Origin of the sequence: Parasedimentitalea psychrophila, assembly GCF_030285785.1 — a bacterium.
In the GTDB taxonomy this organism is placed as follows: domain Bacteria; phylum Pseudomonadota; class Alphaproteobacteria; order Rhodobacterales; family Rhodobacteraceae; genus Parasedimentitalea; species Parasedimentitalea psychrophila.
In genome coordinates this window covers 4,721,920-4,777,380 of record NZ_CP127247.1, presented here as the reverse complement: position 1 = coordinate 4,777,380, position 55,461 = coordinate 4,721,920, and the positions used below count along the sequence as shown (strand labels likewise).

Here is a 55,461-nt window from a genome sequence, read left to right as displayed (position 1 = left end):
TGTTGGAGGCATAGATGCAATCTTGCGGGATGATGGCTTCGACCTTCTTGGTCATCTCGGCCTTGACCTGCGGGTCCTCGAACACCGCCTCGATGATCAGATCACAGCCCTTCAGCTGTTGTAGGTCAGGGGTGGCGGTGATCTGCGCCAGCAGCGCCTCTTTCTTCTCAGGCGTGGCTTTGCCGCGCTTGATGCCCTTGTCCATATAGCTCGCGGCATAGGATTTGCCCTTGTCGGCGGCATCCTGATCGCGGTCAATCAACACCACTTCCATACCGGCCTGCGCTGACACCAGCGCGATACCGGCGCCCATCATGCCGGCCCCCAGAACGCCGATCTTCTTGACCGACTGATCCTCGATACCCTCGGGGCGCACAGCGCCTTTTTCCAGCGCCTGTTTGTTGATGAACAGGCTGCGGATCATGGCCGAGGATGACGGGTTCATCAGCACATGAGTGAACCAGCGCGCCTCGATCTTCAGGGCGTTGTCAAAATCGACCAGCGCGCCTTCATAAATCGCACTCAGCAGCGCCTTGGCCGCTGGGAATGCGCCTTGGGTCTTGCCGTTGATCAAGGCGCTGGCACCGACAAAGGTCATGAAGCCTGCGGGATGATAGGGCGCACCACCGGGCATTTTATAACCCTTGGCATCCCAGGGTTTGACGATATCGGCAGGCTTGGCGTTCAGCACCCACTGACGTGCGGCTTCTAACGGGTCGGCGTTAACAGCGTCGATCAACTGGGCAGACTTGGCTTTCTTCGGGTCCAGCATCTTGCCTTCCAGCAACACCGGAGCCGCCGCCATGGCGCCAACCATGCGCGAATAGCGGATGGTGCCGCCGCCACCAGGGAATATCCCCAGCATGATTTCCGGCAACCCGATCTTGGATTTGGGATTGTCGGTCATCACCCGGTGGTGACAGGCCAGCGCGATTTCAGTGCCGATGCCAGCACAAGTGCCATTGATGGCACAGGCAATCGGCTTGCCGCCCTTGTTGGTCTTGGCATCCATGCCCGCACGTTCCAGTTTGCGCAGGATGCGGTGGCCGTTCATGGTGAAGTCGAACAGGCCCTGGGCCGGTTCATCGCCGGATTCGTCGCGGATGCTGGCCAGAACATTCAGATCCATACCGCCAGCAAAGTCTTTCTTGCCGCTGGTGATCACCACGCCCTTGACGGCGTCATCCGCCAATGCGCGATCAATATAGTCCTCGACCAGCACAAAGGCCTCGCGGGTCAGCACGTTCATCGACTTGCCGGGGGCATCCCAGGTGATGATGGCAAGGCCGTCTGCGTCGACGTCATAGGTGAAATCGGTCATTTATTGTCTCCGATCTGGTCAGCCGTCAGCGGGCTGCCGTCTTTGCGGCTAAAGGCGGAGCCGTCTGGACCACTCCTAACCATCATGTCGATATCGCTGTAGAAAGCGGTCTCAGATTGCGTGTGTGTGCCCACCACCAAAAAGGCGGCGGGGGAGTCTGTTTTGTTCACCAGATGGTGGCCGTTGGCGTCACCAGCCGGAAAGCTGGCGCAATCTCCGGGCAGCATCTCATGCTCACCGTCATCGTCGATCAGGGTGCAGGTACCTTCGGTCATCATCAGAAATTCGTCCTGCTGCATGTGGTAGTGCCGCAGGGATGACAGGGCGCCGGGTTCAAGGCGGACAATGTTGACACCATACTGCGTCAGCCCGCTGGCATCGCCCAACCGCTGGTTGGAACGGCCATCAAACGGCTGCGCCAGCTTGCCCGGATAAGAACATCTTGAGACGAAAGGGATTTGTGAAAGGTTCAGCTTGGGCATCAGACGCGCTCGATGATGGTGGCGGCACCCATGCCGGAGGCAATGCACAGCGTCGCCAGACCCATTTCCTTGTCCTGACGCTCCAGCTCGTCCAGCAGAGCGCCGATGATGATCGCCCCGGTAGCGCCCAGCGGGTGACCCATAGCGATCGAGCCGCCGTTGACGTTGACCACATTGGGGTCGACATCAAACGCCTGCTGGAACCGCAGCACCACCGCAGCAAAGGCCTCGTTGACCTCAAACAGGTCGATGTCGCCGATCACCATGCCATTGTCGGCCAGAATTTTCTGCGTCACCGGAACCGGCCCGGTCAGCATGATGGTGGGATCGGTGCCGATCTTGCCGGTGGCCTTGATCCGGGCCCGCGGAGTCAGCCCGTATTGCTCACCGAACTCTTTGTTGCCGATCAGCACTGCGGCGGCGCCATCGACGATACCGGAGGAGTTACCGGCGTGGTGAATATGGTTGATCCGCTCAAGATGCGGGTATTTCATCTTCGCGATCTTGTCGAAACCGGGCATCTGCTCGCCCATCATCTGGAACGCCGGGTTCAGCGCGCCCAAGGACTGCATGTCTGTCTGCGGCCGCATGTATTCATCCCGGTCCAGCATCGCCAAACCGTTCTGGTCGCGCACGGTGATCACCGATTTGTCAAACCGGCCCTCGTCCCAGGCGGCCTTGGCGCGGCGCTGCGATTCCACCGCCAGCGCGTCGGCCTGTTCACGGGTAAAGCCATATTCGGTGGCGATGATGTCCGCCGAAATGCCCTGCGGCACAAAATACTGGTCCATGGCAAGGGTTGGATCAACCGCGATAGCGGCGCCATCGCTGCCCATCGGCACCCGGCCCATCATTTCGACACCGCCGGCGATATAGGCTTTACCCGCACCGCCTTTGATCTGGTTTGCCGCCAGGTTGACGGCTTCCATGCCCGAGGCACAGAACCGGTTGATGGCAAGACCAGGGATACGTTCATCCAGATCGGATGCCAGCACCGCCGAGCGGGCCAGACAGCCGCCCTGTTCCTTGACCTGGGTCACATTGCCCCAGATCACGTCCTCGACGGCGTGACCGTCCAGATTGTTGCGCTCTTTGACCGCATTCAGGGTCAGGGCGGACAGCCGCAGCGAGGTCACCTCGTGCAGGCTGCCGTCTTTGCGGCCCTTGCCACGCGGGGTGCGCAGCGCGTCATAGATATAGGCGTCAGTCATGATGCTCTCCTTAAACTCGGTCCGACGGGTTGCCGGGCATCAGATCATAGGGGGATTTCCAGCCGGGCAGGGTGCTGATGCGGGTCAGCCAGGCGTCGATATGGGGCCATTCAGTTCGGTCAAAGCCAAAGGGTTCGGGGTAAAACAGATAGCCGCAGCAGGTCAGGTCGGCGTTGGTGAGGTTGTCGCCCACCATCCATTCACGCCCGTCCAGATGTTGGTTCAGGGTGGTAAAGGCAGCTTTTAGGCGGCCTTTCATAAAGCCAATCACCTCGGCAGGGCGCTTGTCCTCAGGAATGAAGTTCATCAGGAACCGGGTCATGCCTATCTGGCTGGAGAATTTGTGGTTGTCCCACAGAACCCAGCGCAGAACGTCGTATTTATCCTCGGGCGCGCCGCCAAACCTGCCGGTTTTATCGGTGATGTACTGCTGAATGACGCCGGACTGCGACAGGCAAACATCGCCGTCGATCAATACCGGAGCCTCCGCCATGACATTCAAATCGCGATATTCGCTGCTGCGATGCGCGCCACTGAAAAAATCAACAAACACCGGCTGCCAGTCCAGACCCGATAGCTCTAAAGCCAGAGCCGCCTTATAGGAATGCCCGCTTTCGCCAAAACAATGCAGTTTTATGGTCATAGGGTGCTCCCTTTGGATGATGAGGCAGCGGGGGTTTCACACCCCCGCACCCCCGTGGAGTATTTCTTCAAAGAAGAAGAGGGGAATTTACCATTTGTTAACCACGTTCGCGGCAATCTTGGGTTGCGGAACAGGCTGGAGAGCCGATGGCCGTCAAAGGAGAAGCCCCGCCACCTGGTCTGGTTTTCCGGAACCCGGCGGCGGGGTGGATACTGCAGTTCTTCTTTGTGCAAGTACTCCCGCCGGAGGCATCCGACATCGCCGATTCGAACAGGTTCTGGTTGGTTCACAATGACCTCGAAATCAGTTCTTTCATGATTTCATTGGTGCCGCCGTAGATCCGCTGTACCCTTGCATCTGTCCACATTTCAGCGATGGCATATTCTTGCATATAGCCATAGCCGCCGTGCATTTGCAGGCATTCATCCAGCACTTCACCCTGGGTATCTGTGATCCAGTATTTCGCCATCGCGGCCTTCTCGACCGTCAGCTCGCCGCGCAGGTGGTCGCCCATGCATTCGTCAAAGAACGCCCGCGCCACTTTGGTCTTGGTCAGGCATTCCACCAGCTTGAACCGGGTGTTCTGGAACTGGGTTAGCGGCCCGCCAAAGGCTTCGCGTTCTTTGCAATAGGCGATGGTTCGCTCAACCGCGCCTTCCATGGCACCGATGGCGCCGGCCGAGATGATCAGACGTTCCTGCGGCAATTGTTGCATCATCTGGTAAAACCCCTGACCCTCGGCATTGCCCAGGATATTTTCCGGTGGGATTTCAACGTTGTCAAAGAACAATTCCGATGTGTCCGCTGCGTGCAGTCCGATTTTGTCGAGGTTGCGGCCGCGCTGGAATCCCGTGGCTCCGTCAGTTTCGACCACCACAAGGGACACTCCCTTGGCGCCCAGCGAAGGATCGGTTTTGGCGGCGACAATGATCAGGTTTGCATGCTGGCCATTGGTGATAAAGGTCTTCTGGCCGCTCAGACGATAGCCATTACCGTCGCGGATTGCCTTGGTCTTGATCCGCTGCACGTCGGATCCGGTTGAAGGTTCGGTCATCGCCAAGGCGCCAACCATCTCGCCCGAGATCATCCGGGGCAGCCAGCGCTGTTTTTGCTCTTCGCTGCCATAGGCGAGGATGTAATGGGCGACAATGCCCGAATGAATGCCCGCGCCCCAGCTGGCCAGATTGGCGCGGCTGCCTTCGATCAGGATCGCGGCTTCATGGCCGAAGTCACCACCGGCGCCACCGTATTCTTCGGGGATCGAGGGGCACAGCAGGCCCAATTCGCCGGCCTGATCCCAGGTGTTTCGGTCCATCATGCCCTGTTTGCGCCAAGTCTCATACTTGGGCATCCATTCGTTGGTGATGAACTGGGCCGTCATATCGGCCAGCATCTGGTGCTCGTCAGTCATCCAGGCGGAATGTGTGTGGGTCGTGAAAGTCATGTCTCTCCCTTTGGCGCGCTTGTATCAGCGTTTGCCTATCTTTTTCGGGCGTCCAGTTCAGTGTTGAACAGACGCAGCCGGTGGGTCAGGTTTTCGGTGTCGGTGACACTGTCGAAGTTCTCAAACAGGAACGACAGCGCCTCGCCTTCGTCCAGCCCGGCCTCGGATGCAAAGTGTTTGAGGCGGCGATAGCCATCCTCGGTCATTGCAACTGGAAAGCGTCGGGTCAGGCGAAACCGTTTGGGCATGTCAGCTCCTTGGAACTAGGTGGAAGGGGCGGGGCTATCCCCGCCATCCCGTTAGAATTGGTCAGCCTGCAGCGCCATCACCGTGTCTGCGCCGCTGGTGATACGGGCAAGATGCAGGGTGGTGGCCGGTAGGCGACGTGCCATGTAATACCGGCCTGTTGCCAGCTTTGTCTCATAGAACGCCGCGTCAGAAGCCCCGGCATCAAGCGCGCCCAAAGCAGCTTTTCCCATCTGCGCCCACAGCAGGCCCAGGCAGACATGACCAAACATGTGCATAAAATCATAGGACCCCGACAGCGCGTTGTTGGGGTTTTTCATGCCGTTTTGCATGAAATACATGGCACCGGCCTGCAGATCCTTGCTCGCCGCTTTCAGCGGAGCGATGAAGTCAGCGCTGAAGTCATCCGAGATATCGCCGTTTTCTGCGCAAAAGGTCTTCACCAGCGCAAAGAACGCCATCACATGCTTGCCACCGTCCGCGGCCAGTTTGCGGCCCACCAGATCCAGCGCCTGCACGCCGTTGGCGCCTTCATAGATCTGGGCAATGCGGGCGTCGCGGGTGAACTGGCTCATGCCGTGCTCTTCGATATAGCCGTGACCGCCGTAAACCTGCTGGGCGCGCACGGTCATGTCATAGCCTTCGTCGGTCAAAAAGCCCTTGATCACCGGGGTCAGCAGCGACACCAGCCCGTCGGCGTCCTTGTCGCCGCTGCGATGGGCGGCGTCGATCATCGAGGCCCCCCACAGCAGGAAGGCGCGGCCGCCCTCGGTAAAGCTTTTCTGGTCCATCAGCGAGCGGCGGATGTCGGGGTGCACGATCAGTGGGTCGGCGGGCCCGTCTGGGTTTTTGATACCAGTGACATCGCGGCCCTGCAGGCGGTCCTTGGCGTAAACAACCGCGTTCTGATAGGCGGCTTCGGCCTGGGCGACCCCCTGCATGCCGACCCCCAGACGGGCCTCGTTCATCATGGTGAACATGGCGCGCAGGCCCTTATGCGCATTGCCCAGCAGATAACCGGTTGCCGCGTCGTAGTTCATCACACAGGTTGAGTTGCCGTGGATGCCCATTTTCTTTTCGATATTGCCCACTGACACACCGTTGCGGGCGCCCAGGCTGCCGTCTTCGTTGACCATGAACTTGGGCACGATGAACAGCGACACGCCCTTGATGCCGTCAGGCCCACCGGGGATCTTGGCCAGTACCAGATGGATGATATTGTCGGCCATGTCGTGCTCACCCGCCGAGATAAAGATTTTTTCGCCGGAGATCTTGTAGCTGCCGTCGTCCTGTGGCTCGGCCTTGGTGCGCATCAGGCCTAGGTCGGTGCCACAATGCGATTCCGTCAGGTTCATGGTGCCGGTCCACTCGCAGGCGATCATTTTCGGCAGATAGGTGTCTTTCTGGGCGTCAGTGCCATGCGCCAGAATGGCCGAGGCCGCACCGTGGGTCAGCCCCTGATACATTACAAAGGCCATATTGGCACCCGAGAACATTTCGCCGACGGCGGTGCCGATGACGTAAGGCATGTTCTGGCCGCCATATTGTTCCGGCATATCCAGTCCGGTCCAGGCGCCGTCTTTCATCTGATCCAGCGCGGCTTTGAAGCCGGTGGGGGTGCGGACCACCCCGTTTTCCAGCCTGCAGCCCTCGGTGTCGCCGACCACGTTCAGCGGTTGCAGCACTTCGCCGGCAATCTTGCCAGCCTCTTGCAGGACCGCATTGGTGAAATCGCTGTCCAGCTCGCCGTAGCCGGGTACGCTGGAGCCTGTGACGTTCAACACGTCGTGCAACAGGAATTGCATGTCTTTGATGGGGGCGTTGTAAACCGGCATAGGGGCCTCTTTTGTCTGTCGATACAGCGACGTTTTGGCGACCCCGGTGTTGGGGGCCGTTTGCGGCGGGGACAGGCGGCCTATTCGGCGGCTTGCTGCCCATTTTTGGCCGAGGCGATAACTTTCTCGCCCCATTTCAATTGTTCTTTCAACTCATCAATGGCCTCGATCAGCTCGTCTCGCTGACGTTCCATGTCGGCCAGTCTTTCGCGGGCAATTTCATAGGTGCGTGACAGCTGGGTGTGCTGCTGGTCGCCCATATGGTAGAGATCCAGCAACTGACGGATTTCCTCCAGGCTAAAGCCAAACCGCTTGCCGCGCAGGATCAGTTTCAACCTTGCCCGATCGCGCTTGGTAAATAACCGTTTCTGACCCTCGCGGATCGGAAATAGGAGCTCTTTGGCTTCGTAGAAACGCAGGGTGCGCGGAGTCACCTGATAGGCGTCGCACATCTCGCGGATATTCAAAGTCACATCGGTCATATTGGTCACTCTCGCTGCTGGTGTCGCCATTGGCTGAGTTGTTCGAGTTTGCTTACAGCACAGGCTTTACGTTGACGTAAGTTATACCCTACGTCAGCTGCTTTGTGACGTAGGGTCCGGCGGATGTGACGTGGCGTCGTTTCGGTGATTTGGTCAAAAAAGAGCCAAATTGCTTAACAGAATAAGGATTTTCGCCGATTTCGAACCGGTCTGACCAGGCGGCGGGCTCTTTTCCGGGCTGGAAATTGATCCCGAAAAATACAAAAGCCCCGCTTGGGGCGGGGCTAGGTCAGGCGCGCTTGCCGAGGTGGTCGGCGTTTTTACGACAGACTGCGGGCTGTTGTTTCGCGCAACGAGCTGAGCTCAGTCATCGCGTCTTCCAGTTGTTCACGCTGCTTTGTGAGTTCGATCATCTGCCGGTCGGCCATTTCCAGAAACGCCTGCGCCTGGGCCTGATCGCCTTCGTTTTCATAAATCATCAGCCATTGGCGTATTTCTTCCAGCTGAAATCCAAATTTGCGGCCCCGCATGATCAGCTTCATCCGCGCCCGTTCGCGGGTGGTGTAAAACCGCGAGCGGCCTTCGCGGTCGGGGTGCAGCAGTTCTATGTATTCATAATATCGAAGGGTACGTGGCGTCACATCAAACGCCGCGCACATTTCTTTGAATGACAATCTTGTTTCGGTCATCCACCATCCCCCTTTTTTGGGCAACCTAGGCACTTGTTTTGGGTAGTGCAACAGGTGCGGTTGCTCTATGACCAGACCATTGCGCATTAAGCTGTGCGTATAACGAAAAGGAGAGCGGCATGGGCGATAAAACGCAATTGGCACGCCAGTTTATTGAGGTGATTCCACATGCTCAGGAGCTGGGTTTGGTGTTGCAAAGCATCGGCAATGGAATGGCCGAAATTTCCATGCCCTATGATGTCAAACTGATTGGCGATCCCGACACCGGGGTCATTCACGGCGGCGCGGTGTCGGCGCTGATGGACACCTGTTGCGGCGCCGCCGTGATGTGCCACCCGGATGCGCCGGGCGGTACTGCCACCATTGATTTGCGGATCGAATACATGCGCCCTGCCACGCCGGGACAGACGATCCTGACCAAGGCCACCTGCCATCATATCAGCCGCAATGTTGCCTTTGTGCGGGCGGTTGCGATGGATGACGACCGCGATCGCCCGGTTGCAACGGCAACAGCTGCCTTTTCCGTGGAGGCCAAGTTTTGAGCCGCCCGCGTCCCGAACCCGTACAAGTAGTCAAACAGCGTCGCGATGCGGCGCTGGCGGCCTTGGTGGCCTCGGTGCCTTACATTCAGTTTCTGAACATCAGCTTTGACCGTCGCGGCGATGAGCTGACAGGCCAGATGAACTTTGACCAGAAACTGATCGGCAATCCCTTCCTGCCCGCATTGCATGGTGGCGCCACGGCGGCGTTTCTGGAAATGACCGCAATGATGGCGCTGAACTGGATGCATGTCTGGCCCAAGATCGAGGCGGGAGAGCTGGACCCGGCTGATATGACCGCAGGCAAGCTGCCCCGGCAGCCAAAGACCATCGACTTTACCGTTGATTACCTGCGCTCGGGCCTGCCGCGCGACGCCTATGCCCGCGCCACCGTGGCCCGCTCCGGGCGCCGGTTCGCCAGTGTCCGGGTTGAGGCCTGGCAAGATCACAAGACCAGGCCCTTTGCCCAGGCGGTGGGTCACTTCCTGATGCCGCAGGGGGAAGACAAGCGTGACGCCAAACAGGGCTGACGCCTCTCCGCTAACCCATCGCCGGGTGCTGAAAATCGCGCTGCCGATTGTGCTGTCCAATGCCACGGTGCCCATTCTGGGTGCCGTGGACACCGGTGTGGTTGGCCAGTTGGGCGCCGCCGCACCGATTGGGGCGGTGGGCATCGGCGCGATCATTCTGTCGGCGCTGTACTGGATGTTTGGTTTCCTGCGCATGGGCACAGTGGGGCTGACCAGTCAGGCCTTGGGGGCGGGGGAGCGCGGCGAAGTGGCGGCGCTGTTGACCCGCGCATTGTTGATCGGCTTTGGCGCCGGTCTGGCGCTGATCCTGTTGCAGGCACCGCTGTTCTATCTATCCTTCCAACTGGCCCCGGCAACACCCGAGGTCGAGAGCCTGGCGCAGGACTATCTGCGTATCCGGGTCTGGTCGGCACCGGCAGCAATTGGTCTGTATGGCATCACCGGGTGGTTGATCGCCCAAGAGCGCACCCGTGCCGTTTTGGTGCTGCAACTGTGGATGAATGGCGTCAATATCCTGCTGGATCTGTGGTTCGTCCTGCAATTGGGCTGGGGGGTGAACGGGGTTGCCTATGCCACGTTCCTGGCCGAGTGGTCGGGGCTGGCCTTGGGCATGTGGTTCTGCCGAGGCGTCCTGCAAATGCCGGACTGGCACAACTGGGCGCAGGTTCTTGACCGGGTTCGGCTGCGGCACATGGCCATGGTCAATGGCGATATTCTGGTCCGCTCACTGCTGCTGCAGGCGATGTTTGTCGCCTTTCTGTTCTTTGGGTCCGGGTTTGGCGATGTGGTGCTGGCCGCCAATCAGGTGTTGTTGCAGTTCCTGATGATAACTGCCTACGGCATGGACGGCTTTGCCTTTGCCGCCGAAACTCTGGTGGGGCAGGCGGTTGGCGCTGGCCAACGCCACCGCCTGCGCCGCAGTGCCGGGCTGACCAGCTTCTGGGGGTTGGTGGTGGTTATCGTATTGGCGATTGTCTTTGCCCTGTCGGGTGGGATGATCATCGACCTTATGGCCACCTCTGCGGAGGTCCGCGAGGTGGCCCGTGTCTATCTGCCCTATATGGTGCTGGCGCCGCCGCTGGGCTGGGCCGCCTGGATGCTGGACGGGATTTTTATCGGCGCCACCGCCACCCGCGATATGCGCAATATGATGCTGGTCAGCTTTGGCATCTACGCCGCATCTGTCGCAGTGCTGCTGCCGATGTTGGGAAACCACGGGTTGTGGCTGGCGCTGCTGATATCCTTTGTGGCGCGCGGGATCAGTTTGGGGGTGCGATACCCCGCGCTCGAATCCCGCGCCGCCTAACTCTGAGTTTGGCTATAGAAGGGTCTCAATTGCTTCGGTCGGGCGACCAATCACGGCGCGATCACCGGCAATCGCAATTGGTCGCTCAATCAGCGCCGTATGCGTGGCCATAGCCGCCTGCAACTCCGCCTCGGGCGTATCTCTGCTCAGCCGCAACTCTGTGAACAGCGGGTCTTTGGCGCGCATCATATCCACTGCCCCGCCCCCCAACAGCGCCTGAACCCGTTTGATCTCGCCCAGGCTGGGGGGATCAGACAGGTAAAGCCGCTGCCGGACCTCGACGCCCTTGTCTTGCAACAGGGCCAGCCCGGCGCGGGATTTGGAGCAGCGCGGATTGTGCCAATAGGTGATCACAGCCAATCGCCTCGTTTACTGCCGACAGCCTGCGCCACGGTGTCAAAGCCATCCCGCGCCAGCAGATCATCCAATCCACGGGCAATCTCACCCGCCAGGGACAGGCCATGATAGACCAGTGCCGTATAAAGCTGCACCGCGCTGGCCCCGGCACAGATCTTGGCATAGGCCTGTTCAGCCGTGCTGATGCCGCCAACGCCGATCAGTGGGATCTGACCGTCCAGCAGCTGCGACAGCTGCGCCAACACGCGGGTTGATTTCTCAAACAGTGGCGCGCCAGACAGCCCGCCGGCCTCGGCCTTTTGGGCGCTTTGCAAGCCGTCACGCGACAGGGTGGTATTGGTGGTGATCACCGCATCAATGCCGGTCTCACGCGCCACTTCGGCAATATCGCGCAGCTCATCAATCGTCAGATCCGGGGCGATTTTCAGGAACACCGGGATCTTGCGCTTCAGAGCGTTGCGGGTGTCGATCACGCCACTCAGCAAGGCGGTCAAGGCCGTTTTGCCCTGCAGATCGCGCAGCTTTTCGGTGTTGGGAGAGGACACATTGACGGTGGCGAAATCCAGATGCGCGCCGCAATGCTGCAACACGCGGGCAAAATCGCTGGCGCGGTCATCGCTGTCTTTGTTGGCACCAAGGTTCAGTCCAATCACCGCATCCCTGGGACGCTGCGACAGGCGCTGGGCGATCTGCTCCATGCCCTGATTGTTAAAGCCAAAGCGGTTGATCGCCGCCGCGTCCTCGGTCAGCCGGAACAGACGTGGCCTGGGATTGCCCGGTTGCGGGCGCGGGGTAGCGGCGCCAACCTCGATAAAGCCAAACCCTGACTGCGCCAATGGCGCCAGCACTTCGGCGTTTTTGTCAAACCCGGCGGCCAGACCCACCGGGTTGGGCAGCTCAATCCCCGCCAGCGTGGTTTTCAATCGCGATGAGGTCACCGGGCCGGGGGTTGCGACCAGACCCAGTTTCAACGCCTTGATAGACAGCCCATGCGCGGTTTCGGGGTCCAGTTGATGCAGCGCCTTCAGGCCCAGTGTTTCGATCAGGTTCATGCCATGCCTGCCGGAAACTGATGCACGCCATCGACCAGCGGCAGCGGTTTCACCCAGATCAGCTCACTGCGTTTCAGCGCTCGGTACAGATGCGGGAACAGCGCATCGCCGCGCGACACCTCCCACTCCAGGGCCTCGCCCAGCCTGTCGGTCTCAAAGGCCAGCAGCATCAGCCCCTGGACCCCGGCAAAATGCTTGGCGGCGGTTTCTGCGGCCTGTTCAGCCGTGGAGAAATGAATGAACCCATCAGACAGGTCGATTGCGGCGCCCAGAGTTTCCCCCTGAGAGTCGAATGCCGCCCATTCGTCGGCACGGAAGATTTTGTATATCAGCATGATTGCCTGATGCCCTGCGGCTGCCTCCGGGTCAAGCCATTGGCGCGGTTGCGTCAAAAACCCTGCTTTTCCCCCTGACCTGACCTGCCTGTCATGGCACCGTCACGCAGACTGCGTAACTGACCGCTGTGGCTGGCTGCCGTGACAATACCCTTGCGATTTCAGAAGCCGGACGCAACTATGTCCTATTCCCTTATGTCGGCGTAGCCACGCGCGCCTAAAGGGCGAAAAAAAATAAAAACTGGGAGAGTTTAATTATGATGATGCGAATTCTGAGTTCTGTCGCTGCCTTGGGGATGACCGCCGGGATGGCGGCTGCGGATTATAACCTGACCATTCTGCACACCAATGACTTCCATTCCCGGTTTGAGCCGGTCAGCAAGTATGACAGCGGCTGCCGCGACGGCGACAATGCCGAGGGCAAATGTTTTGGTGGCACCGCCCGCCTGGTGACAGCCATCGCTGACGCCCGTGCCCGGTCCAATAACTCTATCCTGGTCAGCGGCGGCGACCAGTTCCAGGGCTCGCTGTTCTATACCTACTACAAGGGCAAAATGGCCGCCGAGTTCATGAACAAGCTGGCCTATGACGGCATGACCGTCGGCAACCACGAGTTCGACGATGGCCCCGAAGTGCTGCGCGGATTCATGGATGCGCTTGATTTCCCGGTACTGATGTCCAACGCTGACGTCAGTGCTGAGCCGATGTTGGACGGTGTGCTGCAAAAATCCACCGTTATTGAACGCGGCGGCGAGAAGATCGGCCTGATTGGTCTGACACCAGAAGACACCCATGATCTGGCCAGCCCCGGCAAGAACATCACCTTTGGCGATCCGGTTGCTGCGGTTCAGGCCGAAGTGGACCGGCTGACCGCTGAAGGCGTCAATAAGATCATCGTGCTCAGCCACTCGGGCTATGTTGTGGACCAAAAGGTTGCGGCGGAAACTACTGGTGTGGATGTGATCGTCGGCGGCCACTCGAACAGCTACCTGTCAAACGTGTCCGACCGCGCCGTTGGCCCCTATCCAACCATGGTCAATGATACCGCCATCGTGCAGGCCTATGCCTATGGCAAGTTCCTGGGCGAGCTGAACGTGACCTTTGATGACGCTGGCAATGTGGTTCAGGCCGCTGGTGAGCCGCTGAGCATGGACGCCTCGGTGGCCGAAGACGAAGCCACCGTTGCCCGTATTGCCGAGCTGGGCACACCGCTGGACGAGATCCGCACCAAGGTGGTGGCCGAGTCGGCTGAGGCGATCAATGGCGACCGGGCTACCTGCCGTATTCAGGAGTGCCAGATGGGCAATCTTGTCGCGGATGCTATGCTGGCACGGGTCAAGGATCAGGGCGTGACCGTGGCCATTGCCAACTCAGGCGGCATTCGTGCCAGCCTAGAGTCGGGTCAGGTCACTATGGGCGAAGTGCTGTCGGTGCTGCCGTTCCAGAACACCCTGTCAACTTTTGAACTGGACGGCGCGACCCTGGTTGCGGCGCTTGAAAACGGTGTGAGCCAGGTAGAAGAGGTCAAGGGCCGCTTTCCACAGGTTGCCGGCATCAAGTTCACTTGGGACGCAAGCGTTGCGGCCGGCGAGGGCCGTGTTCAGGACGTCATGGTTGCCGATGGCGACGGCTACGTTGCGGTTGATCCGGCCAAGACCTACATGGTTGTGACCAACAACTATGTGCGCGGCGGCGGTGACGGCTACAAGATGTTCGCCGGCGACGACAAGAATGCCTATGATTTCGGCCCAGATCTGGCTGATGTTCTGGCGGAATACATGGCGGTAAACTCGCCCTATACGCCATATGTCGATGGGCGTATCGCACAAAAATAATCGCATTTGAATGTGATTCACAGACCCCGCCGGAACAATCTGGCGGGGTCTTTTGTTTGTTTGACCGCAGGCAAAATGATGGCTGACGCGGGCAACAGGTCACGCTAGTCTGGCCCCATGTGCGGACGCTTTGCCATCACCCTTCCAAATGACGCCATGGCGCAGCTGTTTGCGGCGCAACCTGCCAATAATTTGCCAGCAGTGCCAAATTTCAATGTCTGTCCCACCACTGCGGTGCATGTGGTGCAATCCGGCGCCACCGGGCGGCAACTGGTCTCGATGCGCTGGGGGTTTCTGCCGCACTGGTACCAGACCGTCTCGGCTGGTCCGTTGCTGATTAATGCGAGGGCAGAGACCCTGGCGCAAAAGCCTGCCTTTGCCAAAGCCTGCCGTGAGTGCCGGTGCCTGATCCCGGTCAGTGGGTTTTATGAATGGACCAAGGACGATCAGGACCACAGATTGCCGTGGTATATTCAGCGCCGGGACGGCGCACCGCTGGCCTTTGCCGGGATCTGGCAAAGCTGGGGTCAGGATGACCCGATCAACAGCTGTGCCATCGTCACCACCGGTGCCAATCAAACTATATCAACCCTGCACCACCGGATGCCGCTGATTCTGGAGCCAGCGGACTGGGCGCTCTGGCTTGGCGAGGCGGGGCCGGGCGCGGCGACCCTGATGCAGCCGGGCGCCGAGGATTTGCTGGAGTTTCACCGGGTCGATCCAGCGGTCAATTCAAACCGTGCAACGGGGCCCGAACTGATTGAACCTTTTGCACCAAACGATGTGCCCGACGATGTGCCGCGCGGTGCGCTGATCTAGCGGCGCCGCCTAGTCGGCAGCTTTGCCCAGGTCGCGGTGCGGTGCCCGGCTCAGTTCATTGTTCGCCCGGACGATCTTTTGCATCAGCTGCACAAATTCATCCTGTTCCTGAGGGCTCAGCCCGGACAGGATCTCCGGTTGCGCTGCCTCAACCAGAGGGTGGGCAATGGCCAGCAGGGCCTGGCCATCGACAGACAAAAACAACTCACGCGCACGACGGTCGGAACTGGACACTTTGCGGCGCACCAGTTTACGGGCGTCGAGGCGGTCAATTACCTTGCCAAGCGTCGCCCGATCATAGGCAATCAACCCAGCCACCGAGGCCTGGTCGATGCCGGGGTGGTCACGGATCGCGCAGAGTGCGGCATATTGCACCGGCGTCAGGGATAGCCCTGCACTGGTCATCTGCTCCATGAACTGGGCAACGGATATCTGATTCAACCTGCGGATCAGGTGGCCCGGCATGCTGTGAATATCGAGGCGGTGTAATTCCATGGTGACTTTGCAACCTATCCTAGTTTTTGGGTGGAAGGACACCCTTACAGAGAGCGTGCGTTCAATCGCTCAACATAATGTTACTTTTCCCAACCGGGCAGAGGCAAGCATGTTTTACCAGTTTTGATTGTAAACGACGCTTTCCCTCACCCGGTGCTGCGGCTAGAGGTGGCGCATGGCTCTGACTTTTACATCTCTGATTGACCTGTTGGATCACTCTTATGATAGCGTGATTGACGTCCGAAGCCCGGGTGAATTTGCCGAGGACCACTTGCCTGGCGCGATAAACCTGCCGGTTCTGGACAATGAAGAGCGGGCTCAGGTTGGCACCATCTATGTGCAGAAAAGCCGCTTTCTGGCGCGCAAACTGGGCGCTGCCATGGTGTTTCGCAACACCGCGCGCCATGTGGAAACCGCCCTGGCCGAGAAAGACGGTGGCTGGCAGCCGCTGGTCTATTGCTGGCGCGGTGGCCAGCGCTCGGGATCCTTTACCTGGCTGTTGCAGCAGATTGGCTGGCGCGCCGAGGTGATTGAAGGCGGCTATCAGACCTACCGCAGGTTGGTGAAATCCTATCTGTATGACACCCCACTGGCGCATCAACTGGTGGCGTTGGATGGCTATACCGGCACCGCCAAAACCGATCTGCTGAAGCTGGTGCAAACCCGTGGCGTGCAGGTGCTGGATCTGGAAGGTCTGGCCAACCATCGCGGCTCGCTTTTGGGGGGCATGAATGGGCCGCAACCCAGCCAAAAGGCGTTTGAATCTGAGCTGGCGGCGCAATTGGCCCGATTGGATACCGCCCGTCCGGTGCTGGTCGAGGCGGAATCCAGCAAGATCGGGGACCGGATCATTCCGCCCTCACTGTGGACGGCGATGAAGGCGGCGCCGCGTATTCAGGTTGCCGCCCCGGTGGCGGCGCGGAGCCGCTATCTGGTGCGGGCCTATGACGATATCCTGTCGGATGCGGACAAGCTGTGTCGCAAGCTGGAACCGCTGCGGGCGCATCGCTCAAACGCGGTGGTGGATCTTTGGTTTGAGCTGATTGCGGCGGGGGACAAAGCGGCGCTGACCGAAGCCCTGATGGTGCAGCACTATGACCCGTCTTATGCCAAATCGCGCCAGACTGCGGCTGCCCGGGTTCTCGCCGAGGTGCAGGTGGCCGAACTGGACGCCGAAGGACTGGCCGGCGCTGCGGATCAGATTACCAAATTGATGCAACGCCAGGCCGCGCAGTAGAACAGTCAGCCCGCGCCACGCCTGACCTTAGGTGATCGTGATACCGGTGCCATGGGTGACAGACCCGATGATGGCTGCCGGCTCGCCCGCCTGCTGCAGGGCCTGTAACAGCCCAGCGGCATCTTTGGCATCCACGGCCGCTAGCAATCCGCCGGCGGTTTGCGGGTCAAACAACAGATCGCGCACACCACTGCTCGGAACCTCGGCTGCCAGCGCGCGGTTGTCGCCAAACAGCGACGAGCGAACACCCTGCGCCGCCAGCTGTGCGGCTCCGATCATCAGCGGCACCGCCGCCATTTTCAAATCAGCCCCAACCGCCGAGGCCTGGCAAATTCCGGCGAGATGTCCGTATAGGCCAAAGCCGGTCACATCCGTCATCGCATGGGCCTGTTGCAGGATCTCTGCCGCCTTGGCCTGCGGGCGGCACATCTGTGCCAGCGCTGCCGTGACCCATGCGCCCTTGGCAAGCCCCGCCATCTCAGCCGCCATGATCACGCCCGAGCCGATCGGTTTGGTCAGGATCAGCAGGTCACCGGGGTTTGCTCCGGCCAGGGTGATTGGCGCCCGCGAGCACAGGCCGGTGACGGTAAAGCCGATGGTCAGCTCATCGCCAAGCGAGGTATGGCCGCCAACAATTTCGCCGCCCGCATCGCGGATGACGCAGCTGGCGGTCATCATGATTTCATGCAGGGTCCGTTGCTGCAGCTCAGGTGACATCCGCGGCAGGATCAGATTGGCGGTGGCCGCCTGTGGCTGCGCCCCCATCGCCCAGATATCACCCAAGGCATGCACCGCTGCGATGCGGGTCATCACCACCGGGTCGGCGCAAAAGGCGCGCAGATGGTCCGAACTGATCACCTGTTTGACAGTGCCCATCGTCAGCAGCGCCGCATCATCACCGGGTAGCGGCGTGATGTCACTGCGCCGCGCCTCGGGAAGCGGCGCCAGTGCGGCGCGCAGGGCAGTGCGGCCAACCTTGGCTCCGCAGCCGCCACACATGGGTTTGTCCCCCAGCGCCTCAGCCATTCCCAGCGTGTGGTAACTCGGCAGCTGCGGCTGCTCCATTGCCGGCAAGTCGCGGAAACGGGTCATGAATGTCTGGTCGATGTGATCCTTCCAGCGCCACATCAGCGGTCCGGATGGGGTATGGCCAAAGCGTTCAGCCAGCGCCGATTTAGCGCCCAGAGAGATCAGTTTCAGGTAATCTTTTTGCGGCTTGTAGGCGCGCAGATCGCCACCGCTAAGGGCGGCTTGCAGGTTGTCATAAAGCACCGGCGCCTGGCGCACCGCATAGACCCCGGCTTTGGGGCGCGGCGCATGGCAAAGATGGGCACAATCGCCCGCCGCAAACACAGCCGGATCCGATGTTTGCAACTGCGCGCTCACATTGAGGTAGCCTTCACTCTGCGCCAGTCCCGAGCGGCCCAGCCAGTCATAGGGACGGGCGCCGGCCGCGCCTGTGGTGAAATCCGACAGCACCTCACGGCCATCCTTCAGGCGGATGTGATCGGCCTCGATACTGGCGATCTCGGCGTTCTCCAGCAGGGTCACGGATTGCTCGGTCAGCGCGATGCGCAGCTTGGCGCGGGCTTTGCTGCCAAGGGAGGTTAGAACTTCGGCGTTGTCGATCAAGGTGGCCTGCGCCAACCTTCCGCGACTGCGCAGGGCATGGGCCATTGCCAGCACCAGCTCCACCCCGGCAACGCCGCCGCCGATAACTGCAATATGGGCCGGGCCGTCGCCGTGGCGGAAGGCATCCCATTTGGCGGCAAAAATCCCCAATGGCTTGGCGGGGACCGCGTGGCAGGCAAACCCCGCCAGATCGGGCATGTCGCAGGTGATGCCCACGTCGATTGAAGCCACGTCATAAGCGATTGGCGCACGCCCCGGAACCAGCACCTGACGGGCGGCGATGTCGATGCCGGTGGCGGTGCCAAGGATCACCCGCGCGCCGGCAAAACGGGCCAGTTTCACCAGATCAATGTCCAGCTCGTCGCGGCTGTAATGACCGGCGACAAACCCCGGTAACATGCCTGAATAGGCTGCCGTCGAGGTGGGATTGATGAGGGTCAGCCGCGCACCGGGCATCGGCATCATGCCCCATTTGCGCAACACCAGAGCATGGGTATGGCCGCCGCCAATCAGCACCAGATCTCGGGTCAGCGGCAAATGAGGGTCATTCATGGTCAATCGGCCTTGTCTCAGATCTGCTATGGGTCATCCCAGCGCGTATGCCGCTCAGCTTTTGTCGTCGGTGTCATCCAGGTTTTGGGTGGCCCAAGAGCCGTCTTCCCCCGCCGCTGGCAGGCTGTCGCGGCTTTCTTTCTGATGAATATGCACCTTGGCAATGAAATTGGCGGTGATCGGCGCGGTCAGCAGCAGGAACAGGGTGATCATCAACTCATGCACCGAATAATGCGGGCCCTTGGCAAAGGCATAGGCCATCGAGGCCAGCAGCACACCGCCAACCCCCAGCGTGGTGGCCTTGGTCGGGGCATGCAGCCGCGACATGGCATCGTTGAGCTTTAGCAGCCCAAAGGAGCCTACCAGTCCAAAGACACCGGCGATGATCAGAAACGCGGTGATCAGCAGTTCGAAAAACAGGTCCATATCCGCCTCACTCGATGATGTTGCCGCGCAGGATAAAGCGCGCATAGGCCACGGTGGACACAAAGCCGAGCATGGCGATGATCATCGAGGCCTCAAAGTAAATGCCAGTGCCCTGTGCTATACCGTAAAGCACCATCAGGGCGATGGCGTTGATGAACATGGTGTCCAGCGCCAGAATGCGGTCGGCGATCTCATTCGCGAACAGCACTTTCCACAGGTTCATCAGAACCGACAGCGAAAAGCAGCCAAAAGCGAAAATAACGGCGTAGAGGATCATTCGAAAATCTCCATCAGGCGGCGCTCATAGCGCTGTTTGATATCGTCGCGCACCGCGTCTGGGTCGGGGGCATCCAGGCAATGCACCAGCAGCGCATGGCCCTCGGCCGAGACATCCGCTGTCAGGGTGCCGGGGGTCATGGTGATGGTGCCGGCCAGGGCGGTGATCGCCTCGGGGGTGCGCAGCTCCAGCGGGATGGTGACCCAGTTGGGCTGGCGCGCGGCATTGGGTTTGAACACCACGATCTTGGCCACCACGATATTGGCCACCACGATGTCATAGAGCACCAGAAGGATGTATTGGATAACCTTGAGCGGTCTTTTGACCGCCGGGCGGTTGGGCCAAAAGGGCTGGGTCACAAAAGGAATGATGATCCCCAGCCCAAATCCAAACACCAGCGAGTTCAGCGAGTATCCATTGACCAGTAGCAGCCAGGTCACGGTCAGCAACAGGGTCAGAACCGGGTGTGGCAACAGACGGTGCAGCAGTTTCATGGCTCAGCCCTCCCTAGAACCGCGTCAATGTAGAGGTTCGGGTCAAACAATTGTGCGGCGGTGGCATTGGTATAGTCCATCATCGGGCCCGCGAATACAGTCAGCAGCACCAGCCCGGCCAATAGGCCAAAGCAGGCAACAAATGGCAGCATGGGGGCATTCGGTGCGGGTTCCTCTGGCTGCGCTTGGCTGTCGTCCACCGGCCGCTCTGGTTCGGCTTCGCGGATATGGCTGGCGTCGTGGCTTTTCCAGAAGATCTCGGATCCGGCCCGGGCCAAGCCGATGATGGTGATCAACGAGCCTGCCAGAATGACAGCCCAGATCCACCAGACCAGATCATGGCCGCGCGCCGCGTCCATCACCAGCAGCTTGCCGACAAAGCCCGACAGCGGTGGCATTCCGGCCATGGCGATGGCGCCGACAAAGAACAGTGCAGCAATCAGCCCGGTTTGTGCCATCGGGCGTTGGGCGACAATTGCGCCGCCGCGGCGCTCCATCACCAGATCGGCGACCAGAAACAGCAGGCCGGCAGCAAGGGTCGAATGCACGGTGTAATACAGCGCCGCTGCAATGGATTGTGGGGTGAACAGCGCCACCGCGATCAGCAGCGTCCCCATCGAGGCAATGGCGCCAAAGGCCACAAGACGGCCAATCTCACGGGCCCCCAGAACACCAACCGCACCGATGGCCAGCGTCAGCATGGCGGCGGGAAGCAGCCAGTCTCCGACCAGTCCAGCGGTGGCCGCGACCTCGGGGCCAAACACCAGCGTATAGATCCGCAGGATGCCATAGGCGCCCACTTTGGTCATGATGGCAAACAGCGCTGCAACCGGAAGCGGTGCATTGGCATATGAGGCAGGCAGCCAGAAGTGCAGCGGCAGAACCGCGGCCTTGATGGCAAACACCAGCAGCAACATGATCGCGCCGACCCGCAGCAGGGCCGTGTCATCGGGCGACAGCTCAGCCACCCGCACCGCCAGATCGGCCATGTTCAGGGTGCCGGTCACCGAATAGATGGTGCCAAGGGCAAACAGGAACAGGCTGGAGCCCAGCAGGTTATAGACCACATATTGCACCCCGGCCTGCAACCGTTTGGTGCCACCGCCGTGGATCATCAGCCCGTAAGAGGCGATCAGCAGCACCTCAAAAAACACAAACAGGTTAAAGGCGTCGCCAGTCAGAAAGGCGCCCAGAATGCCCATCAGCTGAAACTGCAACAGCGCGTGGAAATGGCGGCCCCGGGCATCCCAGCCTGATCCAATGGCATAAAGCACCACCGCCAGTGCCAGCCCAGAGGTCAGCAGCAGCATCAGCGCCGACAGTCGGTCCAGCACCAACACAATGCCAAAAGGCGCCGGCCAGCTGCCTAGTTCATAGACCTGCACGGTGCCATCAGCCGCCTGTGCCGCCAGCATCAGGGTGATCGCCAGCAGTACCAGGGTGCTGGCAAGCGAGAAGATCCGTTGCAGGCTCAGATGGTGGCGCAGCACCATGATGGTGAAAGGCGCGACAATGGCAGGCAGCACCACGGGCGCAATCAGCAGGTGGTTCATGCGTCATCTCCTGCGCGCTCATCATTTTCAATCATGTCAATCTGGTCATCCTTGGCCGACAGATAGGCCCCCAGCGCAATCATCACCACCACGGCGGTCATGCCAAAGGAAATCACGATGGCGGTCAGCACCAGCGCCTGTGGCAGCGGATCGGTATAGGGCACTTCGGCGTATTTGTTCAGCACCGGAGGCGCGTTGACCATCAAGCGGCCAGTGGCAAACAGGAACAGGTTGACGCCGTAGGTCAGCAGCGACAGCCCCAGAATGACCGGGAAGGTGCGCTTGCGCAGGATCAGATAGATCCCCGCAGCGGTCAGAATGCCAACGGCCGAGGCAAACAGGATTTCCATGCTCAGGCCTCCTCTTCGGTCTTGGGCGCGTCATCGCGGGCCGGGTTGATGTCCATTGCGTGTTCCGACTGCATGCCCGGCTGCCAGGCAAATCGCGCCAGGCTTTCCAGGGTCAGCATCACCGCGCCAACCACTGCCAGGAAAACACCAAGGTCAAACAGCGCCGCAGTGGCCCATTCGAATTCCTCCAGCGGCGGCCAGTGCAGATAGCCAAAGGCGCTGGTCAGGAAAGGTTTGCCCGCCAGCCAGGCCCCCATGCCGGTGGCGGCGGCGATCAGCACGCCAGAGCCGATGATGCCGTGGTAATAGACCCGCTGTCGCTCAGCCGCCCAGCCAAAGCCCGAGGCCATGTATTGCATCAGCATGGCAATTGCCGCGATCAGGCCGGCGATAAATCCACCGCCCGGCAGGTTGTGACCACGGAAGAAAATATAAGCCGCAACCATCAGCGCCAGGGGCATCATCACCCGCGTGGCGATCACCATCATCAGCGGGTGCGGGTCGCCATCCTGCGGCAGGTCCGGTTTTCGGTTCAGCAGATAGGCACGCACCTTGGACCCTAGAATGGCTTCGGTCAGGGCAAAGATCACCAGCGCCGCAATGCCCAGCACGATGATCTCGCCAAAGGTATCATAGCCCCGGAAATCAACCAGAATCACGTTCACCACATTGGTGCCGCCGCCGCCCTTGTATGAATTGGCGAGGTGGAATTCCGAGATCGACGGCGCAATGAAATCGCGGGTCATCAGCGCGTAGATCAGCCCGCCAACACCGGTACCGGCAGTGATTGCAATCAGCCCATCCCGCATCCGGGTGCCGATGGGGGTTTCCACCGGGGTCTCCTTGGGCAGAAAGTTCAGCGCCAGCAGCATCAGGATGATGGTCACAACCTCGACCGAGATCTGCGTCAGCGCCAGATCCGGCGCCGAGAGATAGTTGAACGACAGCGATACAATCAGACCCACAACGCCGATCAGCACCAGCGCCAGCAGTCGGTTGCGGTGGTGCAGCACGATGAAAATCGTAGCCAGCATCAGACAGACCCAACCGATGATCGGCAGGGCTCCGGCGTCCTGAACCGCTCGGGTAGGGGCCGCGGCGACGCCGGACTGATAGGCGTAGAAAGAAATCGCAGTGGTGAACACCACCATGATCGCGGCGTAGCGGGTGATCGAGCCATTGTGCAGCGCGTCGCTCAGGCCCCGGCTGAACCGGGTGGCGGCGCCAATCAGGGCGTCAAAGATCACCTTGGCCTCGGGGCGGGGGGCGGCGTTCCAGACCCGTGCCAAGGCAGAATGCCCCCAAAGCAGCGCCATCCCACCAGATATGGCCGCTAAGGACATCATCAGCGGTGCATTGATGCCGTGCCAGAGTTGGACGTGGAACTCAGGGATTTCCCCATCGCCAATCACCGCCGCCGCCGCAGCCGAGACCACAGGGCCGGACAGGATGTTGGGGCTCAGGCCGATGGCCACCACCAATAGCGCCAGAAAGGCTGGCGCCAGCCAGAGCCCGACACCGGGATCATGCGGCTGTGCCGGGTAGTCGTGCCGCTGGGGGCCCAGAAATACATGCTTGATATAGCGAAACGAATAGGCAGCCGAGAACATGGCGGCAAAGACAGCCAATCCCGGAACCAGATAATGCGAGTCGCGCCACAGGGTGTTCACGGTCTCTTGCAGCATCATCTCTTTGCTTAAGAAACCGTTCAGTGGCGGAATGCCCGCCATCGACAGCGACGCAATGACAACGATGGTAAAGGTGATAGGCATCAGATGCCGCAGCCCGCCCAGCCGTTTGATGTCACGGGTATGGGCACTGTGGTCGATAATCCCGGCACTCATGAACAGCGCCGCCTTAAATGTGGCGTGGTTGATGATGTGAAAGATTGCGGCAATGGCGGCTGCTTTGGTGCCAAAGCCCAGCAGCATGGTGATCAGCCCCAGATGACTGACAGTGGAAAACGCCAGCAGCGCCTTGAGGTCATCCTTGAACAGCGCAATCACCGCGCCCAGCACCATGGTGATCAAGCCGGTGGTGGCCACGATATAGAACCAGGCCTCGGTGCCGGCCAGCACCGGCCACATCCGCGCCATCAGGAACAAGCCGGCCTTTACCATGGTAGCCGAGTGCAGATAGGCCGACACCGGCGTCGGGGCGGCCATCGCGTGTGGTAGCCAGAAATGGAACGGGAACTGCGCCGATTTGGTGAAGGCGCCAATCAGGATCAGGATCAGCGCGGGCAGGTACAGGGGCGAGTCCTGGATCAGCTCTTTGTGTTGCAGGATCACAGTCAGATCATAGGAGCCAACGATATGGCCCAGCATAAGCATGCCGCCGATCATCGCCAGACCACCAGAGCCGGTCACCGCCAGCGCCATACGGGCGCCCTGGCGGCCCTCGGGCAGGTGCTTCCAATAGCCGATCAACAGGAACGAGCTGAGCGAGGTCAGCTCCCAAAATACCAGCAAAAGCAAGATGTTGTCGGACAGAACGATACCAACCATCGCGCCCTGAAACAGCAGCAGATAGGTATAGAACTGACCCATCGGGTCCTCCCGCGACAGATAGAACCGCGCATAGAGGATGATCAGCAGACCGATGCCCAGGATCAGCCCGGCAAACAGCAGCCCCAATCCATCAAGATAGAAGTTGGCGTTCAGCCCCAGACCGGGCAGCCAATCGAGCCGCGCCTGCACCAGCTCGCCGCGCAACACGGCGGGGGCATTCAGCAGTAGGCCGATAAAGGCCAGCAGGGTGGTGAACCCAGCCGAGGCGGCGGCGGCGTTGCGCCCGGCACGGATCAACAGTGCAGGGAAAAGCGCACCAAGAAAGGGCAGGGCCGCAATCAGAAACAGGGACACGTGATGATCTCCGGGCTTGGGCAAGGCAAAGTTATCGTTGCCTAAGCATTTTTTGGCATCAGTGCCAGCCCTCGCGATGGCTGCGGAGGCAGATTGCGCTGCATTTTGTTGAATTCTCGCGCCTAACGTGGTGGCTCTGGGCAGCGTTGACAAGAACTTGATTGCGCCGTCAGAGGCTTTTTCTGACCAGCGCGGCGGAACATGTTAGGCCGCTTGTAGTGGACACATAAATCCGGAGAGCCGAATGCCCCAATTGACCCTATCCAGACGCAAAGTTCTGCTTGGCGGCGGGGCTGTGGCTGCCGTGGCGGCAACGGGTGTCTGGTGGCGCAGCCAGCCGCCGGATCACGATCAGCCGCGACTGACGGTGGGTGAGGCCTATCAACAGGCGCAATCGGGCGAGATTACTCTGATAGATATCCGCACACCAAGAGAGTGGAAGGCGGTCGGAGTGCCGGTGGGTGGCCATCCCATTGACCTGCGGCGCAATGATTTCGCTGAGGCAGTGGCCGTGGCAGCCGGCGGTGACCGCAGCGCCCCCATTGCGCTGATCTGCGCCACCGGAGGGCGTTCTGCCCGGATGACTTTGGCGTTAACTGCGGCCGGATTCAGCAATATCATAGATGTGCCCGAAGGCATGATGGGATCGCGGGCTGGGCCGGGCTGGGTGGCCAGCAACCTGCCGGTCTCACGTTGGCAGCAATGATCGCAGGGGGCGGTTTTGCCCCGGCGTTGGCGGCTGTGATGGTCGCCCTGTGGGGCGGCGCCGCACGGGCCGGCTGTGACGATTTGTCAGCCCCCTGCCAGATTAGCACCGGGGCCTATCACATCAGCCTGCCGCAGGCCGCCCGGCAGCAGCCTCTGCCGGTGGTGCTGTTTCTGCATGGCTATGGCGGATCAGGTGCCGGGACTATGAAAAACACTGGCATGATCAAGGCGCTGAAGGCGCGCGGCTATGCGGTGATTGCGCCTGATGCCACCCGGCGGCGAAATGGCAACCGGTCCTGGGTGTTTTTCCCCGGCTGGCAGGGCCGGGACGAGGCTGCATTCCTGCGCCAGGTGATGGCAGATGCGGCGAACCGGTTTGGGGTCTCGCGGCATGATACCGTCTTGGCCGGGTTTTCGGCCGGCGCCTTCATGGTCAATTACCTGGCCTGTCAACACCCGGATGATTTTGCCGCCTATGCGCCTATCTCAGGTGGCTTCTGGCGACCCCAGCCCGAAAGCTGCGCCGCGCCGGTGCGGTTGTTCCACAGCCACGGGTGGAGTGATCGAACCGTCCCGCTAGAGGGCCGCTATCTGGGAGACAAGCAGTTTCAGCAGGGTGATATCTATGCCGGGTTAGAGTTGTGGCGGCAGACAAACGGCTGCGAGAGCCATGCGCCGGGCAAGGCCTGGCAAGACGACAAGGCCCTGAGCCGCCGTTGGGACTGCGGGGTCGATGCAGATATTGAATTCATGCTGCTTCCGGGGGGGCATAGGGTGCCCAAGGGCTGGGCAGATCTGATGTTGGACTGGTTTGAAGAAAAATAAGACTTTCTGAGGGGGGCTTTTCCAGTGACGGGGCTGCCCTGCGAAAAATCAGGCGACTTTCAAGAGGTGTATCATTTGCCCGCAACAGCTCCCGCCCGTCGTCGGCCTCCTATCGGAGACGCTCCTCCCGTTGGGCCTGGCGCCGCGCTTTGCGCGGCGCCAGGCCCAATCCCGCCAAGGGGATTGGGCAAAGCCAGATCCCCTGCGGGCGCGGGAGAGCTACGCGTCATACGGTGTGATGTCTTAGAAACGGTGCGCTGGGCGTCGAATGCGATTATTCGGCAGCGCTGCCGCTGGGGCTGCCACCGTCCAGGATATGCTTGAGCCGGGCGCGGCAGCTGCGGGCGTTGCGGGTGATTTGCGGCTCACAGAACACCTCTCGGGTGCCCATCCAGGCATTGATCCGGCGCAGCACCGGCAGCCCTGACAGCGCCGACAGCGGCACCGCCAGCACCAGTGACAGGGCAATCGGCAGCAGCCAAAGCGACACCAGTCCGGTCACAATGCCAACCCACAGCGCCAGCCCGCTCAGGGTCTCCAGCGCGTGGCTGATCAGCAGCGTGGTCCAGCTGTAGCGACCGCCATCGCGGGCCTGCGGTGCCCAACCACGCTGCAGGCCCAGCGCGGTGCGGATTACCGCGATCATTTGCTGCACCATCAGGATCGGCGCATAGAGGATCGCCAGCAGGATTTCCGAGGTAAAGGACAGCGCAAACCGGGCGCCGCCGCCATAGTCGGAAAACCGCGCACCGGTCAGCGGCAGTGCGGCAATCGCTAGCAGCTTGGGCGCCAGCAGCATCGCATAGATCAGCAGGATCACCAGCACATGGCGCGGCTCGGACATATCGGGCCAGGACGGCATCAGCGGATTGCTCTCGCTGAAGTAGGTCAGCACCGAGGCCTCTTCGCCACGGCCAATGAGGGCCCAGATCACCAGCAAGGCAAACCAGATTGGTGCCATCAGATAACCGATGGCGCCGTGTAGCAGGTGAAACCGAGAAATCGCCCGGAACCCCTTGGCTCGCAACAGTTTCAGGTGCTGAAGATTGCCCTGACACCAGCGCCGGTCGCGCTGGATATGGTCGATCAGGGTCGGCGGGGTTTCCTCGTATGAGCCGCGGATACGCGGCAGGAAGCGCACCGACCAGCCCGCCCGTGCCAGCAGTCCGGCCTCGACAAAATCATGGCTCATGATCAGTTTGTCATCGCCCCCGAGACGGCGACCCAATGGGCTGCGCAGATGCGGCAGCCCGGCGCAGGTGGCAAAGGCGCGGGTGCGGATGATGGCGTTATGGCCCCAATAGTTGCCTTCGCGTCCGACCCAGCGGGCCAGCCCCTCGGCCAGGGCAGCGCCGTGGACGCCATTGGCAAACTGCTGCATCCGGCCAAACACCGACTGAGCGCCGATCAGCTGCGGATAGCTTTGGATCAGCCCGGCGCCTGGGTCGCGCGACAGCGCATTGGCCAGCCGGGTGATGGCGCGGCCGGTCATCAGGCTATCGGCGTCTAGCACCAGCATCGCCTCAAACCCGGCGCCCCAGCGGCTGACCCAGTCGGCGATATTGCCAACCTTGCGATCGGTATTATGATCGCGGCGGCGGTAATACAGGTTCAACCCCGGTGGCATCATCGCGTGCAGGGCGCGGACCGAGATCAGCTCCTGCGCGGCGATGGCATCATCGCGGGTGTCTGACAGGATGAACATGGAATACTCATGCACGCCGCCGCGTTTGCGCAGCTCTTGCAGCATGGTCTGGGCATTGCCCAGCACATACCATGGCACCTCGTTATAGACCGGTATCAGGAGCGCCACGGTCATCTTGCGCGGCGGTGCAAGGCGGCGCTCAGCGGGGCGCCTCGACAGCGAGTACAGCCCCAGCAGCACGGTTGAGACGGTGAAGCAGATCCAGAAGAAATTGAAGGCAATCAGCGCCAGCAGTACCATTTCCAGCCCCGTGAAGCCGCCATCACCAAACCAGCCCTGCATCACCCAGGTCAGCAGTGCAGTGCCCGCCATAGCCGGCGAAAAGGCCAGAATTCGCCACAGTGACACAGATTGTAGTGGCTGCTGCTTTGGCGCATCAAAGTCCTGAAAACCAGCCGAGAAATCCTGCGCGGGCATCGCCAATGGTCGCTCGGGCGGCAACAGGACCGGGCGGCTCATGCGGTCCACCGGTACAGCCAAACCTCAGAGGCCATCTGACCGTCTTTGCGCAGCTGTGCGCGCAGTTCCACCAGATCCCGCGCGCCGGGATCAAACGAGAACGCCAGCCGCAACCCGCCGGTTTCCGGGTTGCGTTGCAACACGCCACTGCTGGTGTCCACATGCGGCGACGAGATATGGACATCGATGCCACCGGGGCCGTCGCTCAGCAGCGGGTGGGCGGCAAAATCCAGGGTCATGATCCGCCCCGGATTGCCAAACACCCGCGCACCTGCCGCGGTGTTGATGACTCGTGGCAGCTGCAAGTCCGGTTCATGGCCCCAGGTCAGATGATAGGACAGGCTGACCTGGTCGCCCGCTGCGTAGGGCACCTGTGGGCGCCAGTAGGCGACGATATTGTCGTAGATTTCCTGATCCGCCGGTATTTCAACCAGCGTCACCGCGCCCTTGCCCCAGTTGCCGTCGGGCTCGACCCAGAGGCAGGGGCGTTTGTGGTAACTGGCCTCAAGATCGGCAAAGTCCGAGAATTTGCGGGCCCGTTGCATCAGGCCAAAGCCGCGCGGGTTCTCATCCACAAAGGAGGAGATCTGCAAATGCCGGGGATTGGCCAGTGGCCGCCACAGGACCTCGCCGTGACCGTTTTGCACCAGCAAGCCGTCACTGTCATGCACCGCCGGGCGGAAGTCGTCGAACCGGCTGCTGTTGGTCTGATCAAACAGGAACATCGAGGTCAGCGGACCCAGCCCCACATGGCTTAGCTCCTGGCGGGGAAACAGGGTTGCCTGCACCGCCATGGTGCAATTGTCGCCGGGCAGGATGTCAAATCGGTAAGCACCGGCGACAGATGGGCTGTCCAGCAGCGCGTGGAGCACGATATTGCGCTGGCCGGGGGCGGGGGCTTCAAGCCAGAACTCGATGAACTCGGGGAATTCCTCGCCCATTGGGTCGCCGGTTTTCAGCGCCAGCCCACGGGCCGACAGCCCATAGACATTGTCCAGCCCGATGGCGCGGAAATAGCTGGCGCCCTGATAGACACAGAATTCGTTCTTCAGATTGGGCTGGCTCAACTCAGTGCGCAGGCGCAAGCCGGAATAGCCCAGACTGTCGTCGAAGCTTAGGGCAGGCGCCTTGTCGGTCTTGTCAAATAGCGACAGATCAAACGGCACCCGCTCGGCCCCGTTACTATCGGTCACTGTGTTGACCTGAACGGGGCGCGGGAAATACAGGCCGGGCAGGAAGAAATCGACGTTATAGCTGCGATCGGTATCCGACCACAGGGCATCGCGATTGCGAAACCAGCGGGTCTGATAGTCCTGATAGCTCATATCCAGCCAGTCCTGCGGCACCGAGGCGCGCGGGGCATAGTCATGGGCGGCCAGCTCTCGGGCCAGCGAGATGACCGTATCGCGGGAGAAAGGCGGTACGTCCGAGGCTTGGGCGGGGAATGCTAGAATTGATGTGCTGGCCATGGCTGATGCCAGAAAGGAGCGGCGGGAAAAGGAGGTCATCGTTTGGCTCTCCAGGGTTGGGATTTGAACCAGGCGGCGGCAAAGGCCACCAGGATAATCAGGCCGTAACCGGTAAGGTTGGCAAGTGCCGTGGTGGTGACGGCGCGACCGGTCTGGTCCAGCACAAAGCCGATCACCCGGGCCAGCGCCATCGAGACGACAAACACCGCCAATGATTGCTGGCCGACCTTGGTGATCAGTTTGAGCAGTACAGCCCAGACCCGCGCGCTGATAGAGTGACCCGAGGCGATCAGCCGTTTGCCGCCGTCGCCGGCAATCACCCAGCCCAGATAGGCCAGTGACAGGAAATGAACAAACCGCAGCAGGCCAAAGTCGCTTTTGTTGCGCCACTCCTTGGTTAGCGACCAGACCGGGCGGATGGTATCGGCCAGATCATGATTCCAGGCCTGCACCCAGAGAAACACTTTCCAGGCGCCAAACGGTGCTGACAGCACCACAAAGCCAATGGCCAGGGCGATCAGAGGTTTTGACACCGGCGGCTTAGGTAGCCAGCCTTTCATAAAGGCAAAGCCGGTAAAGAACAGCAATTGCCAGCCAAAGGGGTTGAAGAACCACTTGCGCTCTGACCAGGGCTCGGCCGAGAGCGCCAGCCCGTCGGGGGCCAGGCCGATGACATAGGGGTTGGCAGCGAGCCAGATCACAACAGATGTCGCCGCCACCGCCCAGAGACTGATCCTCTCCATCGCCATCATCAGTGGCATCAGCGCCAGCACCACCAGATACATCGGCAGGATGTCGAAATAATTGGGCACATAGCTAAGGGTGAACAGCCCCACCAGTTGCGGCATGGTGTCGTTAAAGAAGTGGCCGAGGTTCAATGAGTTGACATAGCTCTTGTCAAAGCCGCCATAGGTGTCCAGCGCTGCCATTATCATGGCGATAAAGAAAAACAGCCCGATATGGGCCCAGAACACCTGCCAGACCCGGTAACCAACGCGGGCAGACCCCATGCGCCAGCCCAAGCGCCCGTAAGAGCCGCCAAAGGCAATCGCCGAGGCCATGCCCGAACAGAACACAAAGATCTCGGTGGCGTCGGAAAAGCCAAACCGGGCGGGAATCCAGCCGGTCCAGCGATTGCCGGGGATATGGGCGCTCAGGATGATGAACATGGCAATGCCACGGTAAAAGTCGAGCCGGGGATCACGGATGCGCCCCGGTGCTTGCACTGGTGTCTGCACTGGCGCCGCAGCCTGATTGGCGGCTGCGCCGGGCAGGGCCGTAACCTGGGTATCTGGTTGAGGCACAATTGTCGCCATTTCAGTTCATTGCCTTCCTGGGTGAGTCTGCGGGTATTCTGCGGGTATTCTGCGGGTATTCTGCGGTTATTGTGCCGACAAGCTGTGGGGGGCTGCGCTGCCGCGCATTTCGGCAATCACCTCACGGCGGGCCAATGCGTAATTGCCTTCATTGCCACCACAGTATGCCTGGCGATCATCCAGAATTGACTCGACCGCGTCCAACTGTCCGGCCCGCAGGCCAGAATCGATGGTGATGCGTTCAAAGACATCGCGCTGGGCGTTGCTGCCGCCTGCCATCCACATGGAGCCGCGTGCCTGCGACAGATTGGCAAAAGCCCCGGCATAATCGCCCTCACCAAAGGCCTCTAGCCCAAGCGCCGCGGCACAGCCGGGATTTGCCATCCGCTGGCCTGCCTCGTCCGTTCGGGTCTGCGCGTCTGCGTGAATGCGTTTCACCAAGCGGCTGGTGGCCTCTTTGCGGTTGTGGCCGGCCAGCGCCAGCAGGTAATGCAGGTCGGCAAAAATCAGGCTGCCGTCTTCGGTCCGGTTGGCTGCCAGTTCCGCCAGTTCCTCCCAGCGCTCGCCCACATTGGCACCATTCAACTCCAGCCGCATCAGCAGCGAAGTGCCGTTTGAGATATCACGGTAGTCGTCGGTTTTATCACTGCGGATCTCGTGGTCATACAGATCAAACACCTGATCAATCTGCCCCAGGTCCAGGTGCATCAGCGCCTTGTGCCACCAGACGTGATAGCGGAAGTTGTTGCAATGCGACCAGGCGGCCTCGCGTCCCTGCAGCCAGTCCAGCCCGGCCTGGGCGTTGCCGGTCATTTCATGCACATGCGCCACCGCATGCAACCCCCAGGCATCATCGGGCGCTGTCCATAGGGCCTGCCGACCGACAATCTCGGCCTTTTCGAATGATCCGGTTTCTTCCAGGGTAAAGGCGTGACAGCCCAGCAGATAGCCGTGCCCGGCATGGTCGGTACCATAGGCCGGCAGGAGCCGCTCAATCGAGCGACGCATGCCGGCACTGTCGCCTAGCACAAAGCGGATGGAATGGCTCAGCTTCATCGCCAGCGCATCTTGGGGATGGTTGTGTAACACCTGTTCCAACTTGGCTATGGCCGCCGAGGGCTGCCCGGCCAGCCAGATCTCCAGCGCCGCGATGTAATGGCGTTCACGGGGCAGGGCAGTGTCAAAATGCGCTCTGGCAGCGGAGAGCGCCTCGCGGGCGGTGGCAATCAGTTCAGAGCGTCCCATCAGCAGGTAGAACATGCCCTTGCAGGCCTGACCCAGCGCAAAACCCGGTGCTGTCGCCAGTAGCGCCGCAAGATGTGTCGGGGTGGTGGCCGCATGGGCCAGAACGCCCATTTGTACAGCGTTCCAATCGCGCAATGCAGCAGCATCTGTCAGGCTGGTGTCTTGGCCAAAGATATCTTGCATACTGGGGATCCATTCTTGCGCTAAAAGGTTTTACCGTTATCTGGCATGACACTAAGCCATGAGATTGCGTCGCGCGACGCCACCTCTCGCATTGGTGAAGGGACGTGTGTGCAGGGCCGGAAATTGCAATGAAGGGAGCGTAATTCTGGTCGGTTTTGCGCAAATGCGGCATCCCTCCCCCGATTGCAGACGGGGAAGGGGCTTGGCTCTGGCAATTTCTGTAACACTTGGCTGGTCAGTGTCTGGCCAGTGTCCGGCCCGTGTCTGGCCGGGAACGCGACGGTATCTGGCCAGCGCTTGTGCGGTCAGATCTCGAAGGGGGCCTCCGCCGACAGGATCTCGTCGCTGTCGGCGCCGCAGCTGCGCGGCGCCAGGCGGTAGGTCACCGGGGTGCGGGAGAAGTTGAGCGGATTGCCGATCAGAGACACCGGTCCGGCCTCGCTCTGCATCTCGATCTTCATGTTGCGGGCTGCCACCTGATCCGAGGCAAACACCTGTTGCAGATCCTGCACCGGCCCAACCGGCACCTTGCGGGCTTCTAGCCCCTTGATGATGTCCAAAGTGCTGAACCGTTTCATCGCCGGGATCAGGATGTCGTCCAGCGCCTCGCGGTTTTGCAAGCGGCCCGGATTGCTGGAGAACCGGGGGTCTTGGGCCAGACCGGCCAGCCCGAGGAACTCCATGAAGCGGGTAAACTGGCTGTCATTGCCCACCGCCACAATGACATGACCCTCGGTGCTCTGGTACAGGCCATAGGGCATAATGTTGGGGTGACCATTGCCACGTCGTTCGGGCAACTGGCCAGAGGTCAGATAGTTGGCGCCTTCGCTGATCAGCCAGGCGATCTGACTGTCGACCAGCGCCACATCGACCTGCTGGCCTTCACCGGTCTGCTCCTGGTGGCGCAGCGCCGCCAGAATGCCCACGGTGGCATACATGCCGCACATCACGTCGGCGATGCCAACGCCAACCTTCATCGGCGCGCCCTCCGGCTCACCGGTCAGCGACATGATGCCGCCATAGGCCTGTGCCATCAGATCATAGCCGGGTTTAGACGCATGTGGGCCGGTCTGCCCATAGCCCGAGATCGAACAGTAGATCAGCCCGGGCAGCTTTTCCCGCAGGCTGGCATAATCCAGCCCGTATTTCTTCAGCCCGCCGGGTTTGAAGTTCTCGATCAGGATATCCGCCTGTGCTGCCATCCGCAGAATGGTCTGCTGGCCCTCAACCGTGGCGATATCAATCGCCACCGAGCGCTTGTTGCGGTTGGCGGACATGAAATAGGCCGACATGTCGGTGTCATTGCCATCCTGATCGGTGACATAGGGAGGCCCCCACTGGCGGGTATCATCACCGCCGGATTTGGGGTTTTCCACCTTGATCACCGTAGCGCCAAGATCGCCCAGCAGCTGGGTACAGGTTGGTCCCGCCAGAATACGGGACAGGTCAAGAACTTTGACTCCCTTAAGTGCGCCGTGTGGGAGTGGTTTAGATCCGACCATCATAGCCTCCTGGTTCGATTTCAGCTGCAATCACGGTGAAGCTTTGTGCCGTCATGGCATCAGTCAAGGCGACGCGCAACTGTTGCCGGTTGCGAACCGTCACCCCGTTACCGCCAAAGGCGCGCCCGATGGCGGCAAAATCATGGCGACCAAAGTCAACTGCCGCATTGGCCAGTTGGCGCTGGCGTTGTTTCAGTTCGATCAATGCCAGGCTGGCATCGACAAACACCAGAAAGATCGGCGCCAGTTGCATCTCAGCTGCTGTGGCCAGTTCTCCGGCCACCATCAGGAAGCCGGCATCGCCGGAAAAGCTGATCACCGGCCGCTGGGGCTGCGCCAGTTTGCGGCCAATGGCCATCGGTACCGCGCAGCCCATGGTACAGAGCCCAGACGACTGGATCAGCCCACGGGGCTCATGGCAGCCCCACATCTGCGACAGCAAAATGCGATGGGCGCCACTGTCGGCGCTGGCCAGAGTGTCGCTAGGCATTACCGCGCGGGTCTCGGATATCACCGCCGCAGGGCCCCAGTCGTCGGTCAGCGGAAAGGCCTGCGTCAATGCCACTTGGGCAGTCTGGGGCTGCTGGTCTGGCCAAGTTGCGCGCGCCGCCACCCCATCGGACAGCGCCGCAAGGGTGGGGGCGATACTGGTGAGCAGGTTCAAGCCGCCCTGATGCATATAGTGCAGGTTAGGCTCGGGGGCGATGTCGATGACCTGTTGGCGGTTCACATCCCAGACATCGCGCCAGCCGGGGCGCATTTCGATGGGATCATAGCCGATGCAAAGCACCAGATCTGCGACCCGCAACAGCGGCAGGAGATGACTGTCGGCCAGCGGAGAAAGCCCGCCACCGCCGAGACACAGCGGATGGCTTTCGGCAATAATGCCCTTGGCCTTGTAGCTGGTGACAAAGGGGATCTGGTGGGTCTCCAGAAAGCGCTGGATGGCAGCTCCGGCCTGTTGCTGGACCGCATCCAGGCCGATCACCGCGATCGGGCGCTCCGCCGCGGCCAGCCAGTCACGCGCCTGCGCCAGGTCAGCGCCGCTGGGCACGGTGTCACTTGCAGGCGCGCGGCGGATGTTGCGATCTGTTGCGGCGCTGTCAGCCACCGAGATTGGTATATCAATGTGAACCGGGCCGTTGCGCTGTTCGGTGGCGATGGCGATGGCCTTGTCGGCGATCAGGTCGGCGGTTTCAGCGTTCAGGCGAAAGCTGGCCTTGGTGATCGGCGCAAACACCGCCCCGTGGTCGAGCACCTGGTGGGTATAGTTCTGCTGCTCCGCCTCATCGACACAGCCGGTGAGCACCAGCATAGGCACCCGGTCCTGATGCGCATTGGCCACTACGTTGACGCCGTTCAGTGCGCCGGGGCCAATAGTGGCCACAAGGATCGCCGGTGCGCCGTCGCTGTGGTGCACGGCTTCACCCATGAAACCCGCACAGTTTTCGTGTTTGGCCAGGTGAAAGGTTATGCCAGCTGCCTGTAGGGCATCCACTAGGGTCAGCACTTCGCCGCCGGGCATGCCAAAGGCGTGGCGGCAGCCTGCTTCATACAGACGACGGGCCAGAATATCTGCGGCGCGGGTGGGGCGGGTCATGAACTGATCTCCGATTCTCGTTTGCTGCGAGAATGCGGAGCTGGCGGGGTGGTGCAAGGGGTTTCACGCCCATGTGACCCATGTGACCGGGATGGGCAGGCCTAGCGGCTGGCCTGCCGGGCAATCGCGTCAAACACCTGGCTCAGCTCCTCCGCCAGTTTGACCAGTTCGCTGCCGCCCTCACCCATGTAGGGGGCAAAGACGTGGCTGGGGATCTTGTAGGAAAGCGTCGCCTGTCCGTCAGGATTTTCGGTCACATAAAACCGAATGGGGGCCTCGATCATTGCACTGGTCGAGGTGGCAAGGATACGGACGGCAAAGTCGTTGTTGAAAACACCGATCACCCGGTTGCCGGGGATGGTGATGCCGCGCCGGGCGGCGGCGGCAGTTGGCCCGGCCTGAGTGACCACCGCCATGCCCTGCGCCTTGGTGGCTGCTTTTAGGTCGGTGATCAGCTGGTCAAAGCCTTTGTTGGTTTCCATCACCACCCAGCCGTCACGCGGTTGCAGGCTGTCGGCCGAGGCCGATAGGGCAGTGAGGGCAAGCAGGGCTGCAAAGGCGAGAGATCTGAACATCATGGGGCCGCTCCAATAGACATGGCCCTTTTTTTAGGCCGAACAGGAGGCTGTTGAATGTCACAATGCCGTGTGTGCCCCGTGGTCAAATCTATTTGCGCGCTGGGCGGGCGACTGCGACCCTAGATCAGTTTTTTTTGCAAAACATCTCGTGGATCACATGCAGAATGCGGCGCGAGCGGTCGTCTGCCAGCCGGTAATAGATCGTCTTGCCGTCGCGGCGCGTGGTGACCAACTGTTCCTGTCGCAGCCGGGACAATTGTTGCGATACAGCAGCTTGGCGCGCCGACAGTAGATCTTCCAGTTCAGCAACCGATTTCTCGCCAGTCACCAGATGGCACAGAATTCGCAAGCGGCCTTCATGGCTGATCGCCTTCAAAAAATCCGAGGCGCTTTTGGCGTTGTCCACCATGTCATCCATGTCTTTGGCTGCCATGTCTTTGAATGCCATGTCCGGGAACCGCTCGGGGTCAGCCATCTGTTCAATCTCCATACCCGGATCTCTTCCTCTGTCGGCCTGTTGGTGTTCTTGCGCCGCCGAGGGTCGAACGCCAGACCAGAGAATTCCTTCATAATCCTAGTCTCATGATAGCGCATAACAATCAAGATGGCTGGCTGCGGGGCAATCTGTCTGGCGCCAGACCGGGCACAAATGGCAGACAGGTCGCGCCGCTCTCATGCGATGAGAGCGGCGGATACAGGTCAGGGGCGGTTTTTGTGGGGGATTAAACAGGCAGCTTGAATTCGCTGGCTTCGGCATTGCTGAGTTGCTCGCCCTGCTTGCGTTGCAGCAGAATGTCGCGCGCCAGCGCATATTCATCGCCCTGCCAAAAGATCAGGCAGCCGTTGCAGCCCTTGCCGCAGCAGCCTTGGGTGCCAACCCGGTTGGTTTTGAAGCGGCGGGTGTTGGTGTCCCCATCAATCGCCTCAACCAGGGCGTCGCGACGGCGGGTATAAGCGGTTTCACCGGTAGAATCGCGGATCTCCATAGCCTGGGCGGTCTTGTCCAGTTGCAGACGCTTCCACTGCTCATCGGTCAGTGCGCGTTCCTTGCGGATCACGGTGAAAGCCGGGAAGTTTTTGCGCAGATCATTCTGGTCTTCCTGCTCAAACAGCGAGAAGGGCAGGCGGACCACCGATTTGGTGGAGCCATGCACCACGTCTTTACGTTCGCCAGTGGCGGCGATCTCGTAGTCATAGGTGCGCAGCAGAATGGTGTTGCGGGCTATGGGTGATACCATTTCCAGCACGTCGCCGGGTTCCAGCTTGTTCTTGACCTCAACCAGGAAGGCATCCTCGGTCACTTCGTTCACCACACCGGCATATTCCCAGGTGGCAATTGCGGCGGTGTGTTCATAGCCATGTGCCAGGTTGGTCAACCGGCCCTTGTGAAAGGCCAGCGTGTAGCCCCGGTTGCCGACGGTTTCCAGCTCGGCCATGTAGTCCGAAGGATCCCAGTTTTCCGGGTCGGCGTAATAGTCATCAATCGCCATGCGGTAGGCCCGCGCCACCACGGCGGCATAATATTCCGATTTGCCGCGACCTTCGACCTTCAGGCTATCGACGCCGATGCGCAAATAATCGTCCAGTTTAGGCATCAGGCACAGATCTTTGGAGTTCAGGATATAGCTGCCGCGCTCGTCTTCCTGAATGGGTAGGAATTCACCGGGGCGCACGCCTTCCTCGAGCAGGAATTCGAACATGTCGCGATTGCTGTCATCGACGATCAGCTCCTGCACGGTGCCGTCTTTCATGCGCATGTGGAACTTGTAGTTCCAGCGGCAGGAATTGGCGCAGTTGCCCTGATTGGCGCCGCGTTCAGCCATGAAATTGGACAGCAGGCAGCGACCCGAATAGGTCATGCACATGGCACCGTGAACAAAGGCCTCCAGCTTGATATCCGGGCATTTTTCGCGGATTTCTTCCAGCTCGGGGAACGAGACCTCGCGGGCCATCACCGCCAAATCGGCACCTTGGCCCTGCCAGAACTGTACCGACAGCCAGGAACAGATATTGGCCTGGGTCGAGACATGCAGCGGGATTTCCGGCGCCCGCTCGCGGACATATTGAAACACCCCCGGATCAGCGATAATCAGCCCGTCAGGGCTCACCTGCCGTACGGTGTCGATATATTCGTCCAGCTTGGGGATGTCTTTGTTGTGCGAATACAGGTTCAGGGTCAGATAGGCGCGCCGCCCGTGCAGATGGCAGAACTTGACGCCCTCAATGACGTCCTCAAGCGAAAATTCGGACTTGGTGCGCAGCGACATATCCGGGGTGCCCAGATAGACGGCATCAGCCCCATACAGGATCGCTATTTTCAACTTGCGCAGATTGCCCGCAGGCATCAGCAATTCAGAACGTCTTGGGGACATGGGACCAGCCGGAGTAGGGAAGAAGGCCGTGTTTTATGTCAGATGACGAGGCTTGTGAACCCTTATTTTCTTAACTGGAATGTTCTTTGCGCGCGTGCTTGCGTTTGCAGGCGCAGCAGCGATATGAAATCACTTCTTTTTGTCGCGCGCCGATTTCTCTTCTTTGGTCAGTTTGTTGTTCCAGGCATTGTTGCTCAGGCCAAGCTCGCTGGGCAGAGGTTTGGTTTTGCCAATGCTGACTTTGCCGCCCTTGTTCAGGAATTCCTGAATAAGAGCATCATCTGTGGTATCTTTGGGGACATGTTTCATAATGTCAGGCTATCGCGGATGCTGCGACTAGGCAACATTAGTTCAGCGAGCATTTGGTCATTCACCGGCAGGACTTGACCCCGATGACACCCCGTTGAGATCGGGTTGAGGCCGGGTTGAGGCTGCGGCTCCAAAAGACCGATTGCCGCTATACCCAGCCTTTGCGAAAGAAATGGGGGCTGGCGCCGAATTTGCGTTTGAACTGGCGGGAAAAATGCGTGGCGCTGTTGAAGCCGGAGGCAAGGGCGATTTCGGTCACCGACAGTGCGGTCTCGTTCATCAGGGCATAGGCATGGCTGAGGCGCATGTCGGAATAGACATGCATCGGGCTTTGGTCCAGATAGCGTGAGAAGAGCCGTTCCAGCTGGCGGCGTGAAATATTCAACTGGTCACAGAGGGTGGCGATTGAGAACGGTTCCTCGATCGAATCCTGCATCAGCTGCAGCGCGGTCAGCAATCGTTGATTGCGACTGCCGATGGCCACCGCATAGTTGGATTTCTGCGGCGCCATCTGGCCGCCCGAGCGCACATGCAGGCACATATCAGCGACAATGATCGCCAGATTTTTGCCGTGACGAACTTCGATCAGGTTCAGCATCATGTCAGTGGCCGCATTGCCACCACCGCAGGTCAGTAAGGTGTCGGTGATTTCATAGATGTTCGACGAGGGCTGTAGGTCCGGGTAGATCTCGGTGAAACCCGGCTGATTCTCCCAGTGCAGGGTAAAATCCCGACCGCGCAGCAGGCCAGCCTGGGCCAGCGCGAACGCGCCAGTGCAGATGGCCCCCAGCCGGCGGCCGAATCGGTGTTCGCGGCGCAACCAGTTTATGGTTGATTCGCTGGCGGTCTGATGTGGCTCAATACCGGCGCAGACAAACACCACTGCGTCCTGCTGAATTTGCTCCAGTGGCATGTCCGGCGTCACCGTCATCCCGTTGGAGCAGGTCACCGGGGCGCCATCTTCGGACATGATGTACCAGCGGTATAGCTCGGTATTGCTGACCTGATTGGCAATCCGCAACGGCTCGATCGCAGCGGCAACAGGGAGCATCGTTGCCTTGGGCAGCATCAGAAAATAAAAATCCTGTACCCTGCCGTCAAATTGAACCGCCAACTGGGCCGCGGCCCCTTTTTGAACAAAACTATCTGTCTGCATAATGAAATCCTGTGGTGCGGCTGACGTCCATGAGGGCGGGGAAGGCGTTTCTTGCCGTTTGGTAAGCTCGGTTATACACTGAATGCCATCAATTTGCGACATGGACTTGCAAAATGCGACGTAGTTGCTGCCGCATCGGCGGCGATCAGCAAATTTATTCCACCCTCTTGCGGCCCTTATGCCGCGATACTAAGAATCAAGTAACACATCGTCGGGTATGGTCCCGATTACATTCAAAGCAGGCAGGCCCAAATGTTTGATCCAAAAGAAACCTACATGAACACCCTGGTCCCCATGGTGGTTGAGCAGACCGCCCGTGGCGAGCGGGCCTATGATATTTTCTCACGCTTGCTGAAGGAGCGGATTATTTTTCTCAGTGGTCCGGTTCACGACGGCATGAGTTCGCTGATCGTGGCGCAGTTGCTTCACCTTGAGGCTGAGAACCCCTCCAAAGAAATCTCTATGTATATCAACTCCCCCGGTGGTGTGGTCACCTCGGGGCTGTCGATCTACGACACCATGCAGTACATCAAGCCAAAGGTTTCGACGCTTGTGATCGGTCAGGCGGCCTCGATGGGGTCCCTGCTGTTGACTGCGGGCGAAAAAGGCATGCGTTTCTCGCTGCCAAACAGCCGGGTAATGGTGCACCAGCCCTCGGGCGGGTTCCAGGGTCAGGCCACTGACATCATGATTCACGCCGAAGAGACGCTGAAGCTGAAGCGGCGCCTGAACGAGATTTATGTGCATCACACCGGTCAGGAACTGGACAAGGTGGAAGCGGCACTGGAGCGCGATAACTTCATGTCGCCGGAAGAGGCCAAGGAATTTGGTCTGATCGACGAGATCGTCGCCAGCCGCCCTAAAGGCGAATCAGAAGAGAGCTGAGGCTCTTTTTAACAAGTAAACTTGTGCGTCCCGGCAGGGCTGGGGCGTACTTTGCGATTGTAGCGGCTGAGGCACTGGCCTAAGCTGTTTTGGAAGTGGGAGACGGCTCGATGGCCCCCTCCTAGCGCGGACTGAAAGGTAGACCATGGCAACGAACTCAAGCGGCGATAGCAAGAATACGCTTTACTGCAGCTTCTGCGGCAAGAGCCAGCACGAGGTACGCAAGCTGATCGCGGGCCCAACCGTGTTCATTTGCGACGAGTGCGTCGAACTTTGCATGGATATTATCCGTGAAGAGACCAAGGCCTCGGGATTGAAAACCACCGATGGAGTGCCGACTCCCAAGGATATTTGCGATGTGCTGGATGACTATGTCATTGGCCAGGCGAAAGCCAAGAAGGTGCTCTCGGTTGCGGTGCACAATCACTATAAGCGTCTGAACCATGCGGAAAAGGCGGGCTCGGAACTTGAGCTGGCCAAATCCAATATTCTGCTGATCGGCCCAACCGGTTGCGGCAAAACGCTGCTGGCACAGACGTTGGCGCGGATTCTGGATGTGCCGTTCACGATGGCAGATGCCACCACCCTCACCGAAGCCGGTTACGTCGGCGAGGACGTGGAAAACATCATCCTGAAACTGTTGCAGGCATCGGAATATAATGTTGAGCGCGCACAGCGTGGCATCGTCTACATTGACGAGGTCGACAAGATCACCCGCAAGTCTGAAAACCCTTCGATCACCCGCGATGTCTCGGGGGAGGGCGTGCAGCAGGCGCTGTTGAAACTGATGGAAGGCACCGTTGCCAGCGTTCCTCCGCAGGGCGGGCGTAAGCACCCGCAGCAGGAATTCCTGCAGGTCGATACCACCAACATCCTGTTCATCTGTGGTGGCGCCTTTGCTGGTCTCGACAAGATCATTGCCGCACGCGGCAAGGGATCGGCGATGGGATTCGGCGCCGATGTTCGTGACAATGATGAACGCGGTGTGGGCGAGGTTTTTCAGGATCTGGAACCCGAGGATCTGCTGAAATTCGGCCTGATCCCGGAATTTGTCGGCCGTTTGCCGGTGCTGGCAACACTGGAAGACCTGGACGAAGATGCGCTGGTTACAATCCTGTCCAAGCCCAAGAACGCCTTGGTCAAACAGTACCAGCGCCTGTTCGAGATTGAAGACACCGAACTGGACTTTACCGATGATGCGCTGAGTGCGATTGCCAAACGCGCCATTCAACGTAAAACCGGGGCCCGGGGCTTGCGCTCGATTCTGGAGGATATCCTGCTCAACACCATGTTTGATCTGCCCGGAATGGACAGTGTGACCAAGGTGGTGGTGAACGAGGAGGCGGTGAATTCGAAGGTTGAACCGCTGATGATCCACGCGGATGCGGAAAAAGAGCCAGCCTCTGCTGGCTAACCCATGTGGTGCCAGACAAGATCAACGCGGCGCGGGTCATCCCGCGCCGTTTTGCTGTGCAATACAAATTTATGGGCCTCCTGATTTCTTTGGGACGCATGGGAGCTGAGATGACCATCAAAAGAATATCCTCAGGCGGCGAGTTCGAAGCCAAGGTTGGCTATTGTCGGGCGGTGGTGGCCGGCGGGTTTGTTCATGTTGCGGGCACCGTCGGGCAGGGCGATGGGGTGGTTGCGCAGTGCCAGTCGGCTCTGGCGATCATCGGCAAGGCTCTTACCGATGCCGGTAGCAGTTTTGAACAAATTGTCAGGATAAATTATTACCTGCCCGACGCCCAGGAATTTGACGCCTGCTGGCCGGTCCTGGCCAAGACATTTGGGGAGAACCCACCTGCGGCAACCATGATCGAATGTGGGCTTATTGATCCCAAGTACCGGATCGAGATCGAGGTCACGGCGCTGGCGCCTTGAAGCAACACTGCAATACCCCCTGAATCCTGCCTGGCCGTGGGAAAATGCGCACATCCGTGACCTTGCGAGCCATTGGAGATCGTGCAGCATCTGGACCTCGGATGCAAACTGCGTCATATCAAAGGGGAATTTACGGAGGCATCCATGTCAATCCTAAGCACTCTTCTGCGCGCCGTCACCTGGTGGAACGGTCAGACGCTGAACACACAGCTCTTCACTGCCCGCAAGGGGATCAAAGTTGGCGACGATGATCAGGGCAATGTGTATTATCACAATGCCGATGACAGCAAACGCTGGGTGATCTTCAACGGCGAGATCGAGGCCACGCGCATCAATGCGGACTGGCACGGCTGGCTGCACCGGACCTTTGATGAACTGCCGTCAGAACAGCCACTGGTCCACAAGGACTGGGAAAAGCCGCATCAGGAAAACCTGACAGGTACGGCAATGGCTTATGCGCCGCAGGGATCGATTCGCCAGGCCGGCGAACCGGCAGCGCGCAGCGATTATGAGGCATGGGTGCCGGAGTAACATCCGGCCCCGGTAGAGGCGCAACACAATGTCCCACAACACTACCGAAGTTCTGGTCGGCGGCGTCGTTCTGGCCGCAGCAATTGGCTTTGCGGTCTATGCGGGACAGGCGACGGGTCTGTCGCAATCCGGCGCAGATTATAGGCTCAACGCCTCGTTCCGCTCTCTCGAAGGTGTCGGCGTTGGCACCGATGTGCGTCTGGCCGGGGTCAAGATCGGCACTGTGACCGATGTTGAACTGAACCCGCAGACCTATCGCGCGGACACCCGTTTTTCAGTGCAGCAAGGCATTGATATCCCCGACGACAGCGCCATCGTGGTGTCCTCCGAGGGGTTGTTGGGCGGGAATTTCGTGGAAATCATGCCCGGCGGATCGCCGTTCAATTTTGAACCGGGGGACGAGATCGAAGACACCCAGGGTGCAGTCAGCCTGATTACCCTGCTGCTGAAGTTTGTATCCGGCAGTGGTGAGGACTCGTGAAGCCATTTTTTTCCGGCCTGCTGATGCTGGCCTGGGGGCTGGGCGCCCCGATTTGGGCGCAGGACAGCGCTGTCTCCGCCCCTGGGGCGGTCGTGCGGGGGCTGGACAAGGTCAACGGCCATACCGTGGATGCCAATATCCCGAGCGGTGGCAGCGCCGAACTGTTCGGGCTGTTGGTGACACTGTCAGAGTGTCGCTACCCGGCGGACAATCCCACCGGCGATGCCTATGCGTTCCTGACTATTCGTGACCCGGACAGCGGAGCGGTGCAGTTCGAGGGCTGGATGATTGCCTCCAGCCCGGCGCTGAGTGCGCTGGATCACAGCCGTTATGATATCTGGGTTCTTCGCTGCAGCAATTCCTGAGCCGTCGGCACCGCTGGGGCGGTGAAGTCGGCCTTTAGCAGTAGCGCATCGCGCAGGAGCCGCTGATAGGCGGCCCGGCTGATCTCGACCCCGCCCAGCGAGGCGAGATGCGCGGTGAGAAACTGGGTGTCACACAGGGTGAACCCAGCTTGATTCAGGCGATCTATCAGGTAACACAGGGCAATTTTGGAGGCATCGCGGCGGCGTGAAAACATGCTTTCGCCAAAAAACGCGCCGCCCAGGGTGACGCCATAGACACCGCCCGACAGCTCTCCGTCTTGCCAGACCTCGACGGAGTGGGCTTTGCCCATCTGGTGCAACTCAACATAGCGGGCATGGATGTCGGCATTGATCCAGGTCTCGGCGCGGTCGGCGCAGGCGGTCAGAACGGCCGCGAAATCCTGATTTATGGTGATCTGATAGTCACCGCGGCGCAGTCGGCGGGCCAGAGAGCGCGACATACGAAATCCGTGCAAGGGCAAAATTCCACGCCGCTTGGGATCGACCCAGAAAACCTCCGGATCATCCTGATGCTCGGCCATGGGAAAGACCCCGGATGCATAGGCCAACAACAGTAAGTCAGCTGTCAGCCCTGTCATCGCAGGACCCTGATGGTGGTTGTAGGGTGCGTGCTGGCACGCACCGCTACGGTGGTTTTAACTGGCAAGGTTATCGTCAAGCCAACGTTCCAGCCAGTGAATGTTGTAATTGCCAGACTGGATGTCAGGCTCGGCCAGCAAGGCGTCAAACAGCGGCACCGTGGTGTCAACCCCATCGACAATCAGCTCGCCCAGAGCCCGGCTCAGGCGGGAAATTGCCTCGTTGCGATCGCGGCCATGCACGATCAGTTTGCCGATCAGACTGTCGTAAAAGGGTGGGATTGAATAACCGTCATACAGCGCTGAATCCATCCGCACACCCAATCCGCCGGGGGCGTGGTATTGGGTGATTCTGCCGGGGCAGGGGGCAAAGTTAGGCAGTTTCTCGGCGTTGATTCGCACCTCGATGGCATGGCCATTGATCGTCAGATCGTCCTGACCAAACGACATTGGCAGGCCTTCAGCGACGCGAATCTGTTCGCGCACCAGATCAACCCCAAAGATCGCCTCTGTGACCGGGTGTTCCACCTGCAGGCGGGTGTTCATCTCGATGAAAAAGAACTCGCCGTTCTCATAGAGGAACTCAATGGTGCCGGCGCCGATATAGTTGATATTGGCAACCGCGTCGGCGCAGAGCTTGCCGATTTTGGCGCGTTCTTCTGCGCTGATGCTGGGGCCGGGGGCTTCCTCGAATACCTTTTGGTGGCGGCGCTGCAGTGAGCAATCGCGCTCGCCCAGATGTACGGCCTTGCCCTTGCCATCGCCAAACACCTGAATTTCGATGTGACGCGGCGTGGTCAGGTATTTCTCGATGTAGACTTCATCGTTGCCAAAATTGGACTTGCCCTCGGCGCGTGCGGTTCGAAAGGCCATTTCCATGTCCGCAGCGGTTTTGGCCACTTTCATGCCCTTGCCGCCGCCACCAGCTGTGGCCTTGATGATAACCGGATAGCCGATTTCAGCGCCAATTTTCTGCGCCGCTTCCAGGTCTGGAACGCCACCTTCGGAGCCGGGAACACAGGGAACACCCAGCGCCTTCATAGTGTCCTTGGCGGTGATCTTGTCGCCCATGGTGCGGATGTGCTGCGCGGTGGGGCCAATGAATGTCAGGCCGTGGTCTTCGACGATCTGCACAAAATTGGCGTTTTCCGACAGGAAACCATAGCCGGGGTGGATCGCCTGCGCACCGGTGATTTCACAGGCCGAGATGATGGCCGGGATCGACAGGTAGCTGTTAATGCTGGCTGGCGGCCCGATACAGACCGATTCATCGGCCATCCGCACATGCATGGCATCGGCGTCGGCAGTAGAGTGCACCGCAACGCTGGCGATGCCCATTTCGCGTGCCGCGCGGATCACGCGGAGGGCGATTTCGCCGCGGTTGGCAATCAGGATCTTGTCAAACATGTCAGATCCTTACTCTATGATGACCAGAGGTGTTCCGAATTCCACAGCGGCGCCGTCTTCGACCAGAATGCGCTTGACCGTGCCGCCCTTGGGGGCCGGAATGTGGTTCATCGTCTTCATCGCTTCGATGATCAGCAGGGTATCGCCTTCGCTGACCTTGGAGCCGACTGAAATAAAGGCTGGCGCGCCGGGTTCTGCCTGGATGTAGACGGTGCCGACCATCGGAGAGGGCACGGCGCCGGGGTGGCTGGCAGGGTCGTCAGACAGCGCCGCCGCCGCAGGGGCCGCTGCAGGGGCCGCAGCCGCAACAGCGGCCGGAGCCGCGGCAGGCACCGCAACCTGAACCGGGGCCGACATGACGGTGATCTTGCGAGAGACGCGCACATTCAGGCTGTCGTCATCGCCGTAATCCCGTTTGACCTGCAATTCGGTCAGATCGTTGTCGCGCAGCATTTCGGCCAATGCCTTGATAAAGGCTACGTCTGCTTCGTGAGATTTGTTTTTCATTTGATCCTCAGCCGGTTCCCTATGGCCTGCTTGCAGCATAGGCCGAATTTTTACGCGCTTATAGGGCAAGCTTGCCCGCAATGAAAGCACCCTAACCAGATGCTAACATGGGACCTTGCGCTCCGTTTTGCAATTGGTCTCGATCTACAGCGGCATACCAGTCAGTTTGGCCACCAGTTCCGGCAGCTTGCGGGCGGCAAATTTCTTCAGCAGATGCGCCCGATGGGTTTCGATGGTGCGATAAGACAGGTTCAGTTTGGCACCGATTTCCTTGGCGGACAGCCCATGACAGGTCAGGATCGCGACATCCCGTTCGCGCGGAGTAAGAGAGACCACCGGTCGGTCTTCCGAAATATCCGCAAAAGACCAGATTCCGGCGCGAAACGGATGCTCAGGGGTGAGCGAGCGGCCGCGCACACGGCACCAGAACAAATCCCCCGACAGCCGCCGCATGATGCGTTCATCATCATATCGGCCGGCCTGAACATCATCTTGCTGCAAGCGGGTGCCGATACGGTCAAAATCCTCGCGGCTGGGGTAAAGCTCGGCGATCTCGATGCCAATAAAGGCCTCCGGGTCGTCGCCAAAGGTCTCGGCGAATTGCAGATTGCAGCGCCGGATGATGCGCTGTTCCAGTTGGGCGAGCCCGATGGGGGCGTGGTCAAAGGCGATATCACTCATGGCGGCATGTGTGGACTGATTGTCGAGAAAATTAAAGCCGTCTATAAGAATGAGCAGGATTACTGTCTAAATGGACCAGCGCCAAACCCGTCGAATTGCAACGCAGGCAGAGCCACTGTTGGCCGCTGTCCATTTTGATGTTTGCAGATTGAAAGGGCCACCTCCAGACGGAGGCAGCCCTTAAATTGCGGTGTATTGACGAGACCTATGACAAGGAGAACTTTCTAAATCGCCAAATACTCTGCTCGCAATTCCTCGTTTTCCAGTACCTCGGAGGCCAGCCCGTCAAACACGATGCCGCCGGTGTCGAGGATCACGGCGCGGTCAGCCAATTTCAGCGCCCGCACTGCGTTCTGTTCAACGATAATGGTGGTGATGCCCTGTTCCTTGATGTGAATGAGGGTCTTTTCGATCTCATCGACAATCACTGGCGCCAGGCCTTCATAGGGTTCATCCAGCAACAGCACCTTGATGTCGCGGGCCAAGGCGCGGGCAATCGCCAGCATTTGCTGCTCGCCCCCCGACAGGGTGACGCCCTCTTGCTTGCGGCGTTCTCCCAGACGCGGGAACATCTGGTACAATCGGTCAAGAGACCAGCCGATTGGCGGTGCGATCTGCGCCAGTTGCAGGTTTTCCTCGACAGTCAGCCCGGCAATGATGCGGCGATCCTCGGGGACCAGCGCCAGACCGACGGCCGCGGCCTGATAGGCGGCCATGTTGTGCAGCGGCTGGTGATCCAGCCAGATCTCGCCCTTGTTCAACTGAGGATCGTCCATCCGGGCGATGGCGCGCAGGGTTGAGGTTTTGCCCGCGCCGTTGCGGCCCAACAGGGCGAGGATCTCGCCCTCGTGCACATTGAAGGAAATACCCTGCACGATATAGCTTTCGCCGTAATAGGCATGCATGTCCCAGACCGACAGAAAGGCCGGAGCGGTGGTCGCCTGATTGGCGTTCTTGGAGAAATTGGGTTTGACGTTCATAGTTATTTCCTTTCTCACTCAACCAATTCAAAAACCGGTGTCCAGTTTTCGGGGTGAATGACGATGCTCCCTAGGCTTGCTCACCGAGATACGCTTCGCGCACCAGAGGGTTGCCTCGGATGTTTTGCGGATCGTCTTCGACCAGCGGCCTGCCTTGGGCCAGAACGGTGATCCGGTCGGCCAGCGAGAATACCACATGCATGTCGTGTTCAATGATGGCGATGGTGATGTCGCGCTCGTCACTGATTTGTTTCAACAGGTCGATGGTGTTGTTGGTGTCAGCCCGCGCCATACCGGCAGTGGGTTCATCCAGCAACAAAAGCCGGGGCTCTTGCGACAGGCACATGCCAATCTCCAGCCGGCGTTTGTCACCACGGGACAGGGCGGCGGCATGCATATGCCGCTTGTCCGCCATGTTCATCTCTTCCAGCATATGCTCGGCTTTCTCAATGACATCCCTTTGGCCGAGCACCGAGGTGATGGCGTTCATCTCAAACGCCCCGTCGCGCTTGGCAAAGCAGGGAATCAGCATGTTTTCCAATACCGTCAGATCGCCAAAGATCTCCGGCGTCTGGAACACTCGGCTGATGCCCATCTGGTTGATCTCATAGGGGGCGCGTCCCAACACTGATTTGCCATCGAACATCACCGATCCGGTGTCCGGGATCAGCTTGCCCACCAGCACGTTCAGCAGGGTGGATTTACCGGCGCCGTTGGGGCCGATGATGGCATGGACCGAGTTTTCCTTGACGCTGAGGTTCACATCCCCCAGCGCCTGGAGCCCGCCGAACCGCTTGTTGACGCCTTTGACTTCAAGAATTCCCATCTTGTGTCTCCTTATTCCGCAGGTTCGATTGTGCTGGTGGGCTTGTTATTGCCCGCCTTTTTACGACGTACCCAGTTGGCGATGCGTTGGCCGCCTTCGACCAGGCCACCGGGCAAGAACACCACAACCAGCACAAACAGAATGCCCAGCGTCATGTGCCAGCCTTTGCCGACAAAGGGGTAGACCAGTGTGACCAGCAGATCCTCCAGCCCATCGGGCAGCGCGCCGAACCAACCGTGCAATACGTTTTCGTTGATCTTGGAGAAGATGTTCTCGAAGTACTTGATGAAACCTGCGCCCAGAACCGGACCGATCAGGGTGCCGGCGCCGCCAAGAATGGTCATCAGCACCACTTCGCCGCTGGCGGTCCATTGCATCCGCTCGGCGCCTGCCAGCGGATCCATCGAGGCCAGCAGCCCGCCAGCCAGACCGGCATACATGCCGGAGATCACAAAAGCGGCCAGGGTGTAGGGGCGGGTGTTCAACCCGGTGTAGTTCATCCGCTGCTGGTTGGATTTCACGGCGCGCAGCATCAGCCCAAAGGGTGAGCGGAAGATGCGGATCGACAGGTAGAAAGCCGCCAGCAGGATCAATGCGCTGAGGTAGTAGCCAGCGTTGAACTGGAACGCCCAGGGGCCGACCACCATTTCAAAGGTCGAGCGCATTTCGAGACCAAACAGGCTGGTCACCGGGATCGAGCCGTCAGCCGTCTGCGACACACCTAAGATCCGTGGGTCATTCAGGGTCAGTTGCAGACCGGTTTCACCATTGGTGATCGGGGTCAGCACCGAATAGGCCAGATTGAACGACATCTGTGCAAAGGCCAGCGTCAGGATTGAAAAATAGATCCCCGAGCGCCGCAGCGAGATATAGCCGATCAGCAGTGCAAAGAGCCCCGCCATGGCCACCGACAACATAATGGCGGGGATGACGTTCATGCTGAGCAGTTTGAACATCCAAACCGCTGAATAGGAGCCGACACCCAGAAAGGCGGCGTGGCCAAAGCTGAGATAGCCAGTGAGGCCAAACAGGATGTTGAAGCCAATGGCGAAGATGCCAAAGATCACAAACCGCTGCATCAGATCCGGGTATCCGGCGTTGAATTGTGCCAATCCGCTGTCCGTCGGGAACGGGTTCAGGATAAAGGGGGCCAGCATCGTCAATGCGGCGACAAGCAGCAGCATTGAGGTGTCGTTTTTGTTCATTCCGAGCATGTTCTTAGTCCTCCATCACGCCTTTGCGGCCCATCAGGCCTCGGGGACGTACAAGCAGAATGATGATTGCCACCAGATAAATGATGATTTGGTCGATGCCGGGGATGATTGATTTGATCTCGTTCATCGAGGCAAAGCTTTCGAGAATTCCCAGCAGGAAGCCGGCCAGCACAGCACCGGGCAGTGAGCCCATGCCGCCAACCACCACCACCACAAAGCTGAGCACAAGGAAATCCATGCCCATGTGATAGTTGGGTGAATTGATCGGGGTATACATCACCCCGGCAAGACCCGCGACGGCGGCTGCGATGCCAAACATGATGGTGAACCGCTTGTCGATGTTGATGCCCAGCAGGCCCACGGTCTCGCGGTCGGCCATGCCAGCGCGCACCACCATGCCAAAGGTGGTGAACTGCAGGAACGAGAAGATGCCGCCGATAACCAGCAGGGAGAAGAAGAAATAGACAACCCGCCAGACCGGATAGACGATATCCATGCCGATGATGGCACCGACATTGATAATCCCGCTCAGCACCTCGGGGGCAGGGGTCTGGATCGGGTTGGCGCCGTAGAAAAACTTGATCACTTCCTGCAGCACGATGGCGAGGCCAAAGGTCACCAGAATCTGATCCGCATGGGGGCGTTTGTAGAAGTGTTTGATCAGCCCGCGTTCCATCGCATAGCCAACAAAAACCATAATAGGCACGGCAAACAGGATCGCCAGTGGCACCGCCCAGTCAATGATTACTCCACCCGTCTCAGGGCCGAACCAGGCCTCGACATAGGGGGTTTTCACCTTCAGCGCATTGCCGAGAAAATCGGTCTGGGTTTCATCCACCGTTTCAAAGCTGATGTTAAGAAGCCGCTGGACGGTGACGGCGCAGAAGGCACCGATCATAAACAGGGCCCCGTGGGCAAAGTTCACCACGCCTAGCGTGCCAAAAATGAGTGTCAGTCCCAGCGCGATCAGCGCATAGGCAGAGCCCTTGTCGAGCCCGTTCAAGATTTGCAATAGGATTGCGTCCATAGCCCCCACCTTTGGGTTTGTCGTCTGGTCTGTATGAGAGTCCGGCGGCCTCGGGGGGGGTCCCCCGTGTCGATCAGCTAGATCCGGCGGCCGGGTGAGAATGGGCCGGGCGCAAGTGTTGCGCGCCCGGCCCGGTCAGATGGCCTTAGCCTGCGTTACAAGTGCCCAGGGCACCGCCTGCAAACATCGGGTGATCGATCGGGTAGGTGACCTGAGCCGCCGGAGTGACTTCGACAACTTCAAGAAGGTCGAACTCGGAGGTTGGGTTCTCTTTCCCGCGCACAACCAGCACGTCCTTGAAGCACTGGTGATCGCCAGCACGGTACAATGTTTTACCATTGCCCAGACCGTCGAACTCAAAGCCTTCGAGAGCTTCGCCGATACCACATGGGTTAAAGGTGCCCGCGCGTGTTGCAGCATCTGCATAAAGCAGTGTCTGGCAGTAAACGGTGTGCGCCGCCTGGCTTGGTGGGAAGCCGTATTTGGTGCCGAAGGATTTAACAAATGCCTTGGAGGCATCATCCTGCAGCGACCAGTGCCAGTTGGTGGATCCGTGGATGCCCTTAACGTTGGCACCAGCACCTTTGGCCATCAGCCGCGAGTACAGCGGCACAACGATCTCGAACTGCTTGCCGTTGACGATCTTCTCGCGCAGGCCAAACTGAACTGCGTTGGTCAGCGAGTTCACCATGTTGCCGCCGTAGTGGTTCAGAACCAGAACATCGGCGCCTGAGTTCAGCACCGGAGCGATATAGGATGAGAAGTCAGTCGAGGCGAGCGGGGTGCGCACCTTGTTGACTGTGTTCCAGCCCATCGCTTCGGTTGCAGCTGCGATCGATTCTTCCTGGGTCCAGCCCCAAGTGTAGTCAGCCGTCAGGTGATAGGCGTTGCGGTCGGTGCCATAGAGGCCCTTAAGCACTGGCGCCAGCGCCGCTGCCGACATGTAGCCGTTAAAGAAGTGACGGAAACCGTTGGCCTTCTTGTCTTTGCCAGTGGTGTCGTTCGAGTGGGTCAGACCGGCCATGAAGATCACGCCTGCTTCCTGACACAGACCCTGAACCGCGATGGCAACACCCGAGGATGAACCGCCAGTGATCATCACCGCGCCGTCTTTTTCGATCATCGACTTGGCCGATGCGCGGGCGGCGTCAGATTTGGTCTGGGTATCGCCGGTGACGAACTCGACCTTTTTGCCCATGATGCCGTTACCCTGCAGCTCTTTGGAGCTGAAAGTGTTCATCATGCCGCCGTCGCCTTCACCGTTCAGGTGCTCGACTGCCAGCTGATAGGCGCGCAACTCGTCGGCGCCTTCGTCGGCGTAGGGGCCAGTTTGTGGGACGTTAAAGCCCAGAGTGACAGAGCTGCCAGTGGGTTCATTGGTATAGGCCGCGACGGAAGACGCGGTAAAGATCGTCGGAAGTGCAACACCGGCCCCGGCGATAGCACCGGTTTTCAGCATACCACGACGAGTAAACTTCGAATTGGACATAAAATCCTCCCTGAAACGATAAACGCGCCATGGCTCCTCTAGTTCCACGATGCGCAGGCACAATTGTGCAAAGACACTATGCGGAGGGTTTGTAAAATTTCGCAATAATAGCCTTGTTTTTCGGGGTAATTCTGTAAATAAATGCACAGCATCCCCGGTGAGTTGTAAAGTTTCTTATGTTGCAGTGCAGCAAATCCGTAAAATTGGCATAAAAAGAGAGGCCTGTGTCATGGCTCGAGATACCCTGACTGGCAGTCGGATCCGCGAACGGAGGCTGTTTCTTGACCTGCGTCAGGCGGCGCTGGCACGACAGGTGGATATTTCAGCCTCTTATCTCAACCTGATCGAACACAACCGGCGCCGAATTGGTGGCAAGCTGCTGGTTGATATCGCCAAGGCCTTGGCTGTGGAGCCGTCGATGCTGACCGAGGGGGCGGAGGTGGCCTTGATCTCGGCGCTGCGCGAGGCGGCTGCGGATTCGGGAAAGCCGGTTGCTGAACTGGACCATGCGGATGAATTTGCCGGTCGGTTTCCGGGCTGGGCCGAGGTGCTGGCTGGCGAACACCGCCGGGTCGCATCGCTGGAGCGGACGGTGCAGGTGTTATCGGACCGGTTGACCCATGACCCGCATCTGGCGGCCTCTCTGCACGAGGTCCTATCAACCGCCGCGTCCATTCGCTCGACCGCATCCATTCTGGCGGAAACCGGTGAGTTGGAGCAGGAATGGCGGGACCGGTTCCACCGAAACCTGAACGAAGATTCCCGACGGCTGGCTGAAAGCAGTAAATCGCTGGTGAGTTTTCTGGACCAGAGCAACAGCGGGTCAGTGCGTCGGGGGGTGCCGCAGGAAGAGGTGGAGGCCTTTTTTACGGCGCATGATTATCACTTCAGCTCTCTCGAGCAGGGCCAGGCCAGCCCCGAGGATCTGGTCGCCGCCTCGGCTGAATTGCAGAGTGACGCAGCCCGCAGCACCGCCCTGAGCGCCCTGAAGCAATACCGCGCCGACGCCGAGAAGATGCCATTGGCCGCGATTGCCCTGTCCCTGAGCCGTGGATTTGATCCGGCCAGACTGGCGACAGAGTTTCACAGCGATCTGCCGCAGGTGTTGCGCCGCTTGGCCGCCTTGCCGGAGGCGGTTCTTGGGCAGCCCTGCGGGCTGGTGATCTGCGATGCCTCGGGGGCGGTCTTGCTGCGCAAACCGATTGCCGGGTTTTCATTGCCCCGATTTGGCGCGGCCTGCCCGTTGTGGCCGCTGTATGCGGCGCTTGCCCGGCCCTTGGTTCCGCTGCGGCGGCAGGTGATACAGCATGGGCGACATGCGGCGGGTTTTGACTGTTTGGCCATCGCCTGGCCGCAGACCCCGCCTGATTTTGACCGGGACCCAGTGTATCGCGCGGTGATGCTGATCCTGCCGCTGGCAGCGGTGCCGGTCACACCCTTGGCGGTGGGATCCAATTGCCGGGTCTGCGCGGGCCGGGACTGTGTGGCGCGCCGCGAGCCCTCTATTTTGGATGAAGAGTTTTGACAGTTCTGTTGCTGCAGGTCTAACCTGCGGAGAATTTGAAGATATGGCGCTGGTGTCCTGCGGGACCGGGAGGCAGCGTTTGGAGGGGATTTGAACATGGGCAGACATGTGGTTTTGGTTGAGGATGAGCCAAATATCATTGAGGCGATCCGGTTTTTGCTGACCCGGGAAGGCTGGACCGTTGAGGCCCATTCTGATGGCAGCGATGCGGTTGAGGTGATCAAGGCCGCGAATCCCGATCTGGTGATTCTGGACCTGATGCTGCCGGGGAAAAGCGGCATGGAGATCATCAAGGACCTTCGCAACGAGGAAGATCTGCGTAATCTTCCGGTGCTAATGCTGACGGCGCGCGGGCAGGCGCGGGACCGGGAAATGGCCGAAAAGGCCGGGGTTAGCCGGTTTATGACCAAACCCTTTTCCAACACCGAGGTTCTGGCCGCAGTGCGTGATCTGCATGCGCAGGCCAATCAGGGATGAGCCAGACCGACCGTGATGAGGCAAGCGGTCGGCAGCAGACAGCACTGTTTGTTGAGCGCAGGACCTATCGCCATAGACGGCTGATGGATCTTGCCCGCCTGTTGCCCCTGACCGGGGCGTTGCTGTTTTGTGTGCCCTTGATGTGGCCCA

The 55,461-nt window shown here is 59.8% G+C and carries 57 protein-coding genes (2 of these 57 cut by a window edge); 17 read left to right on the top strand and 40 right to left on the bottom strand.

The window, feature by feature from the left end:
- The 9 genes from QPJ95_RS23130 to QPJ95_RS23090 all read right to left on the bottom strand — a co-directional run.
- Positions 1–1,321 carry the 5' portion of a 3-hydroxyacyl-CoA dehydrogenase NAD-binding domain-containing protein gene (locus QPJ95_RS23130; protein ID WP_270919672.1) on the bottom strand. Its footprint begins 878 nt before the window's first position, so 1,321 of the gene's 2,199 nt are visible here — the first part of the coding sequence; it begins with the start codon at positions 1,319–1,321; the stop codon falls past the left edge of the window.
- Positions 1,318–1,803 carry a cupin domain-containing protein gene (locus QPJ95_RS23125; RefSeq protein WP_270919671.1) on the bottom strand — a complete coding sequence of 162 codons (486 nt, stop codon included), beginning with the start codon at positions 1,801–1,803 and terminating at the stop codon, positions 1,318–1,320. Before QPJ95_RS23125 ends, QPJ95_RS23130 begins: the two co-directional genes overlap by 4 nt.
- Positions 1,803–3,014, bottom strand: a complete 1,212-nt coding sequence (locus tag QPJ95_RS23120; RefSeq protein WP_270919670.1) for an acetyl-CoA C-acetyltransferase — start codon at positions 3,012–3,014, stop codon at positions 1,803–1,805. Before QPJ95_RS23120 ends, QPJ95_RS23125 begins: the two co-directional genes overlap by 1 nt.
- Before the next feature lie 10 nt (positions 3,015–3,024).
- Positions 3,025–3,657: a glutathione S-transferase family protein gene (locus tag QPJ95_RS23115; RefSeq protein WP_270919669.1), complete on the bottom strand. Its 633-nt coding sequence runs from the start codon at positions 3,655–3,657 to the stop codon at positions 3,025–3,027.
- 286 nt (positions 3,658–3,943) lie between these two features.
- Positions 3,944–5,101: an acyl-CoA dehydrogenase family protein gene (locus QPJ95_RS23110; protein ID WP_270919668.1), complete on the bottom strand. Its 1,158-nt coding sequence runs from the start codon at positions 5,099–5,101 to the stop codon at positions 3,944–3,946.
- A 35-nt stretch (positions 5,102–5,136) separates the two neighbouring features.
- Positions 5,137–5,349 carry a hypothetical protein gene (locus tag QPJ95_RS23105; RefSeq protein ID WP_270919667.1) on the bottom strand — a complete coding sequence of 71 codons (213 nt, stop codon included), beginning with the start codon at positions 5,347–5,349 and terminating at the stop codon, positions 5,137–5,139.
- Positions 5,350–5,400: 51 nt separating this feature from the next.
- A complete protein-coding gene (locus QPJ95_RS23100; protein WP_270919666.1) occupies positions 5,401–7,182 on the bottom strand; it encodes an acyl-CoA dehydrogenase C-terminal domain-containing protein in 1,782 nt (593 codons plus the stop codon).
- 80 nt (positions 7,183–7,262) lie between these two features.
- Positions 7,263–7,664, bottom strand: coding sequence for a MerR family transcriptional regulator (locus QPJ95_RS23095; RefSeq protein WP_270919665.1), 402 nt, complete (start codon positions 7,662–7,664; stop codon positions 7,263–7,265).
- Positions 7,665–7,984: 320 nt separating this feature from the next.
- Complete coding sequence (locus tag QPJ95_RS23090) at positions 7,985–8,353, bottom strand: MerR family transcriptional regulator (RefSeq protein ID WP_270919664.1); 369 nt, start codon at positions 8,351–8,353, stop codon at positions 7,985–7,987.
- Positions 8,354–8,472: 119 nt separating this feature from the next.
- Between QPJ95_RS23090 and QPJ95_RS23085 the strand changes: the two genes are divergently transcribed.
- The 3 genes from QPJ95_RS23085 to QPJ95_RS23075 are packed head-to-tail and all read left to right on the top strand — an operon-like array spanning position 8,473 to position 10,728.
- The gene (locus tag QPJ95_RS23085; RefSeq protein ID WP_270919663.1) at positions 8,473–8,895 is read left to right on the top strand and encodes a PaaI family thioesterase; all 423 of its coding nucleotides are present in this window, start codon (positions 8,473–8,475) and stop codon (positions 8,893–8,895) included.
- Positions 8,892–9,422: a PaaI family thioesterase gene (locus QPJ95_RS23080; RefSeq protein ID WP_270919662.1), complete on the top strand. Its 531-nt coding sequence runs from the start codon at positions 8,892–8,894 to the stop codon at positions 9,420–9,422. The genes QPJ95_RS23085 and QPJ95_RS23080 overlap by 4 nt, the downstream gene beginning before the upstream one ends.
- Positions 9,403–10,728 carry an MATE family efflux transporter gene (locus QPJ95_RS23075; protein ID WP_270919661.1) on the top strand — a complete coding sequence of 442 codons (1,326 nt, stop codon included), beginning with the start codon at positions 9,403–9,405 and terminating at the stop codon, positions 10,726–10,728. Before QPJ95_RS23080 ends, QPJ95_RS23075 begins: the two co-directional genes overlap by 20 nt.
- A 12-nt stretch (positions 10,729–10,740) precedes the next feature.
- On the opposite strand, the gene arsC is transcribed toward QPJ95_RS23075, so the two are convergent.
- From arsC to QPJ95_RS23060, 3 genes are read right to left on the bottom strand one after another with little or no spacing between them, the layout of a single operon-like run.
- Positions 10,741–11,082, bottom strand: a complete 342-nt coding sequence (gene arsC, locus QPJ95_RS23070; RefSeq protein WP_270919660.1) for an arsenate reductase (glutaredoxin) — start codon at positions 11,080–11,082, stop codon at positions 10,741–10,743.
- Positions 11,079–12,137, bottom strand: coding sequence for a quinone-dependent dihydroorotate dehydrogenase (locus QPJ95_RS23065; RefSeq protein WP_270919659.1), 1,059 nt, complete (start codon positions 12,135–12,137; stop codon positions 11,079–11,081). Before QPJ95_RS23065 ends, arsC begins: the two co-directional genes overlap by 4 nt.
- The gene (locus QPJ95_RS23060; protein ID WP_270919658.1) at positions 12,134–12,472 is read right to left on the bottom strand and encodes a DUF952 domain-containing protein; all 339 of its coding nucleotides are present in this window, start codon (positions 12,470–12,472) and stop codon (positions 12,134–12,136) included. Before QPJ95_RS23060 ends, QPJ95_RS23065 begins: the two co-directional genes overlap by 4 nt.
- 257 nt (positions 12,473–12,729) lie before the next feature.
- Between QPJ95_RS23060 and QPJ95_RS23055 the strand changes: the two genes are divergently transcribed.
- Complete coding sequence (locus QPJ95_RS23055; RefSeq protein WP_270919657.1) at positions 12,730–14,307, top strand: bifunctional metallophosphatase/5'-nucleotidase; 1,578 nt, start codon at positions 12,730–12,732, stop codon at positions 14,305–14,307.
- A 117-nt stretch (positions 14,308–14,424) separates the two neighbouring features.
- Entirely contained in the window at positions 14,425–15,126 is a 702-nt protein-coding gene (locus QPJ95_RS23050) for an SOS response-associated peptidase (protein ID WP_270919656.1), read from the top strand.
- 9 nt (positions 15,127–15,135) lie between these two features.
- Here the strand turns inward: QPJ95_RS23050 and QPJ95_RS23045 are convergent, their stop codons facing one another.
- Positions 15,136–15,621, bottom strand: coding sequence for a MarR family winged helix-turn-helix transcriptional regulator (locus QPJ95_RS23045; protein WP_270919655.1), 486 nt, complete (start codon positions 15,619–15,621; stop codon positions 15,136–15,138).
- Between the two features lie 175 nt (positions 15,622–15,796).
- Between QPJ95_RS23045 and mnmH the strand changes: the two genes are divergently transcribed.
- The gene (mnmH, locus tag QPJ95_RS23040; protein WP_270919654.1) at positions 15,797–16,858 is read left to right on the top strand and encodes a tRNA 2-selenouridine(34) synthase MnmH; all 1,062 of its coding nucleotides are present in this window, start codon (positions 15,797–15,799) and stop codon (positions 16,856–16,858) included.
- 27 nt (positions 16,859–16,885) lie between these two features.
- On the opposite strand, the gene selD is transcribed toward mnmH, so the two are convergent.
- The 7 genes from selD to QPJ95_RS23005 are packed head-to-tail and all read right to left on the bottom strand — an operon-like array spanning position 16,886 to position 25,006.
- Positions 16,886–19,042 carry a selenide, water dikinase SelD gene (gene selD, locus QPJ95_RS23035; protein WP_270919653.1) on the bottom strand — a complete coding sequence of 719 codons (2,157 nt, stop codon included), beginning with the start codon at positions 19,040–19,042 and terminating at the stop codon, positions 16,886–16,888.
- A 54-nt stretch (positions 19,043–19,096) separates the two neighbouring features.
- Positions 19,097–19,468 (bottom strand): Na+/H+ antiporter subunit G, encoded by a 372-nt coding sequence (locus tag QPJ95_RS23030; RefSeq protein WP_270919652.1) that lies wholly within the window; start codon positions 19,466–19,468, stop codon positions 19,097–19,099.
- 7 nt (positions 19,469–19,475) lie between these two features.
- Positions 19,476–19,745, bottom strand: coding sequence for a K+/H+ antiporter subunit F (locus QPJ95_RS23025; protein ID WP_270919651.1), 270 nt, complete (start codon positions 19,743–19,745; stop codon positions 19,476–19,478).
- Positions 19,742–20,239 carry a Na+/H+ antiporter subunit E gene (locus QPJ95_RS23020; RefSeq protein ID WP_270919650.1) on the bottom strand — a complete coding sequence of 166 codons (498 nt, stop codon included), beginning with the start codon at positions 20,237–20,239 and terminating at the stop codon, positions 19,742–19,744. The genes QPJ95_RS23025 and QPJ95_RS23020 overlap by 4 nt, the downstream gene beginning before the upstream one ends.
- The gene (locus QPJ95_RS23015) at positions 20,236–21,792 is read right to left on the bottom strand and encodes a monovalent cation/H+ antiporter subunit D (RefSeq protein WP_270919649.1); all 1,557 of its coding nucleotides are present in this window, start codon (positions 21,790–21,792) and stop codon (positions 20,236–20,238) included. Before QPJ95_RS23015 ends, QPJ95_RS23020 begins: the two co-directional genes overlap by 4 nt.
- Positions 21,789–22,142: a Na+/H+ antiporter subunit C gene (locus QPJ95_RS23010; protein ID WP_270919648.1), complete on the bottom strand. Its 354-nt coding sequence runs from the start codon at positions 22,140–22,142 to the stop codon at positions 21,789–21,791. The genes QPJ95_RS23015 and QPJ95_RS23010 overlap by 4 nt, the downstream gene beginning before the upstream one ends.
- A 2-nt stretch (positions 22,143–22,144) precedes the next feature.
- Positions 22,145–25,006: a monovalent cation/H+ antiporter subunit A gene (locus QPJ95_RS23005; RefSeq protein WP_270919647.1), complete on the bottom strand. Its 2,862-nt coding sequence runs from the start codon at positions 25,004–25,006 to the stop codon at positions 22,145–22,147.
- 244 nt (positions 25,007–25,250) lie between these two features.
- On the opposite strand from QPJ95_RS23005, the gene QPJ95_RS23000 reads away from it, so the two are divergent.
- Together QPJ95_RS23000 and QPJ95_RS22995 are read left to right on the top strand one after the other, a co-directional pair.
- The gene (locus QPJ95_RS23000; protein ID WP_270919646.1) at positions 25,251–25,712 is read left to right on the top strand and encodes a rhodanese-like domain-containing protein; all 462 of its coding nucleotides are present in this window, start codon (positions 25,251–25,253) and stop codon (positions 25,710–25,712) included.
- Positions 25,709–26,539, top strand: a complete 831-nt coding sequence (locus QPJ95_RS22995; protein WP_270919645.1) for an alpha/beta hydrolase family esterase — start codon at positions 25,709–25,711, stop codon at positions 26,537–26,539. The genes QPJ95_RS23000 and QPJ95_RS22995 overlap by 4 nt, the downstream gene beginning before the upstream one ends.
- A gap of 274 nt (positions 26,540–26,813) precedes the next feature.
- Here the strand turns inward: QPJ95_RS22995 and mdoH are convergent, their stop codons facing one another.
- The 11 genes from mdoH to QPJ95_RS22940 all read right to left on the bottom strand — a co-directional run bounded on the left by mdoH (position 26,814) and on the right by QPJ95_RS22940 (position 40,433).
- Positions 26,814–28,703: a glucans biosynthesis glucosyltransferase MdoH gene (gene mdoH / locus QPJ95_RS22990; RefSeq protein ID WP_270919644.1), complete on the bottom strand. Its 1,890-nt coding sequence runs from the start codon at positions 28,701–28,703 to the stop codon at positions 26,814–26,816.
- Positions 28,700–30,211 carry a glucan biosynthesis protein gene (locus tag QPJ95_RS22985; protein ID WP_270919643.1) on the bottom strand — a complete coding sequence of 504 codons (1,512 nt, stop codon included), beginning with the start codon at positions 30,209–30,211 and terminating at the stop codon, positions 28,700–28,702. Before QPJ95_RS22985 ends, mdoH begins: the two co-directional genes overlap by 4 nt.
- Complete coding sequence (locus QPJ95_RS22980) at positions 30,208–31,488, bottom strand: OpgC family protein (protein WP_270919642.1); 1,281 nt, start codon at positions 31,486–31,488, stop codon at positions 30,208–30,210. The genes QPJ95_RS22985 and QPJ95_RS22980 overlap by 4 nt, the downstream gene beginning before the upstream one ends.
- Before the next feature lie 66 nt (positions 31,489–31,554).
- The gene (locus QPJ95_RS22975; protein ID WP_270919641.1) at positions 31,555–32,916 is read right to left on the bottom strand and encodes a tetratricopeptide repeat protein; all 1,362 of its coding nucleotides are present in this window, start codon (positions 32,914–32,916) and stop codon (positions 31,555–31,557) included.
- A gap of 305 nt (positions 32,917–33,221) precedes the next feature.
- Positions 33,222–34,418 (bottom strand): CaiB/BaiF CoA transferase family protein, encoded by a 1,197-nt coding sequence (locus QPJ95_RS22970; protein ID WP_270919640.1) that lies wholly within the window; start codon positions 34,416–34,418, stop codon positions 33,222–33,224.
- Complete coding sequence (locus tag QPJ95_RS22965; protein WP_270919639.1) at positions 34,405–36,018, bottom strand: thiamine pyrophosphate-binding protein; 1,614 nt, start codon at positions 36,016–36,018, stop codon at positions 34,405–34,407. The genes QPJ95_RS22970 and QPJ95_RS22965 overlap by 14 nt, the downstream gene beginning before the upstream one ends.
- A 101-nt stretch (positions 36,019–36,119) precedes the next feature.
- On the bottom strand, positions 36,120–36,596 hold the full coding sequence (locus tag QPJ95_RS22960) for a DUF302 domain-containing protein (RefSeq protein ID WP_270919638.1): 477 nt from the start codon (positions 36,594–36,596) through the stop codon (positions 36,120–36,122).
- A 124-nt stretch (positions 36,597–36,720) separates the two neighbouring features.
- The gene (locus QPJ95_RS22955; protein WP_270919689.1) at positions 36,721–37,044 is read right to left on the bottom strand and encodes an ArsR/SmtB family transcription factor; all 324 of its coding nucleotides are present in this window, start codon (positions 37,042–37,044) and stop codon (positions 36,721–36,723) included.
- 274 nt (positions 37,045–37,318) lie between these two features.
- On the bottom strand, positions 37,319–38,968 hold the full coding sequence (locus QPJ95_RS22950) for a U32 family peptidase (protein WP_270919637.1): 1,650 nt from the start codon (positions 38,966–38,968) through the stop codon (positions 37,319–37,321).
- Positions 38,969–39,097: 129 nt separating this feature from the next.
- Positions 39,098–39,277: a hypothetical protein gene (locus tag QPJ95_RS22945; RefSeq protein ID WP_270919636.1), complete on the bottom strand. Its 180-nt coding sequence runs from the start codon at positions 39,275–39,277 to the stop codon at positions 39,098–39,100.
- 148 nt (positions 39,278–39,425) lie between these two features.
- Complete coding sequence (locus QPJ95_RS22940) at positions 39,426–40,433, bottom strand: GlxA family transcriptional regulator (protein WP_270919635.1); 1,008 nt, start codon at positions 40,431–40,433, stop codon at positions 39,426–39,428.
- A 252-nt stretch (positions 40,434–40,685) separates the two neighbouring features.
- Here QPJ95_RS22940 and QPJ95_RS22935 point away from each other — a divergent pair, with 252 nt between their 5' ends.
- The 6 genes from QPJ95_RS22935 to QPJ95_RS22910 all read left to right on the top strand — a co-directional run bounded on the left by QPJ95_RS22935 (position 40,686) and on the right by QPJ95_RS22910 (position 44,579).
- Positions 40,686–41,318: an ATP-dependent Clp protease proteolytic subunit gene (locus QPJ95_RS22935; protein ID WP_270919634.1), complete on the top strand. Its 633-nt coding sequence runs from the start codon at positions 40,686–40,688 to the stop codon at positions 41,316–41,318.
- Between the two features lie 145 nt (positions 41,319–41,463).
- Positions 41,464–42,732: an ATP-dependent Clp protease ATP-binding subunit ClpX gene (gene clpX, locus QPJ95_RS22930; protein WP_270919633.1), complete on the top strand. Its 1,269-nt coding sequence runs from the start codon at positions 41,464–41,466 to the stop codon at positions 42,730–42,732.
- 110 nt (positions 42,733–42,842) lie between these two features.
- Entirely contained in the window at positions 42,843–43,202 is a 360-nt protein-coding gene (locus QPJ95_RS22925; RefSeq protein WP_270919632.1) for a RidA family protein, read from the top strand.
- Between the two features lie 144 nt (positions 43,203–43,346).
- Complete coding sequence (locus QPJ95_RS22920; protein WP_270919631.1) at positions 43,347–43,733, top strand: NADH:ubiquinone oxidoreductase subunit NDUFA12; 387 nt, start codon at positions 43,347–43,349, stop codon at positions 43,731–43,733.
- A gap of 28 nt (positions 43,734–43,761) precedes the next feature.
- Complete coding sequence (mlaD, locus tag QPJ95_RS22915; RefSeq protein WP_270919630.1) at positions 43,762–44,214, top strand: outer membrane lipid asymmetry maintenance protein MlaD; 453 nt, start codon at positions 43,762–43,764, stop codon at positions 44,212–44,214.
- Between the two features lie 23 nt (positions 44,215–44,237).
- Positions 44,238–44,579, top strand: a complete 342-nt coding sequence (locus QPJ95_RS22910; protein WP_270919688.1) for a DUF2155 domain-containing protein — start codon at positions 44,238–44,240, stop codon at positions 44,577–44,579.
- Here QPJ95_RS22910 and aat read toward each other — a convergent pair.
- The 9 genes from aat to QPJ95_RS22865 all read right to left on the bottom strand — a co-directional run bounded on the left by aat (position 44,543) and on the right by QPJ95_RS22865 (position 53,309).
- Positions 44,543–45,178, bottom strand: coding sequence for a leucyl/phenylalanyl-tRNA--protein transferase (gene aat, locus QPJ95_RS22905; RefSeq protein WP_270919629.1), 636 nt, complete (start codon positions 45,176–45,178; stop codon positions 44,543–44,545). The genes QPJ95_RS22910 and aat overlap by 37 nt on opposite strands.
- Before the next feature lie 57 nt (positions 45,179–45,235).
- Positions 45,236–46,585 carry an acetyl-CoA carboxylase biotin carboxylase subunit gene (accC, locus tag QPJ95_RS22900; protein ID WP_270919628.1) on the bottom strand — a complete coding sequence of 450 codons (1,350 nt, stop codon included), beginning with the start codon at positions 46,583–46,585 and terminating at the stop codon, positions 45,236–45,238.
- Between the two features lie 9 nt (positions 46,586–46,594).
- A complete protein-coding gene (gene accB, locus QPJ95_RS22895; protein WP_270919627.1) occupies positions 46,595–47,092 on the bottom strand; it encodes an acetyl-CoA carboxylase biotin carboxyl carrier protein in 498 nt (165 codons plus the stop codon).
- Positions 47,093–47,236: 144 nt separating this feature from the next.
- Positions 47,237–47,773: a PAS and helix-turn-helix domain-containing protein gene (locus QPJ95_RS22890; RefSeq protein ID WP_270919626.1), complete on the bottom strand. Its 537-nt coding sequence runs from the start codon at positions 47,771–47,773 to the stop codon at positions 47,237–47,239.
- Positions 47,774–47,997: 224 nt separating this feature from the next.
- The gene (locus QPJ95_RS22885) at positions 47,998–48,753 is read right to left on the bottom strand and encodes an ABC transporter ATP-binding protein (RefSeq protein ID WP_270919625.1); all 756 of its coding nucleotides are present in this window, start codon (positions 48,751–48,753) and stop codon (positions 47,998–48,000) included.
- Positions 48,754–48,823: 70 nt separating this feature from the next.
- Positions 48,824–49,579, bottom strand: a complete 756-nt coding sequence (locus tag QPJ95_RS22880) for an ABC transporter ATP-binding protein (protein ID WP_270919624.1) — start codon at positions 49,577–49,579, stop codon at positions 48,824–48,826.
- An 11-nt stretch (positions 49,580–49,590) separates the two neighbouring features.
- A complete protein-coding gene (locus QPJ95_RS22875) occupies positions 49,591–50,793 on the bottom strand; it encodes a branched-chain amino acid ABC transporter permease (protein WP_270919623.1) in 1,203 nt (400 codons plus the stop codon).
- A 4-nt stretch (positions 50,794–50,797) separates the two neighbouring features.
- Complete coding sequence (locus QPJ95_RS22870) at positions 50,798–51,820, bottom strand: branched-chain amino acid ABC transporter permease (protein ID WP_270919622.1); 1,023 nt, start codon at positions 51,818–51,820, stop codon at positions 50,798–50,800.
- 145 nt (positions 51,821–51,965) lie between these two features.
- Positions 51,966–53,309 carry a substrate-binding protein gene (locus QPJ95_RS22865; RefSeq protein WP_270919621.1) on the bottom strand — a complete coding sequence of 448 codons (1,344 nt, stop codon included), beginning with the start codon at positions 53,307–53,309 and terminating at the stop codon, positions 51,966–51,968.
- 229 nt (positions 53,310–53,538) lie between these two features.
- Between QPJ95_RS22865 and QPJ95_RS22860 the strand changes: the two genes are divergently transcribed.
- From QPJ95_RS22860 to QPJ95_RS22850, 3 genes are all read left to right on the top strand, one after another.
- Positions 53,539–54,834: a helix-turn-helix domain-containing protein gene (locus QPJ95_RS22860; RefSeq protein WP_270919620.1), complete on the top strand. Its 1,296-nt coding sequence runs from the start codon at positions 53,539–53,541 to the stop codon at positions 54,832–54,834.
- A gap of 96 nt (positions 54,835–54,930) precedes the next feature.
- The gene (locus QPJ95_RS22855; RefSeq protein ID WP_270919619.1) at positions 54,931–55,311 is read left to right on the top strand and encodes a response regulator transcription factor; all 381 of its coding nucleotides are present in this window, start codon (positions 54,931–54,933) and stop codon (positions 55,309–55,311) included.
- Positions 55,308–55,461 carry the 5' end (the start) of a hypothetical protein gene (locus QPJ95_RS22850; RefSeq protein WP_270919618.1) on the top strand. The gene runs 182 nt beyond the window's last position, so only the first 154 of its 336 coding nucleotides appear in the window; it begins with the start codon at positions 55,308–55,310; the stop codon falls past the right edge of the window. The genes QPJ95_RS22855 and QPJ95_RS22850 overlap by 4 nt, the downstream gene beginning before the upstream one ends.

Excerpts from the sequence above, each read along its gene's own strand:
- QPJ95_RS23125 (WP_270919671.1), bottom strand. The coding sequence starts at position 1,803 with ATGCCCAAGCTGAACCTTTCACAAATCCCTTTCGTCTCAAGATGTTCT.
- QPJ95_RS23120 (WP_270919670.1), bottom strand. The coding sequence starts at position 3,014 with ATGACTGACGCCTATATCTATGACGCGCTGCGCACCCCGCGTGGCAAG.
- QPJ95_RS23115 (WP_270919669.1), bottom strand. The coding sequence starts at position 3,657 with ATGACCATAAAACTGCATTGTTTTGGCGAAAGCGGGCATTCCTATAAG.
- QPJ95_RS23110 (WP_270919668.1), bottom strand. The coding sequence starts at position 5,101 with ATGACTTTCACGACCCACACACATTCCGCCTGGATGACTGACGAGCAC.
- QPJ95_RS23105 (WP_270919667.1), bottom strand. The coding sequence starts at position 5,349 with ATGCCCAAACGGTTTCGCCTGACCCGACGCTTTCCAGTTGCAATGACC.
- QPJ95_RS23100 (WP_270919666.1), bottom strand. The coding sequence starts at position 7,182 with ATGCCGGTTTACAACGCCCCCATCAAAGACATGCAATTCCTGTTGCAC.
- QPJ95_RS23095 (WP_270919665.1), bottom strand. The coding sequence starts at position 7,664 with ATGACCGATGTGACTTTGAATATCCGCGAGATGTGCGACGCCTATCAG.
- QPJ95_RS23090 (WP_270919664.1), bottom strand. The coding sequence starts at position 8,353 with ATGACCGAAACAAGATTGTCATTCAAAGAAATGTGCGCGGCGTTTGAT.
- QPJ95_RS23085 (WP_270919663.1), top strand. The coding sequence starts at position 8,473 with ATGGGCGATAAAACGCAATTGGCACGCCAGTTTATTGAGGTGATTCCA.
- QPJ95_RS23065 (WP_270919659.1), bottom strand. The coding sequence starts at position 12,137 with ATGAACCTGATCGAAACACTGGGCCTGAAGGCGCTGCATCAACTGGAC.
- QPJ95_RS23060 (WP_270919658.1), bottom strand. The coding sequence starts at position 12,472 with ATGCTGATATACAAAATCTTCCGTGCCGACGAATGGGCGGCATTCGAC.
- QPJ95_RS23055 (WP_270919657.1), top strand. The coding sequence starts at position 12,730 with ATGATGATGCGAATTCTGAGTTCTGTCGCTGCCTTGGGGATGACCGCC.
- QPJ95_RS23050 (WP_270919656.1), top strand. The coding sequence starts at position 14,425 with ATGTGCGGACGCTTTGCCATCACCCTTCCAAATGACGCCATGGCGCAG.
- QPJ95_RS23045 (WP_270919655.1), bottom strand. The coding sequence starts at position 15,621 with ATGGAATTACACCGCCTCGATATTCACAGCATGCCGGGCCACCTGATC.
- mnmH (WP_270919654.1), top strand. The coding sequence starts at position 15,797 with ATGGCTCTGACTTTTACATCTCTGATTGACCTGTTGGATCACTCTTAT.
- selD (WP_270919653.1), bottom strand. The coding sequence starts at position 19,042 with ATGAATGACCCTCATTTGCCGCTGACCCGAGATCTGGTGCTGATTGGC.
- QPJ95_RS23030 (WP_270919652.1), bottom strand. The coding sequence starts at position 19,468 with ATGGACCTGTTTTTCGAACTGCTGATCACCGCGTTTCTGATCATCGCC.
- QPJ95_RS23025 (WP_270919651.1), bottom strand. The coding sequence starts at position 19,745 with ATGATCCTCTACGCCGTTATTTTCGCTTTTGGCTGCTTTTCGCTGTCG.
- QPJ95_RS23020 (WP_270919650.1), bottom strand. The coding sequence starts at position 20,239 with ATGAAACTGCTGCACCGTCTGTTGCCACACCCGGTTCTGACCCTGTTG.
- QPJ95_RS23015 (WP_270919649.1), bottom strand. The coding sequence starts at position 21,792 with ATGAACCACCTGCTGATTGCGCCCGTGGTGCTGCCTGCCATTGTCGCG.
- QPJ95_RS23010 (WP_270919648.1), bottom strand. The coding sequence starts at position 22,142 with ATGGAAATCCTGTTTGCCTCGGCCGTTGGCATTCTGACCGCTGCGGGG.
- QPJ95_RS23000 (WP_270919646.1), top strand. The coding sequence starts at position 25,251 with ATGCCCCAATTGACCCTATCCAGACGCAAAGTTCTGCTTGGCGGCGGG.
- QPJ95_RS22995 (WP_270919645.1), top strand. The coding sequence starts at position 25,709 with ATGATCGCAGGGGGCGGTTTTGCCCCGGCGTTGGCGGCTGTGATGGTC.
- mdoH (WP_270919644.1), bottom strand. The coding sequence starts at position 28,703 with ATGAGCCGCCCGGTCCTGTTGCCGCCCGAGCGACCATTGGCGATGCCC.
- QPJ95_RS22985 (WP_270919643.1), bottom strand. The coding sequence starts at position 30,211 with ATGACCTCCTTTTCCCGCCGCTCCTTTCTGGCATCAGCCATGGCCAGC.
- QPJ95_RS22980 (WP_270919642.1), bottom strand. The coding sequence starts at position 31,488 with ATGGCGACAATTGTGCCTCAACCAGATACCCAGGTTACGGCCCTGCCC.
- QPJ95_RS22975 (WP_270919641.1), bottom strand. The coding sequence starts at position 32,916 with ATGCAAGATATCTTTGGCCAAGACACCAGCCTGACAGATGCTGCTGCA.
- QPJ95_RS22970 (WP_270919640.1), bottom strand. The coding sequence starts at position 34,418 with ATGGTCGGATCTAAACCACTCCCACACGGCGCACTTAAGGGAGTCAAA.
- QPJ95_RS22965 (WP_270919639.1), bottom strand. The coding sequence starts at position 36,018 with ATGACCCGCCCCACCCGCGCCGCAGATATTCTGGCCCGTCGTCTGTAT.
- QPJ95_RS22960 (WP_270919638.1), bottom strand. The coding sequence starts at position 36,596 with ATGATGTTCAGATCTCTCGCCTTTGCAGCCCTGCTTGCCCTCACTGCC.
- QPJ95_RS22955 (WP_270919689.1), bottom strand. The coding sequence starts at position 37,044 with ATGGCATTCAAAGACATGGCAGCCAAAGACATGGATGACATGGTGGAC.
- QPJ95_RS22950 (WP_270919637.1), bottom strand. The coding sequence starts at position 38,968 with ATGTCCCCAAGACGTTCTGAATTGCTGATGCCTGCGGGCAATCTGCGC.
- QPJ95_RS22945 (WP_270919636.1), bottom strand. The coding sequence starts at position 39,277 with ATGAAACATGTCCCCAAAGATACCACAGATGATGCTCTTATTCAGGAA.
- QPJ95_RS22940 (WP_270919635.1), bottom strand. The coding sequence starts at position 40,433 with ATGCAGACAGATAGTTTTGTTCAAAAAGGGGCCGCGGCCCAGTTGGCG.
- QPJ95_RS22935 (WP_270919634.1), top strand. The coding sequence starts at position 40,686 with ATGTTTGATCCAAAAGAAACCTACATGAACACCCTGGTCCCCATGGTG.
- clpX (WP_270919633.1), top strand. The coding sequence starts at position 41,464 with ATGGCAACGAACTCAAGCGGCGATAGCAAGAATACGCTTTACTGCAGC.
- QPJ95_RS22925 (WP_270919632.1), top strand. The coding sequence starts at position 42,843 with ATGACCATCAAAAGAATATCCTCAGGCGGCGAGTTCGAAGCCAAGGTT.
- QPJ95_RS22920 (WP_270919631.1), top strand. The coding sequence starts at position 43,347 with ATGTCAATCCTAAGCACTCTTCTGCGCGCCGTCACCTGGTGGAACGGT.
- mlaD (WP_270919630.1), top strand. The coding sequence starts at position 43,762 with ATGTCCCACAACACTACCGAAGTTCTGGTCGGCGGCGTCGTTCTGGCC.
- QPJ95_RS22910 (WP_270919688.1), top strand. The coding sequence starts at position 44,238 with ATGCTGGCCTGGGGGCTGGGCGCCCCGATTTGGGCGCAGGACAGCGCT.
- aat (WP_270919629.1), bottom strand. The coding sequence starts at position 45,178 with ATGACAGGGCTGACAGCTGACTTACTGTTGTTGGCCTATGCATCCGGG.
- accC (WP_270919628.1), bottom strand. The coding sequence starts at position 46,585 with ATGTTTGACAAGATCCTGATTGCCAACCGCGGCGAAATCGCCCTCCGC.
- accB (WP_270919627.1), bottom strand. The coding sequence starts at position 47,092 with ATGAAAAACAAATCTCACGAAGCAGACGTAGCCTTTATCAAGGCATTG.
- QPJ95_RS22890 (WP_270919626.1), bottom strand. The coding sequence starts at position 47,773 with ATGAGTGATATCGCCTTTGACCACGCCCCCATCGGGCTCGCCCAACTG.
- QPJ95_RS22885 (WP_270919625.1), bottom strand. The coding sequence starts at position 48,753 with ATGAACGTCAAACCCAATTTCTCCAAGAACGCCAATCAGGCGACCACC.
- QPJ95_RS22880 (WP_270919624.1), bottom strand. The coding sequence starts at position 49,579 with ATGGGAATTCTTGAAGTCAAAGGCGTCAACAAGCGGTTCGGCGGGCTC.
- QPJ95_RS22875 (WP_270919623.1), bottom strand. The coding sequence starts at position 50,793 with ATGCTCGGAATGAACAAAAACGACACCTCAATGCTGCTGCTTGTCGCC.
- QPJ95_RS22870 (WP_270919622.1), bottom strand. The coding sequence starts at position 51,820 with ATGGACGCAATCCTATTGCAAATCTTGAACGGGCTCGACAAGGGCTCT.
- QPJ95_RS22865 (WP_270919621.1), bottom strand. The coding sequence starts at position 53,309 with ATGTCCAATTCGAAGTTTACTCGTCGTGGTATGCTGAAAACCGGTGCT.
- QPJ95_RS22860 (WP_270919620.1), top strand. The coding sequence starts at position 53,539 with ATGGCTCGAGATACCCTGACTGGCAGTCGGATCCGCGAACGGAGGCTG.
- QPJ95_RS22855 (WP_270919619.1), top strand. The coding sequence starts at position 54,931 with ATGGGCAGACATGTGGTTTTGGTTGAGGATGAGCCAAATATCATTGAG.